The sequence below is a fragment of the uncultured Algibacter sp. genome (assembly GCF_963976535.1).
GTDB lineage: Bacteria > Bacteroidota > Bacteroidia > Flavobacteriales > Flavobacteriaceae > Algibacter_B.
Genome location: NZ_CAXBLF010000013.1, coordinates 1 through 57,671 on the forward strand (window position 1 = coordinate 1; position 57,671 = coordinate 57,671).

Annotated in this window: 52 protein-coding genes and 2 tRNA genes (1 of these 54 running past the window's edge); 34 read left to right on the plus strand and 20 right to left on the minus strand. The window is 31.6% G+C overall.

The genetic code is table 11. The annotated features are described in order from the left end of the window. The first annotated feature begins 478 nt into the window (after window positions 1-478). From thrS to rplT, 4 genes are all read left to right on the plus strand, one after another. A complete protein-coding gene (thrS, locus tag AAC024_RS05630; protein WP_339894232.1) occupies window positions 479-2,413 on the plus strand; it encodes a threonine--tRNA ligase in 1,935 nt (644 codons plus the stop codon). Window positions 2,414-2,447: 34 nt separating this feature from the next. Then, entirely contained in the window at window positions 2,448-2,993 is a 546-nt protein-coding gene (infC, locus tag AAC024_RS05635) for a translation initiation factor IF-3 (RefSeq protein ID WP_271560320.1), read from the plus strand. 142 nt (window positions 2,994-3,135) lie between these two features. Then, a complete protein-coding gene (gene rpmI, locus AAC024_RS05640) occupies window positions 3,136-3,333 on the plus strand; it encodes a 50S ribosomal protein L35 (protein WP_215925145.1) in 198 nt (65 codons plus the stop codon). A 144-nt stretch (window positions 3,334-3,477) separates the two neighbouring features. After that, window positions 3,478-3,822 carry a 50S ribosomal protein L20 gene (rplT, locus tag AAC024_RS05645; protein WP_339894233.1) on the plus strand — a complete coding sequence of 115 codons (345 nt, stop codon included), beginning with the start codon at window positions 3,478-3,480 and terminating at the stop codon, window positions 3,820-3,822. A 71-nt stretch (window positions 3,823-3,893) separates the two neighbouring features. Here the strand turns inward: rplT and AAC024_RS05650 are convergent, their stop codons facing one another. From AAC024_RS05650 to tgt, 7 genes are all read right to left on the minus strand, one after another. Continuing rightward, entirely contained in the window at window positions 3,894-4,316 is a 423-nt protein-coding gene (locus tag AAC024_RS05650; protein ID WP_339894234.1) for a secondary thiamine-phosphate synthase enzyme YjbQ, read from the minus strand. 21 nt (window positions 4,317-4,337) lie between these two features. Then, complete coding sequence (locus AAC024_RS05655; RefSeq protein WP_339894235.1) at window positions 4,338-5,594, minus strand: asparagine synthetase B; 1,257 nt, start codon at window positions 5,592-5,594, stop codon at window positions 4,338-4,340. A gap of 70 nt (window positions 5,595-5,664) precedes the next feature. Next, window positions 5,665-7,206 carry a replicative DNA helicase gene (dnaB, locus tag AAC024_RS05660; protein ID WP_339894236.1) on the minus strand — a complete coding sequence of 514 codons (1,542 nt, stop codon included), beginning with the start codon at window positions 7,204-7,206 and terminating at the stop codon, window positions 5,665-5,667. Between the two features lie 258 nt (window positions 7,207-7,464). Then, window positions 7,465-8,418 (minus strand): acetyl-CoA carboxylase carboxyltransferase subunit alpha, encoded by a 954-nt coding sequence (locus tag AAC024_RS05665; protein ID WP_339894237.1) that lies wholly within the window; start codon window positions 8,416-8,418, stop codon window positions 7,465-7,467. Window positions 8,419-8,488: 70 nt separating this feature from the next. Then, the gene (locus AAC024_RS05670) at window positions 8,489-9,385 is read right to left on the minus strand and encodes a DMT family transporter (protein ID WP_339894238.1); all 897 of its coding nucleotides are present in this window, start codon (window positions 9,383-9,385) and stop codon (window positions 8,489-8,491) included. Next, window positions 9,372-10,448 carry an LptF/LptG family permease gene (locus tag AAC024_RS05675; RefSeq protein ID WP_339894239.1) on the minus strand — a complete coding sequence of 359 codons (1,077 nt, stop codon included), beginning with the start codon at window positions 10,446-10,448 and terminating at the stop codon, window positions 9,372-9,374. Before AAC024_RS05675 ends, AAC024_RS05670 begins: the two co-directional genes overlap by 14 nt. Before the next feature lie 143 nt (window positions 10,449-10,591). Further along, complete coding sequence (gene tgt, locus AAC024_RS05680; protein WP_339894240.1) at window positions 10,592-11,722, minus strand: tRNA guanosine(34) transglycosylase Tgt; 1,131 nt, start codon at window positions 11,720-11,722, stop codon at window positions 10,592-10,594. 290 nt (window positions 11,723-12,012) lie between these two features. Here tgt and AAC024_RS05685 point away from each other — a divergent pair, with 290 nt between their 5' ends. Further along, complete coding sequence (locus tag AAC024_RS05685; protein WP_339894288.1) at window positions 12,013-12,582, plus strand: porin family protein; 570 nt, start codon at window positions 12,013-12,015, stop codon at window positions 12,580-12,582. 49 nt (window positions 12,583-12,631) lie between these two features. Here AAC024_RS05685 and AAC024_RS05690 read toward each other — a convergent pair whose 3' ends face one another. Further along, window positions 12,632-13,630 (minus strand): hypothetical protein, encoded by a 999-nt coding sequence (locus AAC024_RS05690; protein WP_339894241.1) that lies wholly within the window; start codon window positions 13,628-13,630, stop codon window positions 12,632-12,634. Between the two features lie 83 nt (window positions 13,631-13,713). On the opposite strand from AAC024_RS05690, the gene AAC024_RS05695 reads away from it, so the two are divergent. Both AAC024_RS05695 and AAC024_RS05700 read left to right on the plus strand, forming a co-directional pair. Continuing rightward, window positions 13,714-14,097 (plus strand): S4 domain-containing protein, encoded by a 384-nt coding sequence (locus AAC024_RS05695; protein WP_339894242.1) that lies wholly within the window; start codon window positions 13,714-13,716, stop codon window positions 14,095-14,097. A 106-nt stretch (window positions 14,098-14,203) separates the two neighbouring features. Beyond that, entirely contained in the window at window positions 14,204-14,707 is a 504-nt protein-coding gene (locus tag AAC024_RS05700) for a phosphoribosyltransferase domain-containing protein (RefSeq protein ID WP_339894243.1), read from the plus strand. Here AAC024_RS05700 and AAC024_RS05705 read toward each other — a convergent pair. Beyond that, a complete protein-coding gene (locus AAC024_RS05705) occupies window positions 14,699-15,220 on the minus strand; it encodes a shikimate kinase (RefSeq protein WP_339894244.1) in 522 nt (173 codons plus the stop codon). The genes AAC024_RS05700 and AAC024_RS05705 overlap by 9 nt on opposite strands. A 142-nt stretch (window positions 15,221-15,362) precedes the next feature. Here AAC024_RS05705 and AAC024_RS05710 point away from each other — a divergent pair. Both AAC024_RS05710 and AAC024_RS05715 read left to right on the plus strand, forming a co-directional pair. Continuing rightward, window positions 15,363-15,435, plus strand: a tRNA-Lys gene (locus AAC024_RS05710). Window positions 15,436-15,492: 57 nt separating this feature from the next. Beyond that, window positions 15,493-15,578 (plus strand) — tRNA-Leu (locus AAC024_RS05715). Between the two features lie 5 nt (window positions 15,579-15,583). On the opposite strand, the gene AAC024_RS05720 is transcribed toward AAC024_RS05715, so the two are convergent. Further along, window positions 15,584-17,839, minus strand: a complete 2,256-nt coding sequence (locus AAC024_RS05720) for a tetratricopeptide repeat protein (protein ID WP_339894245.1) — start codon at window positions 17,837-17,839, stop codon at window positions 15,584-15,586. Between the two features lie 251 nt (window positions 17,840-18,090). On the opposite strand from AAC024_RS05720, the gene AAC024_RS05725 reads away from it, so the two are divergent. Genes AAC024_RS05725 through AAC024_RS05745 form a run of 5 tightly spaced genes read left to right on the plus strand, consistent with a single transcriptional unit; the run spans window position 18,091 to window position 22,520 of the window. Next, a complete protein-coding gene (locus AAC024_RS05725) occupies window positions 18,091-18,990 on the plus strand; it encodes a MerR family transcriptional regulator (protein WP_339894246.1) in 900 nt (299 codons plus the stop codon). 44 nt (window positions 18,991-19,034) lie between these two features. Then, a complete protein-coding gene (gene crtI, locus AAC024_RS05730) occupies window positions 19,035-20,507 on the plus strand; it encodes a phytoene desaturase family protein (RefSeq protein WP_339894247.1) in 1,473 nt (490 codons plus the stop codon). Beyond that, the gene (locus AAC024_RS05735) at window positions 20,504-21,343 is read left to right on the plus strand and encodes a phytoene/squalene synthase family protein (protein ID WP_339894248.1); all 840 of its coding nucleotides are present in this window, start codon (window positions 20,504-20,506) and stop codon (window positions 21,341-21,343) included. Before crtI ends, AAC024_RS05735 begins: the two co-directional genes overlap by 4 nt. Window positions 21,344-21,353: 10 nt before the next feature. Then, on the plus strand, window positions 21,354-21,803 hold the full coding sequence (locus AAC024_RS05740; protein WP_339894249.1) for a sterol desaturase family protein: 450 nt from the start codon (window positions 21,354-21,356) through the stop codon (window positions 21,801-21,803). 3 nt (window positions 21,804-21,806) lie between these two features. Further along, complete coding sequence (locus tag AAC024_RS05745) at window positions 21,807-22,520, plus strand: lycopene cyclase domain-containing protein (RefSeq protein WP_339894250.1); 714 nt, start codon at window positions 21,807-21,809, stop codon at window positions 22,518-22,520. A 226-nt stretch (window positions 22,521-22,746) separates the two neighbouring features. On the opposite strand, the gene AAC024_RS05750 is transcribed toward AAC024_RS05745, so the two are convergent. From AAC024_RS05750 to AAC024_RS05780, 7 genes are all read right to left on the minus strand, one after another. Further along, a complete protein-coding gene (locus tag AAC024_RS05750) occupies window positions 22,747-23,307 on the minus strand; it encodes a TlpA disulfide reductase family protein (RefSeq protein WP_339894251.1) in 561 nt (186 codons plus the stop codon). Window positions 23,308-23,378: 71 nt separating this feature from the next. Next, on the minus strand, window positions 23,379-24,242 hold the full coding sequence (locus AAC024_RS05755; RefSeq protein ID WP_339894252.1) for an anti-sigma factor: 864 nt from the start codon (window positions 24,240-24,242) through the stop codon (window positions 23,379-23,381). 76 nt (window positions 24,243-24,318) lie between these two features. Next, entirely contained in the window at window positions 24,319-24,990 is a 672-nt protein-coding gene (locus AAC024_RS05760; protein WP_339894253.1) for a Crp/Fnr family transcriptional regulator, read from the minus strand. Between the two features lie 115 nt (window positions 24,991-25,105). Beyond that, window positions 25,106-25,534 carry a DUF5606 domain-containing protein gene (locus tag AAC024_RS05765; RefSeq protein WP_339894254.1) on the minus strand — a complete coding sequence of 143 codons (429 nt, stop codon included), beginning with the start codon at window positions 25,532-25,534 and terminating at the stop codon, window positions 25,106-25,108. 54 nt (window positions 25,535-25,588) lie between these two features. Then, complete coding sequence (def, locus tag AAC024_RS05770) at window positions 25,589-26,179, minus strand: peptide deformylase (protein ID WP_339894255.1); 591 nt, start codon at window positions 26,177-26,179, stop codon at window positions 25,589-25,591. A gap of 86 nt (window positions 26,180-26,265) precedes the next feature. Further along, window positions 26,266-26,676 carry a Holliday junction resolvase RuvX gene (gene ruvX / locus AAC024_RS05775; protein WP_339894257.1) on the minus strand — a complete coding sequence of 137 codons (411 nt, stop codon included), beginning with the start codon at window positions 26,674-26,676 and terminating at the stop codon, window positions 26,266-26,268. A 251-nt stretch (window positions 26,677-26,927) separates the two neighbouring features. Beyond that, window positions 26,928-27,239 carry a hypothetical protein gene (locus tag AAC024_RS05780; RefSeq protein ID WP_339894258.1) on the minus strand — a complete coding sequence of 104 codons (312 nt, stop codon included), beginning with the start codon at window positions 27,237-27,239 and terminating at the stop codon, window positions 26,928-26,930. Between the two features lie 326 nt (window positions 27,240-27,565). On the opposite strand from AAC024_RS05780, the gene AAC024_RS05785 reads away from it, so the two are divergent. The 4 genes from AAC024_RS05785 (at window position 27,566) to AAC024_RS05800 (ending at window position 31,376) form a co-directional block, all read left to right on the plus strand. Continuing rightward, window positions 27,566-28,381, plus strand: coding sequence for a 2,3,4,5-tetrahydropyridine-2,6-dicarboxylate N-succinyltransferase (locus AAC024_RS05785; protein WP_339894259.1), 816 nt, complete (start codon window positions 27,566-27,568; stop codon window positions 28,379-28,381). Window positions 28,382-28,490: 109 nt separating this feature from the next. Next, window positions 28,491-29,561, plus strand: a complete 1,071-nt coding sequence (locus AAC024_RS05790) for a glycosyltransferase family 9 protein (protein WP_339894260.1) — start codon at window positions 28,491-28,493, stop codon at window positions 29,559-29,561. Continuing rightward, on the plus strand, window positions 29,543-30,628 hold the full coding sequence (locus AAC024_RS05795) for a CDP-glycerol glycerophosphotransferase family protein (RefSeq protein WP_339894262.1): 1,086 nt from the start codon (window positions 29,543-29,545) through the stop codon (window positions 30,626-30,628). The genes AAC024_RS05790 and AAC024_RS05795 overlap by 19 nt, the downstream gene beginning before the upstream one ends. Further along, window positions 30,621-31,376, plus strand: a complete 756-nt coding sequence (locus AAC024_RS05800) for a glycosyltransferase family 2 protein (RefSeq protein WP_339894263.1) — start codon at window positions 30,621-30,623, stop codon at window positions 31,374-31,376. Before AAC024_RS05795 ends, AAC024_RS05800 begins: the two co-directional genes overlap by 8 nt. A gap of 5 nt (window positions 31,377-31,381) precedes the next feature. Here AAC024_RS05800 and AAC024_RS05805 read toward each other — a convergent pair whose 3' ends face one another. Then, on the minus strand, window positions 31,382-32,146 hold the full coding sequence (locus AAC024_RS05805; protein WP_339894264.1) for a lipopolysaccharide kinase InaA family protein: 765 nt from the start codon (window positions 32,144-32,146) through the stop codon (window positions 31,382-31,384). Window positions 32,147-32,286: 140 nt separating this feature from the next. Between AAC024_RS05805 and AAC024_RS05810 the strand changes: the two genes are divergently transcribed. From AAC024_RS05810 to AAC024_RS05850, 9 genes are all read left to right on the plus strand, one after another. Beyond that, entirely contained in the window at window positions 32,287-33,126 is an 840-nt protein-coding gene (locus tag AAC024_RS05810; protein WP_339894265.1) for a glycosyltransferase, read from the plus strand. Between the two features lie 25 nt (window positions 33,127-33,151). Beyond that, window positions 33,152-33,796: a class I SAM-dependent methyltransferase gene (locus AAC024_RS05815; RefSeq protein WP_339894266.1), complete on the plus strand. Its 645-nt coding sequence runs from the start codon at window positions 33,152-33,154 to the stop codon at window positions 33,794-33,796. A gap of 8 nt (window positions 33,797-33,804) precedes the next feature. Next, window positions 33,805-34,767, plus strand: coding sequence for a hypothetical protein (locus AAC024_RS05820; protein ID WP_339894267.1), 963 nt, complete (start codon window positions 33,805-33,807; stop codon window positions 34,765-34,767). 30 nt (window positions 34,768-34,797) lie between these two features. After that, window positions 34,798-35,328, plus strand: a complete 531-nt coding sequence (locus tag AAC024_RS05825; RefSeq protein WP_339894289.1) for a Sua5/YciO/YrdC/YwlC family protein — start codon at window positions 34,798-34,800, stop codon at window positions 35,326-35,328. 26 nt (window positions 35,329-35,354) lie between these two features. Further along, window positions 35,355-35,729 (plus strand): GxxExxY protein, encoded by a 375-nt coding sequence (locus tag AAC024_RS05830; RefSeq protein ID WP_339894268.1) that lies wholly within the window; start codon window positions 35,355-35,357, stop codon window positions 35,727-35,729. Between the two features lie 59 nt (window positions 35,730-35,788). After that, window positions 35,789-37,213 carry an HD domain-containing protein gene (locus tag AAC024_RS05835; protein WP_339894269.1) on the plus strand — a complete coding sequence of 475 codons (1,425 nt, stop codon included), beginning with the start codon at window positions 35,789-35,791 and terminating at the stop codon, window positions 37,211-37,213. Beyond that, window positions 37,210-37,662, plus strand: coding sequence for a GNAT family N-acetyltransferase (locus AAC024_RS05840; protein ID WP_339894270.1), 453 nt, complete (start codon window positions 37,210-37,212; stop codon window positions 37,660-37,662). Before AAC024_RS05835 ends, AAC024_RS05840 begins: the two co-directional genes overlap by 4 nt. Window positions 37,663-37,735: 73 nt before the next feature. Beyond that, window positions 37,736-38,752, plus strand: a complete 1,017-nt coding sequence (locus AAC024_RS05845; protein WP_339894271.1) for a COX15/CtaA family protein — start codon at window positions 37,736-37,738, stop codon at window positions 38,750-38,752. Window positions 38,753-38,881: 129 nt separating this feature from the next. Continuing rightward, entirely contained in the window at window positions 38,882-39,394 is a 513-nt protein-coding gene (locus AAC024_RS05850; RefSeq protein WP_339894272.1) for a hypothetical protein, read from the plus strand. Here AAC024_RS05850 and AAC024_RS05855 read toward each other — a convergent pair. After that, window positions 39,375-40,466, minus strand: coding sequence for a hypothetical protein (locus tag AAC024_RS05855; protein WP_339894273.1), 1,092 nt, complete (start codon window positions 40,464-40,466; stop codon window positions 39,375-39,377). The two genes, AAC024_RS05850 and AAC024_RS05855, sit on opposite strands and share 20 nt — an antisense overlap. Before the next feature lie 124 nt (window positions 40,467-40,590). On the opposite strand from AAC024_RS05855, the gene AAC024_RS05860 reads away from it, so the two are divergent. The 6 genes from AAC024_RS05860 (at window position 40,591) to AAC024_RS05885 (ending at window position 55,948) form a co-directional block, all read left to right on the plus strand. After that, window positions 40,591-41,490: an ATP-binding cassette domain-containing protein gene (locus AAC024_RS05860; protein ID WP_339894274.1), complete on the plus strand. Its 900-nt coding sequence runs from the start codon at window positions 40,591-40,593 to the stop codon at window positions 41,488-41,490. A 5-nt stretch (window positions 41,491-41,495) separates the two neighbouring features. Continuing rightward, window positions 41,496-42,320 carry an ABC transporter permease subunit gene (locus AAC024_RS05865; RefSeq protein ID WP_339894275.1) on the plus strand — a complete coding sequence of 275 codons (825 nt, stop codon included), beginning with the start codon at window positions 41,496-41,498 and terminating at the stop codon, window positions 42,318-42,320. Window positions 42,321-42,348: 28 nt separating this feature from the next. Then, on the plus strand, window positions 42,349-45,069 hold the full coding sequence (locus tag AAC024_RS05870) for a T9SS type B sorting domain-containing protein (protein WP_339894276.1): 2,721 nt from the start codon (window positions 42,349-42,351) through the stop codon (window positions 45,067-45,069). Window positions 45,070-45,073: 4 nt separating this feature from the next. Beyond that, on the plus strand, window positions 45,074-47,527 hold the full coding sequence (locus tag AAC024_RS05875; protein WP_339894277.1) for a T9SS type B sorting domain-containing protein: 2,454 nt from the start codon (window positions 45,074-45,076) through the stop codon (window positions 47,525-47,527). Between the two features lie 148 nt (window positions 47,528-47,675). Then, complete coding sequence (locus AAC024_RS05880) at window positions 47,676-52,559, plus strand: choice-of-anchor L domain-containing protein (protein ID WP_339894278.1); 4,884 nt, start codon at window positions 47,676-47,678, stop codon at window positions 52,557-52,559. Window positions 52,560-52,702: 143 nt separating this feature from the next. Continuing rightward, entirely contained in the window at window positions 52,703-55,948 is a 3,246-nt protein-coding gene (locus AAC024_RS05885; protein ID WP_339894279.1) for a hypothetical protein, read from the plus strand. Between the two features lie 64 nt (window positions 55,949-56,012). Here the strand turns inward: AAC024_RS05885 and AAC024_RS05890 are convergent, their stop codons facing one another. Further along, window positions 56,013-56,150 (minus strand): hypothetical protein, encoded by a 138-nt coding sequence (locus tag AAC024_RS05890; protein ID WP_339894280.1) that lies wholly within the window; start codon window positions 56,148-56,150, stop codon window positions 56,013-56,015. A 751-nt stretch (window positions 56,151-56,901) separates the two neighbouring features. Between AAC024_RS05890 and AAC024_RS05895 the strand changes: the two genes are divergently transcribed. After that, on the plus strand, window positions 56,902-57,671 hold the 5' portion of the coding sequence (locus AAC024_RS05895; RefSeq protein ID WP_339894281.1) for a T9SS type B sorting domain-containing protein. The gene runs 166 nt beyond the window's last position; only the first 770 of its 936 coding nucleotides appear in the window; the start codon lies at window positions 56,902-56,904; its stop codon lies beyond the right edge, outside the window.

Genomic DNA, 57,671 nt, shown 5'->3' on the forward strand with positions numbered 1-57,671 from the left:
TTTAATCTTTTTTTTAACACCGTACAACTCCCTTAGTTACTGTTATTTATAACATGTATTTTTATTAACATTAAAGCAAAATTGAGGTGACTTGTGCTAAAATGCCGAACTTTATAATGCTTTTTTATTGGGGAAACGCTAAATTCTTATTTGTAAGTCCCTTTTATTACATAATGGTGGTGTCTATATATAAGACGTAAAACATGAAACTCTATCTTATAATATGACCGCTACTAATAAACCCGCGTTAGGGATTGAAGTGGCATCCTTTTTAAAATTGGGATCGCACTAAACTCACTTACAGGTAAACAATAAACAGATAGCCACGTCCTTCGTCCTACCATTGACGTTTTAAAAAGATATAGCGGAAAGCCTGACCCCTTTTCGGGGTAACGCCAAAAAATAAATTATACCTACATATATATTGTGTGGGTTTGTTTATACTATTATCTTTGCAGACTTAATTCAATTTATTTTAATGATACATATTACTTTACCTGATGGTGGTGTGAAAACGTTTGATGTGGGCGTTACACCAATGGATGTTGCAAAAAGCATTAGTGAAGGGTTTGCTAGGAATGTAATTTCGGCGAGTTTTAATGATATAACTGTGGAAACTGTGACGCCATTGACCACTGATGGTAGTTTGGTTTTATATACATGGCGTGATGCTGCTGGTAAGACTGCTTTTTGGCATAGTAGTGCGCACGTTTTGGCTCAGGCGATTGAGGAATTGTACTCTGATGCGAAGCTTACTATTGGCCCTGCGATTGAGAATGGGTTTTACTATGATGTTGATTTTGGTGAGCACAGTGTGTCTGAAAAAGACTTTAAGGCTATTGAGACTAAAATGATAGAGATTGCGCGTGGCAAACATGATTTTAGTTTGAGAGCGGTTTCTAAAGCTGATGCATTGTCCTTATATAAAGGTAATGCCTTTAAAACCGAACTGATTGAAAATTTAGAGGATGGCACGATTACTTTTTGTGACCATTCGACCTTTACAGATTTGTGCCGTGGTGGACATATTCCGAATACAGGGATTATAAAAGCCGTTAAAGTTTTAAGTGTTGCTGGTGCCTATTGGCGTGGTGATGAAAACAAACCACAGTTAACTCGTGTATATGGTATTTCTTTTCCAAAACAAAAAGAGCTTACTGAGTATTTAGAAATGCTTGAAGAGGCTAAAAAGCGTGACCATAGAAAACTAGGAAAAGAATTGGAACTTTTTACATTTTCACATAGAGTTGGACAGGGTTTGCCATTATGGTTACCTAAAGGAGCTGCTTTACGTGAGCGTTTAGAAAACTTTTTAAAGGCTGCTCAGAAAAAAGCTGGTTATGAAATGGTTATTACACCACATATTGGACAAAAAGAACTTTATGTAACTTCTGGACATTATGAGAAATATGGAGAAGATAGTTTTCAACCTATACTTACACCAAAAGATGGTGAGGAGTTTTTGTTGAAGCCCATGAATTGTCCGCATCACTGTGAGATTTATAATAGTGCTCAATGGAGTTATAAAGATTTACCAAAACGTTATGCTGAATTTGGAACGGTTTATAGATATGAACAAAGTGGTGAATTACATGGTTTAACTCGTGTACGTGGATTTACTCAAGATGACGCCCACTTATTTTGCATGCCAGAACAACTGGATAAAGAGTTTAAAGATGTTATTGATTTGGTGCTTTATGTTTTTGGTTCTTTAGGATTTGAAAACTTTACGGCTCAGGTTTCTGTAAGGGATCCTGAAAATCCAGACAAATATATAGGTGATGTTGCTAATTGGGAAAAAGCAGAGCAAGCGATTATTAATGCAGCTACTGATAAAGGATTAGATTTTGTTATAGAAAAAGGAGAAGCTGCTTTCTATGGTCCTAAGTTAGATTTCATGGTGAAAGATGCTTTAGGCAGGCGTTGGCAACTAGGAACAATTCAGGTAGATTACAACTTACCAGAACGTTTTGATTTAACATATAAAGGTAGTGATAATGAGTCACATAGGCCGGTGATGATACATCGAGCACCTTTTGGAAGTATGGAGCGTTTTGTGGCATTATTGTTGGAACATACTGGTGGTAATTTTCCGCTTTGGTTAATGCCAACTCAAGCTATTATATTATCAATTAGTGAGAAATATGAAAAATACTCTGAAAAAGTTTTAAATTTGCTAGAAAATGACGAAATTCGCGCCCTCGTAGACCATAGAAATGAGACTATAGGGAAGAAGATTCGGGAAGCCGAAATGCAGAAACACCCTTATATGATTATCATAGGTGAGCAAGAAGAACAAGAAGGTAAAATTACAGTAAGACAACACGGAGGTGCAGATTTAGGCATGATTTCTGTAGAAGCGTTCTCTGAACTAATAAAACAAGATATTAAAAAAACGTTGAAATCGTTTTAAAAAAGTAATAAGTTTAATTTAAAACCATAACGCCATAGCAATTAGAAGAAGACATCAACCTAGAAGGGTTTCACAAGAGGATAAACACAAAATCAACTCTAAGATTACCGCACAACAAGTACGTCTTGTTGGAGATAATATAGAAATTGGTATTTATACTAAAGGTGATGCTATGAGAATAGCTAACGAGCAAGAGTTAGATCTAGTGGAGATTTCACCGAATGCTGATCCTCCTGTTTGTAAGGTTATGGATTATAAAAAGTTTCTTTACGAGCAAAAGAAACGTGATAAGGCTTTAAAGTCTAAGGCTACTAAAGTTACTATTAAAGAAATTCGTTTTGGTCCAAATACAGACGATCATGATTACGATTTTAAAAAGAAACATGCTGAGAAGTTTTTAAAGGAAGGTGCAAAGCTAAAAGCTTTTGTATTTTTTAAAGGACGTTCTATCATATTTAAAGAAAAAGGTCAGATTTTGTTATTAAGATTAGCGCAAGACCTGGAAGAATACGGAAAAGTGGAGCAAATGCCCCGTTTAGAAGGTAAGCGTATGACTATGTTTATTTCTCCGAGAAAGTAAATAAAATATATTACTAAAAAGACCCTTCGACTGCGCTCAGGGTGACATTTTAGAAATAATGATAAGATGCTGAAACAATCCCGATAGTTATCGGGACAGCACTAAAGTAATTAAGCGAAATAATTAAAACTAGGAAAAGAAAATGCCTAAAATGAAAACAAAATCTAGTGCCAAAAAGCGTTTTAAGCTTACAGGTACTGGTAAAATTAAAAGAAAGCACGCTTTTAAGAGTCACATCTTAACAAAGAAGTCTAAAAAGCGTAAGCTTAAATTAACTCATGATGGTTTAGTACATAAAGCAGATGAGGACAATATTAAAACCATGTTACGTTTAAAGTAACACTAGTTTTAATCGGTTAAAACAATTTATAAACCCTGGAGTTAGGCCTCATTGATTTACGATTAACGATTGTTGATTTTAGATTTTTGAATCAAAGTGTCACTAAACAAAAAAGACCGCCTACTACAAAAAACAATTAAAATTATGCCAAGATCAGTAAATTCTGTAGCTAAAAGAGCCAGAAGAAAAAAGGTGCTTAAACAAGCAAAAGGTTACTTTGGAAGACGTAAAAACGTTTGGACAGTAGCAAAAAATGCGGTTGACAAAGCGATGCAATATTCGTATAGAGACCGTAGAGCAAAAAAGAGAACATTCCGTGCATTATGGATTACGCGTATTAACGCTGGAGCCAGAGAACATGGTTTATCTTATTCTCAATTTATGGGGAAACTAAAAGCTAATGATATTGAATTAAACCGCAAGGTTTTAGCAGATTTAGCGATGAATAACCCTGAGGCTTTTAAAGCTGTAATTGATAAAGTAAAATAAGGCACTTAGCCTATTGTAAAATCATAGTATTCGCTTAATAAAAGTCCAACTTCAAAAGAGTTGGACTTTTTTTATTCACCAAATAAAGTAATTACTACTTTTCTGGAACCACCCTGATTTCTATGTTCACATAAATAAATACCTTGCCAAATCCCTAGATTTAATTTTCCATTTGTAATTGGTATTTGTATTGAAGCACCTAACAGCGACGCTTTGATATGTGCAGGCATGTCATCAGCCCCTTCATAAGTATGTTCGTAATAGGGTGCATTTTCAGGAATCATTTTGTTGAAGTGGCTCTCGAAATCAGTTCTTACTATATAATCGGCATTTTCATTAATAGTTAAACTTGCTGATGTATGCTTTATAAAAACTTGTAGCTGACCAATATTTATTTTGCTGATTTCTGGAATAGCTTCTATAATAGAAGCTGTTATTAAATGAAACCCTCTGGAATAAGACTTTAATTTTATTTCTTTTTGAAACATCTTCATTCTTAATGCAAAAAATATCTGTTATGTTTTTTGTTTCTTTTTTCTTGCCGCAGGAAACAAAACATTGTTCAAAATTAAACGATATCCTGGTGATGTTGGATGTAAATCTAATTCTGTTTTTGCATCTCCGACCCTATGCTGATAATCCTCCGGATCGTGACCGCCATAAAACGTAAAAAAGCCTTTTCCTTTTATTCCATGAATATATTTAGCTTCTCCATTTATTTTAGTTTCTCCCATAACCAAAACATTTGATTTTATTTCATCTCTTGTAAATGATGTAGTCTGTCCCATAAATCCTTTAACCAAAGCCGTATGATTTTGACAAAGCATTGATGGTATTGGATCCCATTTTGCTGAAAATTCCATTAGCGAAAAATAATCAGTGGTTTTAGAAATCATACGTTTTCTAGTCATATCAATTGAAGAAAACTCATAAACCTTTGGATTCCTTTCTAAAATGTAATTGGAAAACGCAAAGGTTTTGCCGTAATCAATTTTGTTTTGATACCCAGCATCACTGCCATCTCCATCAAACATGGGTTCGCAAATATCAACGCCTTCAGCAGACAAAGCAATATCAAAACTATCAGTAGCACTACACATAGCAAACATAAATCCACCTCCAATAACATAATCTCTAATTTTTAGAGCAACAGCTAATTTTTGTTCTGAAACTTTATTATAGCCTAACTCTAGAGCTCGTTTTTCTGCGTCTTTTTTCTCTTGAATATACCATGAAGCCGCTCTATATTGTGCATAAAATTTCCCAAACTGACCAGTAAAATCCTCGTGATGCAAGTGCAACCAATCAAATAGTAGCAAACCATCATTTAAAACTTCTTCATCATAAACGGTTTCATAAGGTATTTCGGCATATTGCAAAACCATAGTTACCGCATCATCCCAAGGTTGTTTTCCATTAGGTGTATAAACCGCAATTTTTGGAGCTTTTTCCAAGACTACAGCTTCCATATTTTGACTTGGACTTGCTATGTATTCTAAAACACTTTCAGCTTTAGCATTAGAAATTACTTCAAATGAAACCCCTCTAATTTGGCATTCCCTCTGGATAGCTTCTGTATCTGGCAATAAGAAGGAACCGCCTTTATAATTAAGCAACCACTTAACTTTTAACCCTTTATTGAGTGTCCAGTAGGTTATTCCGTAAGCCTTTAAATGGTTTTTTTGACCATCTACATCCATTGGGATTAGGATGTAAGACGCAAACATTTGTGTAGAACAGAATAATATTAAGATGAATAGGGCTTTCTTCATAGCTTGAAAGATACTCAAAAAATATGCCTGATTAAAAATTTTATAAAAATATTAGATATTTAAAGACTGATTAAAATGGCACTTCATCATCCTCATCATCATTAAATGAACTACCAAAAGCTTGGTCTGGACTTGCTTTAAAATTATCTGATTTAAAGGTGTCATCGTTAGCCGCAGCATTCATTTTTGAATGAAATTCAAATGGTGAATCAAAATCATCTAAATTATCAAACTTACCTAAATGCCCAATAAACTTTAAACGTATATTGTCTAAACCCCCATTACGGTGTTTTGCAACGATAAATTCTGCTTGACCTTCCGTTGGTGAACGCTCTTCATCATCCCATTCATCAATTTTATAATACTCTGGTCTAAAAATAAAGCTAACAATATCGGCATCTTGCTCAATCGCTCCAGATTCACGTAAATCTGATAACAAAGGTCGTTTACTTCCACCACGAGTTTCAACAGCACGTGATAACTGAGATAATGCTATTACTGGAATACTTAGTTCTTTTGCTAATGCTTTTAAGTTTCTAGAAATCATAGATATTTCTTGTTCACGATTTCCGCCATGACTGCTACCTCCAGTCATTAATTGTAAGTAATCAACCATGATTAGTTTAATACCATGTTGCGATGATAAACGACGTGCTTTTGCTCTTAAATCGAATATAGAAAGTGATGGTGTATCATCAATAAACAACGGTGCTTTTTCTAAGCCTTTAACTTTAACATTAAGTTGCTCCCACTCATGTTTTTCAAGTTTACCAGTTCTTAATTTTTCAGAAGATAATCCTGTTTCACTTGAAATTAAACGTGTTATCAATTGTACTGAAGCCATCTCTAAAGAGAAAAAAGCGACTGGAATATTTTGATCTACAGCAATATTTCTCGCCATAGATAATGTTAGCGCCGTTTTACCCATACCCGGACGTGCTGCTATAATAATTAAATCTGATTGCTGCCAACCTGAAGTTAATTTATCTAACTTATGGAAACCTGTTGGAATTCCACTAAGTCCTTCTTTATTAGAAATTTCTTCAATCTTCTTTTTAGCTTGAATTACTAAATCTTGCGCAGTTTCACTCGATTTTTTGATGTTTCCTTGTGTAACTTCGTATAGTTTTGACTCGGCTTTATCTAATAAATCGAAAACATCTTTAGTTTCATCGTAAGAATCTTCAATAATTTCACTAGAAATTTTAATTAAACTACGCTGAATAAATTTCTGTAAAATAATACGAGCATGAAACTCAATATGTGCCGAAGATGATACTTTCTGAGTTAATGAAATCAAGTAAAAATCGCCACCTGCCAGCTCTAGCTTCGAATTTTTCTTTAATTGTGTAGAAACGGTTAATAAGTCGACTGGTTCACTATTTTCGAATAATTGAAAAATAGCTTCAAAAATATGTTGATGTGCTTCTTTATAAAATGCATCAGAACTTAAAATATCGATAACTTCATCCACACCTTTTTTATCAATCATCATTGCTCCCAAAACAACTTCCTCTAAATCAAGTGCTTGCGGTGGTATTTTACCTCTTTCAAGATTGATAATTGTACTTTTATCAACTTTATAGCCTTGGATTTGATTAGGTTGTTTCACGTGTTTATGTATATTGTTTTTTAATGGTCACATGTAGCTTCCATTTAATGATTATCTTGAATATTGGCAGTATGAGTATGGAAGTTTCATAACTACAAAAGTAATTAAAAAGAAGGTGGTTTATATATTTTATAATATTTCTCTGTTCACTACTCATTAACAATTCAACTGTTAATAAGTTAAAAATATTGTCAATAAGCATAAAAAAAAACCTGAAGCTATAAACTTCAGATTTTAGTAAGTTTGATTTTAAAAGCTTTAGCCTTTATAGACTCCCATTTGAGCATACTTATCCATGCGCTGAGCCACTAAATCTTTTGGTGATAAGTTTTTAAGTTCTTCGTAATTTTTAACAATAGCATCACTCACAGATTTGAATGTTTTGTCTCTATCTCTATGCGCTCCACCAAGCGGTTCCTTTATAATTCCGTCAACCAATTTTAGTTTTTTCATATCTGTAGCAGTTAACTTTAAAGCTTCAGCTGCTTGCTCCTTATATTCCCAACTACGCCATAAAATTGACGAGCAAGACTCAGGAGAAATAACAGAATACCAAGTATTCTCTAACATTAAAACCCTATCGCCTACACCAATACCTAGGGCACCACCGGAGGCTCCTTCTCCAATTATGATAGTAATGATAGGTACTTTTAAACGTGTCATTTCTAGAATATTTCGGGCTATGGCTTCACCTTGTCCACGCTCTTCTGCTTCTAAACCTGGGTAAGCTCCTGGAGTATCTAAAAGTGTTACTACTGGAATACCGAATTTTTCGGCAGACTTCATTAAACGTAACGCTTTTCTATAACCTTCTGGGTTTGCCATCCCAAAGTTTCTATACTGTCTTGTTTTGGTATTAAAACCCTTTTGCTGACCAATAAACATAAAACTTTGGTCACCAATTTTTCCTAAACCACCAATCATTGCTTTATCATCTTTAAAGCTTCTATCTCCGTGTAATTCTAAAAAGGAATCACCACAAATAGCTCTAATATGATCTAATGTATAAGGTCTTTCAGGATGACGCGATAATTGTACACGTTGCCATGGGGTTAAGTTTTTATATATATCTTTTTGCGCTGCAGCTAATTTTTTTTCAATTTGCTTACAGGTTTCAGTAACATCAACTTCACTCTCTTCTCCAATCACTTTACACTTTTGTAATTGATCTTCAAGTTCTTTTATAGGGAGTTCAAATTCTAAATATTCCATAAGAATTTTGTTTTGGCTATTAAATTTTTAGTTAGTGCACAAATATAAAAACTTTAATTTTGTTTAAGCCTTATGAATGCTTTCTTTTTAACTTTCTACTATTTTTTACTATTGCATTTAAAAGTACGACGCTTATAATTATAATGGCCCCATAATAGAATGATGGACTCATTTTTTCTTTCTCAGGAAACAATATTAGAGCCATAATAATGCCGTAAATAGGCTCCAGGTTATAGGATAAAACTACCGTGTAGGGACTAATAATTTTCATGACATAAACGGATGCAATAAACGCATAAGCAGTGCAAACTGAAGCTAGTATAAAAAGATACCAGAAATCTGATTGGCTTAAACTGAAAAAATCCTTAGAAAAACCTTCGCCAAAACATAAAATATAAATAGATATAAAGAATACGCCGCTTAAAAATTCATAAAATGAAATAACTATAGCCGTATGTCTTTTCAAAAAACTTCCATTAAGAACAGCAAATAGCGATGCTAAAAAAGCTGAAGAAATACCTAAAATAATTCCTGTAAGATATTTTATTTCACTTTGTGTTATTATAAAAACACCAGCAATTACTATAATACCGAAAAGTATTTCGTACCAAATAATTGAGCGTTTATAAATTATTGGTTCTATAAATGATGCAAAAAAAGCACCGGTTGAGAACATAGCTAATGTTATAGAAATATTGGCTTCATCTATAGCTCCAAAAAACGTTATCCAATGTAATGCTATAATAACACCTGCTATGGAGAGTCGTAAAATTGATATTAAATTTATTTTTAACCTAACCTTGGTTATTTTGATATAAATGAGCATTAAAATGGCTGCTATAACCATTCTATACCAAACTAAAGGAATTGCTTTTATAGTAATAAGTTCGCCTAAAATAGCAGTAAAACCAGCTATAAAAACTAAAAGATGTAGATGTAAATAATTTTTAAACTTAACGTTTAGCATTATATAAAAGGTAAGCTGCTAAAATACCAAAAATGATATTAGGAAACCATACGGCTATCAATGGCGGGAAGTCTGACTGTTCAGCCATAACACCAAATATCTTATCGAAGAATACAAAAACCATGGCTATACATATCCCAACTGCTAAGTTTACTCCCATACCACCTCTTCTTTTAATAGAAGATACTGCTACAGCAATAATAGTTAAAATAAATACTGAAACTGGCAAACTCCATTTTCTATATAAAACCAATTTAAAACGTCCCACGTTTGAAGAGCCCCTAGCTTCTTCTTTGGCTATAAACTCTTTTAACTCGCCGTACATTTTAGTTTCAGCCGCATAAATTACGGGAATCAAATCATCAACATCAAAAGCGAAAAGTGTATCTTTTCTTCTTATAATATCTAGTTCATCTTCGTGCTCTCCAATATCTCTTTTTACATAATTTGTTAACCTATAAATAGTATCCTTGGGTATATATCTAATAGTGCTGGCTGTAATTTTATATTGGAGTTTATTTTCTTCAAAATGCTCTAAAGTGAAGTTGTTACCAGAGTTATTTTTAACATCAAAGTTACTTACATAAATAATTTCGTTGTCATTTATTTGCCTAAAAACATTGGTGTTTTCTACGGCACTTTTACCTCTTTTAAAATATTTATAGGTAAAGTCATTAAATCCCTCACTCGCTTTTGGAGCTAAAAACAAACCTAGAATTATTGCTAATATCCCAACAATTGTTGCTCCAATCATGTATGGTCTTAAAAAACGAGTAAAAGAAACTCCAGAACTTAAGAAGGCTATAACTTCAGTATTATTTGCTAGTTTAGAAGTAAACCATATAACCGATAAAAATAAAAATAGAGGAAACAAGAGATGTGCAAAATAAATAGTAAAGTCTAGAAAGTAAACTAAAACTTCATCTATAGGTACTTCGTTTTCAAGGATTTTTCCAATTTTTTCAGCAAGATGTACCGTTATCCCTATAGGAATGAAGAGCAGCAACATCATGAAAAATGTAAACAAATAACGTTTTAGTATGTACCAGTCTAGTATTTTCATCCTCTCCCGACCTCTCGAAGGAGAGGGGTTTTTGTGCTTTTTAAATTTTATTTAAGAAGAAAGAAAAGAGATAAAAGAATAAAGATGCGCTCAATATTTACACTAATGTTCTTTGTTCTATTTTCTATACTCTAAATTCTTTTTTATAAACGATTATCCATTTGTTTAACCATTTGATCTTTCCAAGTTTTAAAATCTCCCGCTAATATATGTTTTCTTGCCTCGCGAACCAACCATAAATAAAATCCAAGATTATGAATGGTTGCTATTTGCTTTCCTAGTAATTCGTTCACAGTAAATAAATGCCTTAAATACGCTTTACTATACTCTGTATCAACAAAAGTGATTCCCATTTCATCTACTGGCGAAAAATCATCAGCCCATTTTAAATTTTTAATATTTATACTTCCATGAGCAGTAAATAACATACCATTTCTAGCATTGCGTGTAGGCATCACACAATCAAACATATCTACACCTAACGCAATATTTTCTAAAATATTGATTGGTGTACCAACGCCCATTAAATATCTTGGTTTATCTTCTGGCAAAATGGAACAAACAACATCTGTCATCGCATACATTTCTTCTGCAGGTTCACCAACAGAAAGCCCTCCAATTGCATTACCAACTGCCCCAGCATTGGCTATATATTCAGCAGATTGCATACGTAAATCTTTGTAAGTACTTCCCTGAACAATGGGAAAAAATGCTTGATTATAATCGTACTTTAATGGTGTTTTTTCAAGATGATTAATACATCTATCTAACCAACGATGCGTCATGTACATAGAGCGTTTTGCATAGTTGTAATCACATGGATATGGAGTACATTCATCAAAAGCCATAATAATATCTGCTCCTATTGTACGTTGAATATCCATAACATTTTCAGGTGTAAATGTATGGTAACTTCCATCAATATGCGATTTAAACTTTACACCCTCTTCTTTAATTTTTCTATTTGCTGATAAAGAATACACTTGATAGCCTCCTGAATCGGTTAAAATATTTCTATCCCAATTCATGAATTTATGAAGGCCGCCCGCTTTTTCGATAATATTGGTTTGCGGACGCAAGTATAAATGATAGGTATTACCTAAAATAACATCAGGACTTATATCATCTTTCAACTCACGCTGATGTACACCTTTTACCGTACCTACCGTACCAACTGGCATAAAAATTGGAGTTTCAATAACACCATGATCTGTAGTTATTTTACCTGCTCTAGCTTTACTTTGAGCATCTTTTGCGTGCAATTCAAATTTCATCCATACTTTTTAAGGAGGCAAACCTACATATTTTTTTATTTTTAAAATAAGTTTCTCAGATTAATATGTAGGTTCACTGATTTCTTATACAAAATATAAAGACATTGAAGTAAAGATAAATAACTGAAAAATGATAATGATTGTATTGAAAAGAAAATAAATAACGTTTGGCAACGTTTTTGATACTGTTAATGAAATCTAAAAAAACGAACATTATGAAAAGTTTACAAAACTTTCACGAACACTTTAAAAATTTTAGTGACGTGAGTAAAAATTTATTTTTTATTTTAATGATTGCCATTGCTATTCCAACAGCTACAATGGCTCAAACAGCGCAAGGTATTGGTATAAAAGCGGGATTAAATTACAATGCCAATGGCGATTATTTTGATGCTATACAAATGAACGCAAAAAACCCGGATAGAAATGTTGGTTATCACATAGGTTTATTTGGTAAAATTGGAAATCAGGTTTATTTTAGACCAGAAGTAGTTTATACTAGCACGAAAAGTGATTATGACGATGATAGTTTTAAAATGCAAAAACTAGATGCACCGCTTTTGGTTGGTATAAAAGTTTTAGGACCTCTTAGTGTATTTGGTGGGCCATCATTACAATACATCTTAGACTCAGAATTTGATGGTATAGCTATAAATGATGTTGAAAATGATTTCTCTGTAGGTTTAAATTTTGGTATTGGACTTAATTTCAAAAAACTAGGGATTGACTTAAGATACGAACGTGGTTTTAGTGATAATGAAGCTGCTTTTCTAGGGCGAAATAGCATTAGCACTAATCGATTAGATACAATAGAAACAAGACCTGATCAGTTAATTTTGAGTTTATCCTTATTATTATAAAATCAAATTATAGAAACAAAAAACCTCGCAGTTGCGAGGTTTTTTGTTTCTATAATTTAGATATTTTATCATCAGGGTCTAAATAATTAGGAATACCATCACCATCTGTATCATCATTAGTAGGGTCTCCATCTCCATTTTTGTCATTTGTAAAATCACCATCACCATCACTATCAACACTTAAATCTGTGTCTTCTAAATCTTCATTTATTGTTAGCACGCCATCTCCATCATCATCTGCATCAAAATAATTTGGAGTTCCATCATTATCAGTATCATCTCCATCCATTGTATCTACATCAGAATTCAATAAAAATTCTCCATCGCCGTTTAAGTCTTCTAAATAAGAAGGAATTCCATCTCCATCATGATCATTTTCACCTGTTCGAAGCAATTCGAATTTAAAAACTAAAGGTGAATATGAAGGTATTCCAGTTGGTGCTCCAGAAAAATAAGCTAAACCCGAAGGCAAAAACATAATACCTAAACCACTATTGAAGTAATCTACCAGTCCATCATCATTTATAACAAAGCTTTCAGCTACATTAAAATTTGGTATAACTCTTCTCCATCCCGTGATTACTCCAGCTAAATCTAAAGGATTATCATCTGGAAAAAATTTGAAATCAAAAACAGAATTATCGAGTAAAGTTCCTTCATAAAGTATTTGAACTGTATCAGCAAAAGTTGGTGACTCTATTCCTCCTCCTAAATTTAACTCTAAAACATAATAATCGTAAACGGTATCTTCATATGTAACTGATTCTTTAACAACATTATCCATTAGCAACTGATATTCATCATCTACTTTGATTTCAGATATAATTATATCTTGAATACCAGCATCTAAACCAATTTCAGCTAACTCACCAGCATTATAATAATAAGTGCCTAGATAATCTATTAAAGAATCATTATCTGCTAATTGCTGTTCTTCTCTATCTCTTATTTCTATTGTTACAGTGCCTGCAACGCTATCATCCTTTTTACATGATGAAAATACCAACACAAAACTTAATATAAAAAAACCTATTTTTCTTAAACTCATTATTCCTTATTTTTGAGGCTGCAAGATACAATTTTAATATATTCTTGCACAACAATATTAACGACCTTTAACACAATAATGGTATGCGAGTAGACAAGTATTTATGGTGTATTAGATATTACAAAACAAGAACACTTGCGACAACAGCTTGCAAGAAAGGACACGTACGAGTTAATGATGATGTAGTTAAACCAAGTAGAGAGGTGTTTCCTCAAGATATCATTATACTCAGAAAAGACCAAATAAATTACAGATTGAAAGTTAATGACATACCTGAAAGTAGAATTGGTGCTAAATTGGTTGATATTTATAGAACAGATACTACGCCAAAAGAACAGTTTGAAGCTAAAGCCCTTTTAAAATATTCAAAAGACTATTATAGAAAAAAAGGTGTTGGTAGGCCTACTAAAAAAGATAGGCGAGATATTGATGATTTTACAGATGAAACATCTCTATCGGAAATTTAATCGTATTAAAAATCATTTTTATGGATGTTAAATCTGACCTTTGAAAAAAAATAAGATAAACAGATAAAAATGAGTAATTTTATATTTTAATTTTACAAATACAATTATGACTGTTAAGACTAATGTAATCCTCAATCATAGCGAAATTAACCATAAAATAAGACGTATCGCTTTTCAAATATATGAGAATAATGTTGATGAAAAAGAAGTGATTCTAGCTGGTATCGATAAAAATGGCTATGTATTTGCTAAAAAATTAAAAACGGTTCTTCAAAAAATATCCGATATAAATCCTGTGCTTTGCAAGGTGATTATTGATAAAAAAAATCCTTCTTCTGAAATTAAAACTTCTATTCCTGAAGCTGATTATAAAAACAAATCCATTGTATTAGTTGATGATGTATTAAATTCTGGAACCACCTTGATTTATGGAGTTAAGCATTTTTTAAATGTACCCTTAAAACAATTTAAAACGGCTGTTTTAGTTAACAGAAATCATAAAAAGTATCCTGTAAAAGCAGATTTTAAAGGGATTTCATTATCTACTTCATTGCATGAACATGTTCAAGTTGTTTTAGAAGGAAAGGCTTATGAAATTGTTTTAGAATAATTCTAAAATAATATCTTCTACAACATCATCTTTAGTTTTATTATCAATCGATACTTTAATTTCTGCTTGATTATAAAACTGAATACGTTCAAATAAATGCTTGCCTATAAACGCTGTCATTTCTTCTGTAGTTTCAATATGTGCAATTAAAGGTCGTGTTGCTTTTTTACTCATTAATTTATTTACCAGCGTAGTTAAAGAAGCCTTTAAATATATACTCTTAACGTTTTTGGCACTTAGAATAACGTCTATATTTCCACTGTAACAAGGTGTACCACCACCAACAGATAGAATGGTATTATTTTTAGATTTTAATAATCTATTCAAATACTGCGATTCTTGCTTTCTAAAATAGATTTCGCCCTTTTCTTTAAACACATCTGTAACAGACATATTTTCTCTTTCTTCAATAAAATCATCTAAATCGAGAAAATTATAATTCAATTTTTCTGCTAATTTCTTCCCAATCGACGTCTTCCCAGAAGCCATATATCCTATTAATACAATGATCATTTTCTCGCTATAAATTGATTATTAAAAACATACGTATTTGAAGCACAAAAAAACGAAAATTTCTTCAAAAAAAGTATTGTTTTATTAATTAAACATTTTATATTTGCACCCGCTAACAGGAATATGTTAGTTTTGAAATTATGACCTGGTAGCTCAGTTGGTAGAGCATCTCCCTTTTAAGGAGAGGGTCCTGGGTTCGAGCCCCAGCCCGGTCACAAGAAAAAGTTAAGCTTTATTGCTTAACTTTTTCTATTTTTACACACTTCATTAATGCGCACGTGGCGGAATTGGTAGACGCGCTGGCTTGAGGGGCCAGTATCCGTTTTAGGATGTGGAAGTTCGAATCTTCTCGTGCGCACTTTTTTATTGAGTTCTACCGTTTAATTGATTTAGAAAGTTTGAGTAGTTAGAATTATTAGGATATAATTCTACTAAATTTTCAACCACTTCTTTTGCTTTTTCAATTTTATTATCTTTTGAGTATAAATAAGCCAACATATACAATAAATCTTCATTTTTTGGATCTTTTTTAAGCCCTTTCAAAGTAAATAATTCTGCGTTTTTCAAATCATTAACTTTATCATATAGCAGACTTATATTGTAATATGGTCTTATATTTTCGGGCATGTACTTTATCGCTTTTTGCAACTGCATAATCGCTTCTTCATATCTGTTTAGTTCTGCCAACAATAAACCATAAGAATAATAAGTTTGTCCGAATTCTGGTTCTTGATTGATTATGGTTTTAAAAGCATTTTCTGCTTTCTTGAAATCTCCATCTTGATAATACAAATTAGCCAAATTTGTTCTAACTATATTATTAATATAATCGATTTCTAAAGCACTTTCATATCCTTTTATACTCGTTTTCAAATCGCCCTTTTTTAAGGCATAATCTGCTTTTTTAATTCTGCCACCAACAAAATCAGCAGTAACGTTTAAATTGGTGTCAAACTCCTTTTTTACTTTTTTGTATGCTGCTTTATATGTCTCAGGTATTTGAATTTCATCTAAAGACGCCAGAACAAAGAATGCCTTTACTCGTACCGAGCGTTTTTCATCTTGAAGTAATGGTAACGCATAATTTATATAATCTTGAGAATTAATTTCGCCTAATACATCTAATGATACTGCTCTAACCAATGGTGAATCGTCATTTAAAAAACTAATCATCTTATCAATACTGGAGGTATCTAAATAATTACTCATCGTTTTTATCGCTGATGCTCTAGCAATTTCTGGATAAATTGTATCTGTTGCTAATTCTAATAAGCCCTCTAAAGCATTTGGTTTTCTTGTTAAACCTGGCGCTAACAGTTCTGAAAAATGTTTGTAATCTGGTTGACCGTAGTAATTCTTGAATTGCTCCCAGGCCCATTCGTTGTCTTTATCATTATGGCATTGTGTACATGCATTTGGAGTATCATATTTTAAACTTAAATCTGGTCTTGGCACTCTAAAACTATGATCTCGCCTAAAATCATTACCCATATAATACTTACCTGTCATGTGGCAATTAATACATTTAGTACCTTCGGAATTATCTTTATGAAAATGATGTGTGGGCGTATTGTAAGATTCTGGTAAATGACACTGTGTACAAAGTTGATTGCCTTTAAACTTTAACTCCAACGAATGTGCGTTATGGCAGTTTATACAACTCACGCCATTATGATACATTTTACTTTGTACAAACGAACCGTAAACATAAACTTCATCTAAAATTTGACCATCCGGATGGTATAAGTTTTCAGCTATTAATTGTGGAAAGTAATGATCAAGCATAGTACCTTCAAAATTAAAATGAGCAGTAATTTGTTCTCTTCGCATGTGGCATCTAGCACATTCATCTACAAGCTTTTTTGAATCTGTATGGCTCATCATTTTTAAGTCACTAATTGACTTGTATGCATTGCCAAGTTTATTAACTTGTTCAACATGACTTTTTCCTGGTCCATGACAAGCTTCACAACTCACATTTATAAGCGCGTATTGAGTATCATAACTATGATTTTCTAAATCGTAATTTTTTCTAACATTTGTTGAATGGCAGTCTGAGCACATCGTATTCCAATTTAAACCACCTCTAGACCAATGTAGCCACTCAGAATGAACTACCTTAAAGTCTGGATACAAATCAAACCAATTACCTTTCTCAGTGTCCCAAGCGGTTCTTAAACATTGATAATGTCCATTAGGAAATTGAACTATATATTGTTGCAGAGGTTTAATACCAAAAACATATTCAATTTTATAATCTTCATAAGTACCTTCTGGCCCTTCAGTATTCACAAAAAAATCTTCTCCCCTTTTAAAAAAAAAGGATGTAATGCCTTGACTTTTAAATTTCACATTATTAAAATCTCCTAAAACGGTAGAATCTGAAACAGTTTGCATCGCTTTATCATGATGAGATCCTTGCCACAATTTGAACTCAGGAGTATGACATTCCTTGCATTTTTGATCTCCTAAAAAATGATTATCTGGGATTAACTTGGTTGATGTAAAAACAGTTTTTACGTCTTCAGAATTAGCTACGTATTTTGATTCCTTCTGTTTACAAGAGAAAAAAATTACTATTAAAACAAAAACAACAGATAATTTTTTAAGAAATTTCAATGTGAAAAATGTTACGATTAGGTAGGCTTTAAAAGTAAGTAATTTATTTGCCCTAAAAGCTAAGTTAATACATATTTCAACTGAAAATTACGGAAGTATAATAACCTTTTAAAACTGTACATCCAACAAATATTTAGCAATTACTTAAATAAAGGAAACTCTAAATTACTATCAAATAATTGCTTAATTAATAAATTGTATTGCCCGTTAAATAAAAAAATGTATTTTTGTTTAACATAAACTCATTTTAAGTGAACAACATTAAAATTAACTTTAGTATTAAAGATTTAGAAAATCTTACAGGTATAAAAGCTCATACCATACGCATTTGGGAAAAACGCTATAATTTACTAAGCCCTAATAGATCTGACACTAACATTCGAAATTACAATATAACGAGTTTTCAAAAACTTTTAAATATTTCTTATCTAAATAACAATGGGCTTAAAATTTCTAAAATAGCTGAGCTTGATGAAGAACAAATCCCTATAAAAGTTAGAGAAATTGCGTCAAGAGCTCAAGTTGAAGATCATGCCATCAATGCATTAAAAATGGCAATGATTAATTTTGATCAAGTTTTATTTTACACTACCTATAATAACTTACTCGAAAACAAGACTTTTAGCGAAATTTTTTATTCTGTTTTTCTTCCTCTACTTAATGAGATTGGGCTTTTATGGCAAACAGATACAATTACTCCTGCACATGAACATTTTTTATCTGTGCACATAAAACAAAAAATACTTTTAAACACTGAACGTTTGCAGCTTTTGGAGCCAAAACCAGTATCAAAAACATTTGTTCTTTTCTTACCTGAAAACGAAATTCATGATATCGGACTTCTTTTTATAAACTATCAATTAAGAAGCAAAGGCTATCACACTATATTCTTAGGAGAAAGTGTTCCAATGGAAAGTTTATCAGATTTACTTGCGTTTTTTAACGAAGTTACCTTTATCTCTTATTTTACAGTTTACCCTGAAACTAAAGACATAACTAACTATATAAAAAACTTTAACAACTTACTTCTGAACAAGGACGATACTAACCTTTTGCTATTAGGTAAAAAATTTACGGATTTCAAATTAGAAAACAAACCAGAAAAAGTTTCTATCTATAATTCTATAGAAAATTTAGTTAAAGATTTCTAAATATTTTATTTTTGTTTAACTTTTTTGTATATTTGTTAAACATTATGAAATCAACTGTTAATATTATTGGTTCTGGGTTTTCTTCCCTCGCTGCGTCATGCTATCTAGCTAAAGCTGGATACAAGGTTACAATTTTTGAAAAAAACAACACCATTGGCGGACGTGCTAGACAACTTCTTAAAGATGGTTTTACATTTGATATAGGCCCAACATGGTATTGGATGCCAGATGTATTTGAACGTTTTTTTTCTGATTTTAATAAAAAGCCCTCAAATTATTACACCTTAGAAAAATTAAATCCAGCTTACAGTGTTTACTTTGGTAAAGACGATTATATAACTATTGAAGATACTCTTGAAAAAATCACCCAAGCTTTTGAAAAAGAAGAACCTGGAAGCTCAAAAAAGTTAAAAAAGTTCATCAAAATTGCAAAAAGCAATTATGACATTGCCATTAAAGATTTGGTTTATAATCCTGGTGTATCACCTTTAGAATTAATTACGCCAGCAACTATAAAAAAAATAAATCAATTTTTTAGCACCATAAAAAAAGATGTTAGAAAAGAATTTAAAAATGATAGATTAGTAAAAATTCTTGAATTTCCTGTACTATTTTTAGGAGCTAAACCCAGTGATACGCCTTCATTTTATAGTTTTATGAATTATGCTGATTTTGGTTTAGGTACATTTCACCCTAAAAAAGGCATGTACCAAGTCATTCTTGCAATGGAAAGTTTAGCTAAAGAACTTGGAGTTACTATTAAGGTGAATTCACCAATTGAAAAGATTATAGTCCAAAACGAAGAAGCAAAAGGCATCGTTTCGAACGGAAAAAATTATTATTCTGATATTGTAGTAAGTGGAGCTGATTATCATCACACGGAAACACTTTTAGATAAATCGCTAAGACAATACTCCGAGAACTATTGGGAAAAGAAAACTTTTGCGCCCTCTTCCCTCCTTTTTTATGTAGGTTTTAATAAGAAATTAAAAAACGTAAATCATCATACATTATTTTTTGATGTAGATTTTGATGTGCATGCAGAAGCTATTTATGACAACCCTAAATGGCCAGAAAACCCCCTTTTCTATGCTAGTTTCCCAAGTTTTACAGATAATAGTGTTGCCCCTGAAGGAAAGGAAGCTGGTATATTTTTAATACCCTTAGCTCCTGGTTTAGAAGACACACCCGAATTAAGATTACAGTATTTTAATAAGATTATTGATCGTTTTGAAAATTTAACATCACAAAATGTTCGAAATAATATCATATTTAAAGAAAGTTTTTGCTTAAACGACTTTATAAAAGATTACAATTCATATAAAGGGAATGCCTATGGGATGGCTAATACCTTAATACAAACCGCATTTTTAAGACCGAAAATAAAAAGTGGAAAAGTGAAAAATTTATTTTTCACGGGTCAGTTAACAGTTCCTGGACCTGGAGTACCACCCTCATTGATTTCAGGGAAATTAGTAGCTGATTTAGTAACAAAACACCATAGTATTTTAGTATGAAACAATTATTTGATACCGTCTCTTACAATTGCAGTAAGGTTGTAACTAAAACATACAGCACATCGTTTTCATTGGCTACCAAGATGTTATATAAATCAATTAGAAGTGATATATATAACATATATGGGTTTGTACGTTTTGCTGATGAAATTGTAGATTCTTTTCATGATTATGATAAAGAAGCCCTTTTCAACAGATTTTCTGATGATTTAGAATTATCATTAAAAAATAAAATCAGCTTAAACCCTATTTTAAACTCCTTTCAACATACATTTCACAAATACCAAATTGATAAATCTCTTGTTGACGCTTTTATGGAAAGTATGCGATTAGATTTGCATAAATCAACCTATCTAACCGACGACGAATACAAAGCATACATCTATGGATCTGCTGATGTTGTTGGCCTTATGTGCTTAAAAGTTTTTGTTAAAGGAGATGATAAAAAATACAACGAACTTAAAGATACTGCTATGGCATTAGGTTCTGCGTTTCAAAAAGTAAATTTCCTAAGGGATTTAAAAGCCGATTTTGAAGGTTTGGATAGAACCTATTTCCCAAATACCGATTTGAAAAATTTAGATGAACCATCAAAACAAGATATTATTGATGACATTGATGCAGATTTTGAGAAAGGCTTAAGCGGTATCAAAAAACTCCCAATTGAAGCTAAGTTTGGGGTTTTTATGGCTTACAGATATTACAGTCAACTATTGAAAAAACTAAAAAAAACACCAGCATTAAAAATAAAAGATTCCAGAATACGCGTTTCTAATCCTAAAAAAATTGAACTTTTAATGCGCAGTTATGTAAAATATCAATTAAATTTAATGTAAATTCTAAGTGATGGACGCCCTATACTGGATACTCATATTTTTAAGCACGTATTGTTTCATGGAATTTATGGCGTGGTTTACCCATAAATACATTATGCATGGTGCGTTGTGGAGTTTGCACAAAGACCACCATCACAAAGATCATGATAGCTGGTTTGAACGTAACGATGCCTTTTTTATATTCTACGCCGTAGTTAGTATGGGTTTCTTTTTACTTTGGAAATACACCCATTTTTGGCAAGGTTTACCTATTGGTTTAGGAATTTTCGCTTACGGGTTATCATACTTCCTAGTTCATGATATATTTATACATCAGCGTTTTAAATTGTTTAGAAATGCTAACAATTGGTATGCAAGAGGGGTAAGACGTGCTCATAAAATACACCACAAACACTTAGAAAAAGGTGATGGTGAATGCTTCGGCATGTTATTTGTTCCTTTTAAATATTTCAAAAAATAACAGATGAATTATTTATATCTGTTGCTAAACTTAGGATCTTTATCTGTTCCTTTTATCTTTAGTTTTCATCCTAAATTAAAATTTTACAAGCTTTGGAAGCCTTTATTTATTGGTATATTAACTAGTATGCTGATTTTTATTCCTTGGGACATTCTTTTTACAAAAGAAGGTATTTGGGGTTTTAATAATGACTATTTTTTAGGAATTAAATTCTTCTTGCTTCCCATTGAAGAATGGCTGTTTTTTATATGTATTCCTTACGCCTGTGCTTTTACACATTATGCATTACTTTATTATTTTCCAAGCTTAAAATTATCAAAAAGAATTACTAAAACCATTAGTTACTTTCTTATTTTATTATTCATTATACTTTCATTATACCATTATAATAAATGGTACACATTTATAAATTTCACATTAGCTTCTATATTGATTATGATTGTTATCAATAAAAACCTCAATCTTTTAAGTCATTTTTATTTAACTTTTTTAGTAATGCTAATTCCTTTTTTTATTGTGAATGGTATATTAACTGGAAGTTTTGTTGAAAACGAAGTAGTTTGGTATAATAATTTAGAAAATTTGAATATCAGAGTGTTTACAATTCCTATTGAAGATATCATTTATGCCTTTACATTAATTCTATTGAATTTGTTTGTTATGACTTTGTTTGAAACTAAGAATAAACTACCTCGGGACAAGCCCACGAAGTATTAAAATTCCAAAAAGACAAAAACTAAATTCCAAAAAAAAAAAAAACGAGGAAAGCCTCGGGGTATTAAACCCAAAAAAATCAATAAATTATCTTTTTAGTACATGACAAAAATATAAAAGTGTCACATTGAGCGCAGTCGAAATGCTTTTGAATACGATATTTCCAATGTCTTCGACTGCGCTCAGATTGACATCTGATATATTATCAATTTTTGTCATGTACTCAGAATTATCTTAATAAATCATCAATAGTATTTCTAACGGCTTTACTATTCCAATTAGCAGCACCCGTTTTATCAATTACTATCCGACCATTTTTGTCTATTAAAAATGTTCTAGGAATACTTGTAACATTAAACACCTCAGGGTATTCAGTAATTGGATTATATACGTCAAAAGTATATCCCTTTTTGCGAATAAACTCATTGATTACTGAAAATTCTTCATTTGACACAAAAACAAATTCAATTTTATCTTTATAATCATCATATAATAATTGCATACTTGGCATTTCAGCAATACAAGGCGGACACCAAGTTGCCCAAAAATTGACTAAAACCACTTTCTCTTTTGTGCTTTCAAAATTAAAATCGGTGCCATCCTTAGTTTTCAAACTCCAAATATAATCCTCAACTACAACCTGCTTTGATTTATCAATTGTTGAAGGACCAAAAAGTGCGAAGCTCTTATGCAGTAAAACCTGTATTGGCTGTCGTGTTTGTGGAATAAGTAATACCCCAATTAATATAAAAAAAATGATGTTCTTTATTTTGCTTCTAGAAAATTTCATGTTATGGTATTAAAAGGCATAGTTTCTAAGTTGAAACTATGCCTTAAATCTAACAAAAAAAACTTTAAGTTTTACCTAGTAACTTCACCCCAGGGTAAAGAGGCTAAGTTCTGACCAAAGTTATATGTTGCAGGAGCAGTATCTTGTCCTGCAGTTCCCACTAAAGGTTTCATTGCAAAAGGAGCTGGTGAATTATCTGGCACAGGTTCAACAGAAATAACAACTGTTCTCCCTCTTACATCCAAAGGAAATGTTTCTCCTGTAGGTGCGTTTAAAAAGAAATCTTCACCAGGTACTGGAGGTCCTGCTTGTGATGTTTCACTAAAATCATCAAAAACATCAGCAGTATTAAATGCATTAAACGTTCCTGTTGTAATTGGCCCACTGTCTCCAACTACCCAACCTTCATAAGCCCAACCTGCTGGTAATTCAGGAAGCACAAAATTTGGTGTTGGTGGTGCTCCTGGAGTACCAAACCAAACGCCGTTTTCATCATTTCCATTGTTGGTTCCTGTTTCGTCTGTTGGCGTTCTTAAAAAGAAAGCTCCAGCTGCCGTACTAAAATCTCCAACAACATCTGTATTTACATTTGCCGAATTACCTGAAAAGTCACCAACTAAAAGTTTTGTGTCTGCTGGTGCCGGATCAGGATCGTTTGCTGGTTCAATAGAAAGCACAAATCTTGTTGCACTACTTAATTGATCTGCATTAACTGAAAAAGTTTGTGGAAATGTAACTGAAGAAAATGTTCCTGTTGAAATAGGTGCTCCGTTTACAATCATCCATCCTTCATAAACATAATCGCTACCTAATGCTTCTAATCCATTAAGATCTAAGGTTAAGTTAGCATTTGTTGTCGCGTTATCATCATCATTACTACAAGATGTAGCAAAAATTCCTATGGCTAATATGGCCAAAAACATTTTTTTAATCATGGTATTATTTTTAAGTATTTTAATTATACTTCAAAATTATACCATGTAGATTATATAAAATGTTAGCTATCTAACATTAAGCACTTTTTTCATGAATTCTAATCTCTTTTCTCGTAAACTCAATGATATTTTCTTCTTTTAACTCGTTTAAAAGAATATTTAATGTTGGTCTAGATGTGCCTATTAAACAAGCTATGTCTTTTTGGGTATATGGATGTTTTATAACTTTATCTCCTGTTTTTTCACAATCATAGCCATAATCCATACATAACTCGTCTAAAAATTCAAGGAGCCGTGTTTTGGCATCTTTAAAAAGTAATAATTGCAAACGTCTTTCAAGTTTTTTTAATTTAAAACCAATAACTTTATATATTTTTAAACTGAAGTTTTGATTGTTTCGCATTAAGTCATGCATCGTATTAACTCCCACGGGACAAATACTAGTGCTATTATCAATGGATTGTGCAAATTCCTCTCGTTTTGAGTCACCTAAAATAGCTGTTTCTCCAAATATTTCACCACGTGTTAAAATAGCTTTTACAATTTCGTCGCCTTCTTCGCTGTAATAACCAATTTTTACTTTTCCTTTTTCTATAAGATAAACTTTGTTAGCAGAATCTTCTTCAAAATAAATGTAATCTTTCTTTTTGTAAGCATCAAAATCATGCTCAGCTTTATAGGCTTTGAATTTATGGGGACAAAGTACCTTGAAAAGATTGACATCGTCAAAACACCAAAGTGATTTCATTATGTTTATTCGTTTTGTTAGATATTATAAAGTCGAAAAAAATAGTCTATACTTACGAAAAGCGCATAAAAAAACCTCCACAGATTGGAGGTTTAACTTTATATATTTAGAATATCTATTCTTCTTCGTCAGTTGATTTTTCATCTTCATCATCTGATAATATGTCTAACATGTTATGTTGTTGCAATAAATTATACCATTGAATCACTTTTTTAATATCACTGGCATAAACTCTATCTTCATCATAATCTGGTAAAACATTAAAGAAATATTCTTCTAATTTATCTTTACTGTCTTTTGCTTTAACTGCAGTTGGCTCACCGTTTTCTTTCTTTTTTATATTCTTAAAAACTTGGCGTAAAGGCACTTCTTCAGTTAATGTATAAATGGCAATTTCACTTAAAACACTTACATTATTTTGTACGCTAACAGAAATTCGCTTATTATCTACTAATGACTCCGCAACAAAACCTCCTCGTGTTTGAGTTATTAACTTGTATAACCCGGATTTTCCTGAAATTGAAATAACTTTATCTAAACTCATAAATTAATTTTTGAAAAGCGCAAATATCAAGTGTTTATTAATGTATTGCAAATATTATCGTTTCTTTTTTTGGTCAGGAAAACGCATTCTGTAATCTACATCTATTTTCCCTTTCGATATGTTGGTAAGCCTACCTTTTATTAAACGCTTTTTTAAATTTGAAAGTTTATCTGTGAATAAAATGCCTTCTATATGATCGTATTCATGCTGAATCACTCTGGCTATCAAACCATCAAAAGACTCTTTATGTGGTTTAAAATTTTCATCAAGATACTCAATTGTAATGTTTGGTTTTCTAAATACATCTTCCCTTATGTCAGGAATACTCAAGCATCCTTCATTAAAAGCCCACTCATCACCTTCTTCTTCAACAATTTTAGCATTAATAAAAACGCGCTTAAAACCGTTTAAAGTGTCTTGCTCTTCTTTGGTTAAAACGTCATCATCAGCAAAAGGTGTCGTATCAACTAAAAATAAGCGAATAGACAGGCCAATTTGAGGTGCAGCAAGACCAACGCCATAGGCATTATACATGGTCTCGAACATGTTTTCTAAAAGTATATCGAAATTAGGATAATCTCTAGTGATTTCTTTAGATTTCTTCTTTAAAACTGGGTCTCCGTAGGCTACAATTGGTAAAATCATTCTGCGTAATATTAATATTTGCAAAAATACAATACTTATACTTTATGCGTTGTATTTAACAAAAAATTATTCTTTTGGAAATATAATTATTTTGAATACAAATAGCTTTGCAAAATAAGTGTTGCACTAATTTCATCTATCAGTGCTTTATTTTTTCGCTGATTCTTTTTTAAACCACTATCAATCATGGTTTGGAATGCCATTTTAGATGTAAAGCGTTCATCAATACGTTTTATAGGGATATTTGGAAACGCTTTTTCTAACTTAGATATAAAAGGTAAAATATGTACTTCACTTTCAGAAGCTGAATTATCCATTTGTTTTGGCTCACCGACTAAGAATAGTTCGACAGTTTCTTTGGTGGTATAATCTTTTAAAAATTGAAGCAAATGTTTGGTAACAACTGTAGTTAATCCAGAAGCTATAATTTGCAACTCATCAGTTACAGCAATACCTGTTCTTTTCGTACCAAAATCAATCGCCAAAATTCTTGCCATATTTTCTTTTTTGTAAAAATAACAAAGAATCTTTTAAGATTCTGTGTTTAGTTTCCCGATTTATTCATAGGTTACTATTTTATAATAATGAATTCATGAATCATACGATTACTCGGGAATGAAAATTTCAAAGGAAATCTTGAGAATAATAATTCTCAAAAATTACTTCTCAATTAAAACGAGAAAGGCCATCCTTTCGGACAGCCTTTCTCAATAGTTAACCTTAATTATTAATACTTGAACATTATCTTTTAAACGCTAGTAGCTTTGTTTATTCCTTTAAATACTAAATTGATGTTACTAACTTTTCTTTTATGGTTTAAGTAAATTCTAATATCACTAGAACTACGAGCTATCGTTTTATTTATTTTGGTAGCATCAATTAACAATGAATCGTTTTCTTTAATAGTATTAACCGCTGTAGTTACAGTAGCTATTTCATCATCAATAGAAAAAGAAATAGTTTTATTAGTTTCAATCTCTACAACTGCAGATGTGCTTTGAGCATTCCCGATAGAGAAGGTAAGTAATAAAGTTAATAATATGTAAAAATTTGTTTTCATTCGTTTATCATTGTTTGATGGTTCAAATATATAAACAGATGATAGGTGTACCACAAAATATTAGTTGTAGAACCCTGTATTTTCGTTAACTAGAGAAGCTACAAATTTTTATCGATGAATAGTTTAAAAGCGTATTTTATCGCTCAAATGCACTTTAATGTGTTTTTTATCGAGGCTAGATTCGTTTAGAAGATAAAATGCACAATTCTATCCTTTAAAAACCACTAATAAATTGAATATTTCTTATGGAATACTACTTATTATTATGGCTATTTCAATGCCTTTTTAAATGATAGCCATTATATTTGTCAAAAATTATAATAGCAATGACTGAACTACAACAAATCATAGAGAAAGCTTGGGATAATAGAGCTCTTTTAAAAGAAGAACGGACAACCACAGCAATAAGAAATGTAATAGATTTATTAGATCAAGGTGAATTAAGAGTTGCAGAACCAATTTCTGGTGGTTGGCAGGTTAACGAATGGATAAAAAAAGCTGTTGTTTTATATTTCCCAATTCAAAAAATGGAAACTTTAGAATCTGGAATTTTTGAATATCATGATAAAATTCCATTAAAGAAAAACTTTGCTGAACGCGGCATTAGAGTGGTTCCCAATGCGGTTGCACGTCATGGCGCATATATTTCTCCTGGAACCATATTAATGCCCAGTTATGTAAATATTGGAGCTTATGTAGATAAAGGTACTATGGTTGATACTTGGGCAACTGTTGGTAGCTGTGCTCAAATTGGTAAAAATGTCCATTTATCGGGTGGTGTTGGTATTGGTGGTGTTTTGGAGCCTTTACAAGCTGCACCTGTAATTATTGAAGATAATGCCTTTATTGGCAGCCGTTGTATAGTTGTTGAAGGTGTGCGAGTTGAAACTGAAGCTGTTTTAGGAGCTGGAGTGATTTTAACAATGAGTACAAAAATAATTGATGTCACTGGTGATGAGCCAATTGAATATAAAGGTGTTGTTCCAGCGCGTTCTGTAGTTATTCCAGGTAGTTATGCAAAAGAATTTCCTTCTGGCAGCTATAATGTACCTTGTGCATTAATTATTGGAAAACGTAAAGAGAGTACAAATAAAAAAACATCGTTAAATGATGCGCTTCGTGAGCATAGTGTTGCGGTATAAAAGAAGTTGGCAGTGTTCAGTAAGCATTTAGCAGTCTTCAGTCGGCAGTACTTACTCGGATATCAAAAAGTTTGTTAAAAACTGTAAACGGCATACTGGAGACTATAAAATGAAAATTCTAATTATACAACAAAAAATGATTGGTGATGTGCTAACAAGCAGTATTTTGTTTGAGGCATTAAAAAAAAAGTACCCTAAATCTGAATTGCATTATCTAATAAATTCGCATACATATCCAGTTGTTGAAAACAACCCTTTTATAGATAAGTTTATTTTTTTTACACCCGAAATGGAGAAAAATAAGCTCAAATTCTACGGTTTTCTAAAATCTATAAGGCGTGAGAAATATGATGCTATTGTTGATGTTTATGGAAAGTTAAGTAGTGCTTTAATAACGCTTTTTGCCAAAGCCAAAATAAAATCTGCATATTACAAAAAGCATACTTCTTTTATATTTTCTAATACTTTTAAACGTTTAACACAACCTGTGAACAATGCAAGTTTAGCCGTGGAAAACAGATTGAAATTATTAGAACCATTAAAAGTTGAATTTACAAATATTTCTACTAAAATATATTTAAAGAATGATGAGATTGAAACATCTAGACATTTTTTAGAAACTCATAAAATTGATTTAACAAATCCGCTTTTCATGATTAGTGTTTTAGGTAGCACCCAACAGAAAACCTATCCTTTAAATTATATTGCAGAACTAATTGATGTAATAGCAGAATATAAAAACTCACAAATACTATTCAATTATATACCAAAACAGGAAGTTGATGCAAGAAAGGTTTATAATTATTGTAAAGCAAGCACTCAAAAAAAAATATTTTTTAATGTATATGGCAAAAGCTTAAGAGAGTTTTTAGCAATTACTAAACACTGTAGTGCATTAATAGGTAATGAAGGAGGTGCAAACAATATGGCTAAAGCTTTAAACATTCCAACCTTTACCATATTTTCACCGTATTTAAATAAGAAAAATTGGTTTGGTGAAGTTGAAACCAAAACTCATGTTGCGATACATTTATCAGATTTTATAAAATTTAATGAAGTAGACCGAGCAAATGCTAAACAAAATCCTGAAGCTTATTATTTAAAACTTGAACCAAATTTTATAAAACCTCAACTTAACTCTTTTTTAAGTACTTTAGATAAATGCAATACAAGTTTTTAATTTATATATCGTATAGTTATGCTGTTCCTATTGGAAATCCTCTAGAAGAAGATATTAAAAACAGAGGATTTGAAGTGCAATGGTTTAGTGATCTAGAAGATGGAAACAAAGCGTTACATAATAAATCGAATGTCTTAAAAAACATAAAAGATGTAATACATTACAAACCTGATATTGTTTTAGCTGCTACCGATGATGTACCAGATTTTATTACAGGTATAAAGGTTCAGATATTTCATGGATTTCTATCTTTCAAACGACTTGAAAAGAAAAATGTAGAAGCACATTTTAGAATTAGAGGTTTTTTTGATTTGTATTGTACACAAGGGCCATCTAGCACAAAGGGTTTTAAATTACAACAAAACAAATACCCCCATTTTGAAATTATAGAAACTGGTTGGAGTAAGGTAGATCCTTTATTTCCAATTGAAAAAAAGGAAATAACGAATACAATAATGATCGCCTCAACATTTACTGAACGTTTAAGTTTAGCTTATAACGATGCTATTTTTAATGACATTAAAAGATTATCAAATTCTGGAAATTATAATTTTTTGCTGGTTTTACATCCTAAGCTCCCTGAACAGCTAAAGGCGAAATGGGAAACTTTAAACAATAAAAATTTCACGTATTACAATACTACTGATTTAATTCCACTGTTTAAAAAAGCTGATATCATGTTTGCAGACACAACTTCAGCCATTCAAGAGTTTTTAGTCCAAAAAAAACCAGTTGTTACATTCAATCACACCATAAAACATAATTATTTAATTCATGTAGACAAAGTATCAAATATTGAAGCTGCGTTAAATCTTGCTTTATCATACCCTAAAGATCTGCTAAAAAATATTGATGTTTTTATTGATGAACTTCATCCTTACTTTGATGGAAAATCTAGTAAACGCGTTATAGAAACTACAATTGATTTTCTTCACAAGGATAAGCGTTATTTAAAATCTAAGCCATTAAATTTGTTACGTAAGTACAAAATGCGAAAGCGCCTAAAGCATTTCACATTAAAAAGTTTCAATAAACCCTATACCATTTTAAAAGATTTAAATGCATAAAATAACAGCTATAATTCCAACAGGAAACGAAATCCATAACATAGAAGCTGTTATTGCTTCGGTTGATTTTGCAGATGAAATTTTAGTGGTAGATAGCTTCAGTACCGATGGTACTTATGAAAAAGCACAAGAGTTAGCTACAAAAGTGATTAGACGAAAATACCAATATTCGGCTTCGCAAAAAAATTGGGCAATTCCGCAGGCTACTCATGAATGGATTTTATTAGTTGATGCAGATGAACGTGTTATTACTGAGTTAAAAGAAGAAATCATACATATCTTAAGTCAGCCAAAACAAGAACATGATGCTTATTGGATAGGAAGAATAAATCACTTCATGGGAGAACGTGTACATTATAGTGGTTGGCGAAATGATAGTGTTATTCGTTTATTTAAACGTGACTTATGCAAATATGAAGACAAACATGTACATGCAGAAATTATTGTTCAGGGCACTGTAGGTCATTTAAAAAATAAACTTTACCATAACACATACATTACTTTTGATAAGTATTTAGAAAAAATGAATCGCTATGCATGGTGGCAAGCTAAAGATTATGATAAAAAAACGGGACTGATAACACCTTATCATTTAGTCATCAAACCATTTTGGGGTTTCATTAAACATTATATTATACAAAGTGGCTTTAGAGATGGTATGGTAGGTTTCACCATAGGTTGTGTACAAAGCTATGTCATTTTTATGCGTTACGTAAAGCTTTGGTTATTGCGTAGAAATAGAGAGTAATATTTTTATCTCCAGAAAAAATATTTTTTCTTAAAATTTTCTCTATTCGTATATTTTGATGAAAATTCAATGGAAAAATCATGCATTCTTTCCCTTATTTCCTTTTCGTTCTTATTAGGATATAATTTTGCATACTCATTACTTATTACCTCAAGTATTTTATCTCTTGGAGATAGTTTTGCGAAATTTTTCATTCGGTCATCAAAAATCATTGGCATAAATTTCATTCTATTTAAATCTACTAAATAGAAATCGTAAGTATCCTCATCAATTTTTTTAATCAATGTATTTCCTGGAGAATGGTCTAAAAAATTTATTTGATTTTCATGAAGCTGAAAGGTAAAACGGGTGAACTGTCTAATAATATTTTCAAAATCAGGATAATCGTTATTTCTTGTTAATTCTCTGATCGTAAAATCGTATTTAAACTGCTCACTAACATAAAAACTTTTTTTAAAGAAAAGGAAGTTCGTATATTCAAAAAAAGCAATAGGTAATGGTGTGTTAATACCTGAATTTAAAAGCCTGTTAGCATATTCAAAAGAACGCCTTGCTTTAGATTTTCTAAAATATTTATATACTATTTGATTAACAATGTTAGGAGTTTTAAAAGCTTTTATATTTAATTCTACGTTATTTATAGGAATTATTTTAATTACATTTCTTGTACCTACTCCGTTCTTGTAAGTGTTGAAATTATGAATTATTTCGCTTAACTCACTATCTTCTATAAGCTTTTGGGTTTTATTAAAAAACTTAAATTCTTTCATTTTACTGATTTGAAGAAAGGTCCAATCACCTTGAAAATTATATATTTTTAACGTTTTAAATACTCATAGAATAGCAATAATTAAACTTATATACTAAGAAATTTGTATCATTGCAAATATAGGTTAAAAAACAAATTTATATGTTTAATCATTTTTTAATAACTCGATTTAATCTTAAAAGATCTGATTGGAAAACTAATAAAAATAATGAGGAAGTATTAACAGATGAATGGCATAAGAACCGTTTTAACCTTTTTACTAATTTTTGCTTCCCTTCCGTAGCTTCCCAAACCAATAAAAACTTTGAATGGCTTGTTTTTTTTGATAGTTCAACAACCAAAGTATATAGAGATTTAATAAAAACCTTAGAGGTTAAACTGCCTAATTTTAAGCCTTTTTTTATTGACGGCATGGATCAGTTTTTACCATCTTTAAAATCATATATATCTAAATTCAATGAAGATTTTATTATTACCAGCGGTTTGGATAATGATGATTGTATAAGTAAGAATTACATAAAAGAAGTTCAAGCTAACTTTAACAAACAAGATTTTTTAGCTTTAGATTTTGTTGATGGTTATACATTACAAATATCACCTAATGGCAAACTTGGGAAAAAACTACATCAATACAACCCATTTATTTCTCTCATAGAAAAAAACACAAACGCTCAAACAGTATGTAACGTTTCACATAGATTATGGAAAAAAGAAAAACGCATATTACAAATTAAAAATAAACGAGTTTGGTCATCGGTTATACATCAGGAAAATAAAGTCAATGAATTTACAGGATTTGGAAATGTGAATGAAACTGATTTTTTTGAAAACTTCATTATTTCGGATGAAAAAAGAAGTTTTTTACAAAAAAATATTATTCCACAAAAAAAATGGATTATATCAAGTACAATTAATAACTGCTCATCGCATTGGAATATCATTTTTAAAAATTTCAAGAAACAATTAGGGCTTTATAATTAGCATACAATTAGATAATATATACTATATGGATTACGAAAACAAACCCACTGGTTATTATGACAATAATAGAGAAGAGATGTTATCATTTTTACCTAAAAATTATAAAACCGTTTTAGATGTGGGTTGTGCAGATGGTTCTTTTGCGAAAAGTATAAAGGACAGAAGTGGAGCCGAAGTTTGGGGTGTAGAGTATATGCCTGATGAAGCTGAAAAAGCCAGTTCTAAAATTGACAAAGTCTTATCTGGTGCCATTGAGGTTTGTATGGAAAAAATACCTAATAACTATTTTGATGTTATTTATTTTAATGATGTGTTAGAGCACCTTGTCGATCCTTACGTAGTTTTAGATAAAATGAAATATAAGCTTTCAGACAATGGTATTGTAATTAGTTCTATTCCAAATATGAGATACCATAGAGCTTTAAAAGAGTTAGTAATTAAAAAAGATTGGAAATATGCAGAGCATGGTACATTAGACAAAACTCATCTTCGTTTTTTTACAAAAAAAAGTATATATAGAATGTTTGAGGAAGCTGGTTACCATGTTACAACTCATAAAGGTTTAAATCCAAGCAAGTCTTTAAAACCATGGCTATATAACATACCTTTTTTATTTACTGCTTTAGATATCAGATATCTTCAATTTGTAACTATTGCTCAAGCAAAATAGAATTATTAATGAAAATAACTGTTATTAGTTTAGATAATTGGGGTTACAACAAATATATAATTGACGAGCTGAATACCTATGACTTTATAGAAACAAATCATATTAATTTCGATACGTTTATTTATCAATATCCATCAATATTCCATAGAATTTTTAATTTCTTTTTAAAAAGCATTTTTAATTTTAATCTAAAGCGTAATCATCTCAACAAAATAATTTTAAATCAAATAAAAAAATTAGGCCATCAGGATAAAATATTGGTAATCAAATCAGATTTTCTATCTATAAAAACAATCAAAAAATTAAAAGAAAACACTTCTGAGTTAATAGCCTTTTACAACGATAATATAGAAAGATGTCCAAGAATAAAACAAGTCTATTCTTATTTCGATACAAATTATTCATTTGAAAGAACCGATGTGGAAAAATATGGTTTCAATTTTATTTCAAACTATATATATCACGATCATCTTTCAAATAAACCAGATTTGAAAACAAAAACTATCTACGAAGTATTTAATATTTCCTCAATTGGAAAACGTAATAATACAATAGAAAACATAGCAATAGTTTTAGATAAAATAAATATAAAATATAAGATTATTATTGTTGGGAAAAAAGATTATCAGCCAAAAGGACAAATTCTATATCAAGGAAATAAAATAGATATTAAAGGTGTTAATCAACTTATTTCTGAATCGCGCACGTTGCTTGATGTACATAGGAAAGGTCAATCTGGATTAACTTTTAGAGTTTTGGATAGTTTAGCTTATCAAAAAAAACTAATTACAACAAATCCAGATATTAAAAACTATGATTTCTATAACCCTAAGAATATTTTAATCATTGATTCTGAAAATGTAAAGATACCCAGTTCCTTTTTTAAAAATGACTATGAGACTATTCCGCAGGATATTTATTATAATTATACATCAAAAAATTGGGTAAAAACAGTCTTTCAACTGAACTAATAAAATGAATTCTGAAAATAAATAGTTGAAATTTTAAATGAAGGAGGAATAATTCTATACCCAACAGATACCATTTGGGTAATTGGTTGTGATACTAATAGTGTTGAAGCTATTCAAAAAAATTACAAACTCAATAAAAGAGTTGAAACCAAAGCCATGATATGTTTAGTTGCTGTTTTAAAAATGCTAAAACACTTTGTAAAACATGTACCAAGTGCAACCCAATATATTATTGAGATAAGTGATAAGCCTTTAACAATAATCTACGACGATGCTCAAAACCTAGTATCAAATTTAATTACGAATGATGGTACTATTTCTATAAGAATTCCAGATGATGATTTTTGTTATTGGCTTACAAGAAAATTAAATGGCGTCGTAGTTTCAACATCTGCAAATATTAGCCCTAAGCCCACTCCAAAATCATATAAAGAAATTGCTCCAGCCATTTTAAAAGGTGTAGACTATGTTGTAAATTTGCATCACGAAAAAATCTGCAACAAACCGTCATTAATAATTAAATTGAGTAATAATGGTTTGGTTAAAGTGATTCGAGAATAAATTGAGCCACGAATACACGAATATTTATGTCTAACATTATCTATAAAGATGAAAGTTATGCAATAGTTGGTGTTTTGTTTGACGTCTATAATAATTTAGGATCTGGTTTTTCTGAAATAGTATATAAAGATGCTTTAGAATATGAATTAAAAAAATTAAAAATTCCTTTTCAAAGAGAAAAAGAATATAAAGTGACTTATAAAGACATTACGTTGAAGCATAAGTTTTACGCTGATTTTGTGGTTTTTGATAAAATTATTTTAGAAATAAAATCCGTTGAAAACTTACACGATAAACATATTGCGCAGTGTATAAATTATTTAAAAGTATCAAATAACAAATTAGCCATTTTAGCTAATTTTCATAAAGATTTATTAGACCACAAAAGAATCGTTTTATAAATAACAATAGTAAAAAAAGACCGACTGAAAAACATTCGTGTATTCGTGGCATTAAAAAAATGAATTACAAAGACGCATTACATCATCCTATATTTAAAATCATTTCAAAATCTGCTGAAGAACTTCAAATAGAGTCTTTTGTAATTGGTGGTTTTGTACGTGATTTTCTTTTGAAGCGTGGTGATGCTAAAGACATTGATGTAGTTGCCATTGGAGATGGCATTAAACTAGCACAGCAGGTTGCCAAAAACCTTCCTAATAAACCCAAAGTTCAGATTTTTAAAACTTACGGCACTGCCATGTTAAGGCATGATGATATCGAAATTGAATTCGTAGGTGCTCGAAAAGAATCTTACACTGAAGATAGCAGAAATCCTGCTGTTGAAAATGGATCTTTAGTAGATGACCAAAACCGCAGAGATTTTACAATTAACGCACTAGCATTAAACTTAAAGGCCCAACGTTTTGGTGATTTAATCGACCCTTTTAATGGTATTAAAGATTTAGAGAACAAAATCATAAAAACCCCTCTAAATCCAGATATTACTTATAGCGATGACCCATTACGCATGTTACGTGCTATACGTTTTGCTACACAACTTGGTTTTACTATTGAAGATAAATCACTTGAATCTATAACAAAAAATAGTGATAGAATAAAAATCATTACTAACGAGCGCATTGTTACCGAACTTCATAAAATACTTGAAAGTAAAAGACCATCCATAGGATTTTTACTATTAGAAACAACAGGATTATTAAAACATATTTTACCAGAATTAACAGCTTTAAAAGGTATTGATGAAGTTGAAGGGCAACGCCATAAAGATAATTTTTATCATACTTTAGAAGTGGTTGACAACATAGCGTTAAACACCAATGATCTCTGGTTACGTTGGGCAGCTTTATTGCATGATATTGGAAAAGCGCCAACAAAAAAGTTTAGCAAAAAAGTAGGGTGGACATTTCATGGGCATGAATTTGAAGGCTCAAAAATGGTCTACAAATTATTTAAAAGATTAAAAATGCCATTGAATGATAAAATGAAGTTTGTTCAAAAAATGGTATTAATGAGTTCTAGACCTATTGTTTTAGCTGAAGATATGGCTACAGATTCAGCGGTACGTCGTTTGGTTTTTGATGCTGGCGATTATGTTGACGATTTAATGGTATTGTGCGAAGCAGATATTACAACCAAGAATCCTAAAAAATTCAATAAGTATCATAACAATTTTAAAATTGTAAGAGAAAAAATTGTTGAAGTTGAAGAACGTGATCATGTTAGAAATTTTCAACCACCAGTTTCAGGTGAGGAAATAATGAACACCTTCAATATAAAACCATCACGTGACATTGGTATCATTAAAGAGGCGATAAAAGAAGCTATTCTTGAAGGTGACATTCCAAATGAGTATGATGCTGCTTACCAATTAATGCTGGAAACGGGTAAAAAATTAGGACTCAAATCTAACATTGATTTATGATTAAGCTTGTTAGAACAAATTCAGAAAATAAAGATTTTGTCCGTTTAGTGGAATCTTTAAACAACTATTTAAAAATTGTTGATGGCGATGAACATGATTTTTACAATCAATACAATAATATTGATGTCTTAAAACACGTGGTAGTGGCATATAAAAATGAAATTCCATTAGCTTGTGGTGCATTTAAAGCTTTAGATGAAACCACTATTGAAATTAAACGTATGTTTACCCAAATTGATGCTCGAAGTAATGGTATGGCTTCCAAAGTTTTGAAAGAATTAGAAAAATGGTCAATAGAGCTATCTTATAAAACTTGTGTTTTAGAAACTGGAAAGAGACAAACAGAAGCCGTTTCGTTTTATAAAAAAATGAATTATTCCATAATTCCAAATTACGGACAATACAAAAACATAACGAATAGTTTATGTTTTAAAAAAGTATTTAAATAAACTATAGTCACCTCGAGCGCAGTCGAGAGGTTATTAATATTAACAGGTCTCGACTGCGCTCGACCAGACAGATATGAAAAAGGATAATAAGAAAGTAATTTACTGGCTTTTAGCAGGATGTATATTAATTTTCATCATGGTTGTTGTTGGCGGTATTACCAGACTTACACATTCTGGTTTATCTATTTCAAACTACAAATTGATTTCAGGCACTATTCCGCCAATGAATGATGTTGAATGGCAAACCGCTTTTGATTTGTATAAACAATATCCAGAATATCAAAAACTAAACCATCAATTTACACTTCAAGATTTTAAAGATATTTATTTCTGGGAATGGCTCCATCGTGTTATTGGAAGGTTTATAGGTTTGGTGTTTTTATTACCATTTTTATACTTTTTAATAACAAAGCAGCTCACTAAACCTACCATAAAAAAAGCTATAATTTTGTTAGGTTTAGGTGCGTTTCAAGGATTTTTAGGCTGGTATATGGTTAAAAGCGGTTTAGTGGATAATCCAGACGTAAGTCATTATAGATTAGCAGCACATTTAACAACCGCATTTATAACGTTTGCTTACACCTTTTGGGTGGCTTTGGATTTAATGTTCCTATCGAAAAAAGAAATAAATACATCATTTAGAAATTTAATCCGATGGGGATTAGTGCTTTTAGTAATACAAATCATTTATGGGGCCTTTGTAGCTGGTTTAGATGCAGGGTTTATCCACAATCATTGGCCAATGATGAGCGAGGGAAAATTTATTCATGAAACTGTTTACATAGAACAAAACCCAGTTTATAAAAACTTTATTCAAGGTAAAAGTGGTGTACAGTTTGTGCATAGAATTTTAGCTTTTGTGGTTCTTGGTTTTATTATTTCAATCTTTATAAAGTCCAAAAAAATGAGTCTAACAAGTTACCAATTTAAAGGTGTAAATATCCTTTTAATAATGGTTGGCATTCAATTCTTGCTTGGTGTTTTTGCCATACTATTACAAGTTCCTGTTTGGCTAGGTGTGGCACATCAAATCGGTGCTTTTTTCTTGTTAAGCGCCATAACATTTACACTTCATAGATTTAGTAAGTAAAACTATTTTTTGTTAAGATTCCCGCCTTCACGAGAATGCCAATTTCAACGGATATTACTAGATTAAGCCTAGTGAAATTCTTTTTGAATAATTTAAAAAAAGCTACCTTTGTAGCATAATTTGCTATTCATGATTTACAGATTTAGAATTATTTTAGATAATGATACCGATGAAGATATCTTTCGCGATTTAGAAATTCGTGAAACCGATACGCTTGAAGATTTACACAATATCATCACACAATCTTTTGGATTTGATGGTACAGAAATGGCATCATTTTACTTAAGTAACGATACTTGGGACCAAGGTGAAGAAATTTCATTGTTTGATTTAAGTGAAGATGCTTCAGCACGCTTGATGAATGAAACTTCATTAGACAGTGTGGTGCATGAAGTGCAGACAAAACTTATTTATGTTTATGACTTTATGAGTATGTGGACCTTTTATGTGGAATTAGCTGAAATAGTTGATGAAACTGAAGGTAATGACTATCCTAACCTTATGTTTGTTCAAGGTCAAGTTCCAGATACAGCACCTGAAAAATTATTTGAAGCTGATGAGGATGAAGATTATAACGAATTTGAAGATGGTATTGATGTAGATGATTATGAGGATTTAGACTTTAACGAAAACTGGAATTAACATTACGTTTTTTTCTTAAATTTTCTGGATTTACATTTTCATAGTTCCGTGTTAAAAATTCTAACGAGTATTTTAGAATTTCACCCATATTTTTACTCTTTTTGAAATTGATATCATGAGTATATTCAAAAATGGTCGTTTTCAACATTTTCACGTGCTCTTTTGTTGAAATTTCATCTAATTCCATACAATTCACTAATCTTGCCACGCGTTTATGAAAACTTTTCAAGCGTTTAACCAATATAGAGCGTTCTTCAGTTTTATACTGGTCTATAGACATTTTTTGAATGCTATTTGCTACTAGTTTCACCATTTCATAATTTTCTTTAAAGAATTGAGGCCTGTAAATATTAAACTTACCCTCATAAGATTGTTGGTCAAAATCTATAGCTCTAATCTTATATACCACATGATCAAAATCATGAGTTGGCACAATTACATAATTATACGAACGCATATCTCCTAAAAGCCTAATCATGCAACGTTCATTAAATTTTACAAATTCTTTGGCTATTTGAGATTTCTCAGATTTATCACATTTAGGCAAAAAATTCTTGATGAATTCATCTCCAGGAATTCCTGCAATATGTTCTTCAATTAAAGTGTTTTTATATACCAGAAAGTTTAAATTATACGGCGACAACATGTGTTCTAACTCCAAGCCATAAATACGAGAGGCATCAGCAATTTTTACATAGAAATACGTGTAATTATCATTTAAAACATTTCTAACTTTAATTCTGAAAGGTTTTGAGTTTCCAAAGGTGCAATAATCAATAGCATCAACATTTAAAAAAGGTAAGATGTTCTCATTACCATCAGAATGGAAAATGGTATAAACTTTCTTTAATGCCGCATCTATTTCCTGCCTTTCAAATTCATTATAATACACACGAATCCACAGCGTATCAATTTCGTCTTTATCATAAACTACTATGGATCCTTGAAAGCGTAACAAATCATCATAAAAAATAGGAATTTTCACATTCCTGTTATATCTCGAAAGATAATCGTGTAACTTAGCCGATATTGGAAATGATGGTTTTTTTTTTGATATTTTTAAATCTTGCATAAGGCTCAAACTTATTCAAATTTAATGTTTTTATACTTATTCTTGTAACAAAAATTGAAGACTCTCGTCATATTTAAACAACTAACCAACGCTGGCTTCTTATGCTAGCAAAAAAAAATATAGTTTGGAATCTATACTTACAATTAACAACCTAACAAAAAAATTCGGGTATTTAACCGCCGTTAAAGATTTATCTTTTACTATAAACAAAGGTAATGTTTATGGCATTTTAGGTCCTAATGGAAGCGGAAAATCAACTACTTTAGGTATAGTGCTTAACGTAGTTAATAAAACCGAAGGTGATTTTCATTGGTTTGATGGCAACACCTCAACACACGATGCTTTAAAGAAAGTAGGCGCTATTATAGAGCGACCAAATTTTTATCCATACATGACAGCAGCACAAAATTTAAAACTGGTTTGCAAAATTAAAGGTGTGGATTATAGTAAAATAGTTGAAAAATTAGAAATAGTTGGACTTTTAGAACGCAAGGATAGTAAATTCAGAACCTATTCTTTAGGTATGAAACAACGTTTAGCTATCGCTTCTGCCCTATTAAACGAACCAGAAATATTAATTCTTGATGAACCTACAAACGGATTAGACCCTCAAGGTATTCATCAAATTAGAGAAATAATAAAAGAAATTGCAGCCAAGGGAACCACCATTTTATTAGCATCTCATTTACTTGATGAAGTGGAGAAAGTATGCTCTCATGTGGTTGTGCTTCGCAAAGGCGTAAAATTATATTCTGGTAGGGTTGATGAAATGATTTCTAGTCATGGTTTTTTTGAGCTAAAATCTAATAAAGACACGGAGTTAGTTAAATTATTGAAAAATCATAAGTCATTTGGAAAAGTAAAAGTCCAAGATAATTTGGTTACAGCGTTTTTAATTGAACCTATGAGATCTGAGGATTTTAATAAATATATTTTTGAACAAGGTATAATATTAACGCACTTAGTACAACGTAAAGAAAGTTTAGAAGAGCAATTTTTACAATTAACTGATAACAAAAACTAACCAGAATGTTACGACTTTTAAATTTAGAATTACAAAAATTATTGCTTAACAGAACTAGTAAAATACTCATTTTTGTATCGTTTATTTTACCATTTTTTGTGATATTGCTTTCATCAATAAAAATTAATGTTTTTGGTTTTTTTACATTAGAATTAGGTGAATTAGGCATTTTTAACTTCCCAATTATTTGGCATTTAACTACTTTTTTCGCATCGCAATTTAAGTTCTTTTTTGCTATTGTTGTAGTAAGTATGATTGGAAATGAATACAGTAATAAAACTATTAAACAAAACCTTATTGATGGTTTAAGCAAGAAAGAATTTATACTTTCAAAGTTTTACACCATTGTATTCTTTTCTTTAGTTTCAACGATACTTATTGGTTTAATTTCATTCTGTATTGGCTTATACTATTCCAGCTATACGGAAGCTTCTATTATATTTAGAGAAACAGAATTTTTATTAGCTTATTTTGTTAAATTAATTGGTTTCTTTAGTTTATGTTTATTTTTTGGAATGTTAGTAAAACGTTCTGCATTTGCATTAGCCTTTCTATTTATACTATATATCTTAGAATGGATATTATTTGGCTTAATGGCTTGGAAATTAGACACGAGTTTAGCTGAAAAGATTCAAAATTTCTTTCCACTTAAATCTATGTATAAATTAATTGATCAACCATTCCAGAGAATTGCCATGACAAAGTTTCCAGATAAAGGAGAACTGGCTTATGATTATGGAGCACATGGATATGAATTTATTATCGTTTTATGTTGGACAGCCTTATTCATCTTTTTATCGTTAAGATTATTAAAAAGACGAGATTTATAATATCTTTGGTAGCTTTTGCTACTGAAAAATGAAAAAAACTGTATTATTCGTAATTTTTAGTCTAATTGGACTATTGATTTATACCCAAAATGAAGCCTCTAATTGGTACTTTGGCGAGAATGCTGGTTTGTCATTTGACCTTAGTGGCAATCGAATTATAAATAAAACTGACGGCCAACTTAATACTAGAGAAGGCTGTTCATCAATTTCTGATGTAGACGGAAATTTATTGTTTTATACAGATGGCGTAACGGTTTGGAATCGAGACCATTTACAAATGGTTAATGGATTCGCATTGCAGGGAGATTCGTCAAGCACCCAATCGGCAATAATTGTTCCTAAGCCGGCTTCAACATCTATTTACTATATTTTTACTGTTGATAATGGCATTGATGGTGTAAACTATGGACTAAACTTTTCAGAAGTTGATATGACCCTAAATGGCGGTCTAGGAGCTGTAACCATAAAAAACACAAATTTACTTCCGTTATGTTCTGAAAAAATCACTGCTGTTTTAAAAGACTGTTTAACAGAAGCTCTATGGGTAGTAACATTTGCCCCAGAAAATGTCACACAACAAGCTTTTACCACTTATCACGCCTTTGAAATAAGTGACATGGGTGTAAACACTACTTCAGTAAAATCCACCTTCACTAATCAAATTACCGAGCCTAGAGGCTACTTAAAACTTTCTCCAGATGGCACAAAAGTAGCTTGTGCCAATGTAAAGAGTGGTTTATTCTTATATGATTTTGATGCTGCCTCAGGGACCTTATCCAACGAAACGAGTCTTTCTATAAATTCCGATAACGGAGGTGCTTTTTCCTATGGAATTGAGTTCTCACCAAATAGTAAACTTTTATATGTTCATGCTTCAAATGATTTTTTCGATTTTGAAAATCCAAATAATGCTAACAATCCATCAAACCATACCTCAACTCTAACACAATTTAATTTAACAGAAGTTAATATACAAAGTTCTCAAGTAAATTTAGATTCCAGACAACTCTACCGAGGTGCTTTACAATTGGGGCCTGATGGAAAAATTTATAGAGCATTAAGTGCAACTTATCTTGCAGGATTACCTTTTCTTGGTGTTATTGAAAATCCAAATGTGGTAGGTACAGGTTCCAATTACCAACACAACGCTATTAATTTAGCACCTTCTAGTTCTTCACAAGGCCTACCTCCTTTTATAGCATCCTTTTTTAATACAGAAATTGATATTATAAAAAATGGTAAAAGTTCAATTAATTTGGCTATTTGTGGCGGTGACTCATACACTTTAGTCTCTGCCGACATCCCTGGCGCAACCTATGCATGGTCATTAGATGGTGTTTCTCTATCTGAAACAGACTATGACTTAGAAGTTTTTCAATCAGGACATTACGAGGTTTTTATTGATCCAAATAACGGAGACTGCGCATTCGAAGGACAGGCTTTTGTGAATTTCGTTCCTAACCCAGAAGCTTATAATCATACCTTATTACAATGCGACGAGGATAGTGTTACAGATGGATTTACTATTTTTAATCTTAATCAAGCTAATAATGATTTAACTGGTGGTATTTTAAAACGATCAACTAAATTTTATCTAGATTTTGCTAGAACTATTGAAGTTGATGGGAATTCGTTTAGCAATACATTAAACCCTCAAACCATTTATGTAGAAGTTATAAATGATGTTACGGCGTGTTCAAGTTTTTCAGAATTAATTCTTGAAGTGAGTACTACTGGGGCTAAAGATGCCATTCTAACTAATTGTGATGATGACGGTGTAGAAGATGGGTTTTATAGCTTTAATTTAAGTAATGCAGACAATGATATAGTTGATGGTTTGCCTTCTGGATTGAATATCGCATATTATGAAACTTATAATGACGCGCTTCTAGAAACAAATTCTTTAGCAATGTCATACACTAATACTGTACCTTATTCTCAAATAATTTATGCCCGTGTTGAAAATGTTAACAATTGCTATGGAATTAGTGAAATTTCACTTACTGTTTATGAATTACCTAATATTGAAACAGAAGGTTTTGAGTATTATTGTTTAAATTTTTTTCCAAGTACAATAACAATCGATGCTGCTATATTAAATGATGATCCAAACAATTATTCATACAATTGGTCTAATGGCGATAACACTTATGAAACTCAAATAAATGCACCCGGAGTTTACAAGGTTACTGTAACAAATAGTAATAAATGTTCTAAAGAAAGAACCGTTACTGTAGAACCTTCAAATATTGCTACTTTTCAAATGCCTGCATTTGATGTAAAAGATGCACTGCAAAATAACACTGTAACGGTCTTAGTTTCAGGTGAAGGAATCTATGAATATAGTTTAATTGATGAAAACGATACTACAATAAAACCTTATCAAGATAGTAATGTATTTGACAATGTATATCCAGGTATATATACCGTATCTGTTAAAGATTTTAAAAATGACTGCGGTAGTGTTGATAAAAAAGTTTCAGTTATTGGGTTTCCAAAATTTTTCACCCCTAATAATGATGGTATAAATGATACTTGGCAAGTATTAGGTGTTTCAGAAATGTTTCAGCCTAATTCCAAAATTCATATTTATGATCGATTTGGAAAACTGTTAAAAGAAATTGCACCTACTGAAAAAGGATGGAATGGAACCTTAAACGGTTATGTTTTACCTGCTGATGACTATTGGTTTTCAGTAAAATTACAGGATGGTAGAGTATACAAAAATCATTTCTCACTCAAATATTAATCTATTGAAATACGTCCTGAAAGTTTGTTTAATCTTTACGTTTTCACTGTGTTCAAGTCATATCTTAAGTCAAGAACCTACAGATTGCGTTAATGCCGTTATTGCTTGTGGAAACGCTGATGTCACTCTAGATGTAAGTGGTATTGGAATTCAAGAATTAAATGGTTCAAACACGTGTTCTAGTCAGGAAAACAATAGTATTTGGCTTAGTGTAACCACTATTTCTAGTGGTACCTTAGGATTTACTTTATCACCAAATAGCACAAATATAAATGAAGATTATGATTTCTTTGTGTTCGGACCAAATGTTTCATGTGGGAGCATTGGGCAGGCTCTTAGATGTTCTACAACAAACCCATCTAATGCTGGATTAAGCAACAATTTAACAGGCATGAATGGAACTGAAACAGATACCTCTGAAGGTCCTGGACCAAATGGTAATAGCTTTGTAAGATGGCTGAATGTAAATGCTGGCGATACTTATTTTATTGTTATTGATAGACCTGTTGGTAACAGCCCGTTTAGTTTAGAATGGACTGGTACTGCTTCATTTTCTGAACCTCCAAGTGATGAATCTGGTACATCTGGAGCCGCCTTAGATTTTGAAAAATGTGATGACCTTGCACCTTTTTCTGATGGATTTGCAGATTTTAATTTATCAGACAATACGGCTAGTATAATCGGAACTCAAACCAATGTTACAGTTACATACCATGAATCTGCAAGTGATGCTAATATTAGTATTAACCCATTAGTAAGTCCTTACATAAATATTACAAACCCTCAAATCATTTATACCAGAATTACGAATAACTCTACTGGATGTTTTGAATTAACAGATTTTGAGTTAAATGTTAGTCTGGGCCCTAATTTTGTAGCACCCACAGACTATATTTTATGCGATAATTTAAATGATGGTAATGATAAAAACGGACGTGTTGTTTTTGACTTAACCTCTAAAAACAATGAAATTCTAGATGGACAAAATCCAGCAGATTTTAATGTACTTTATTACACATCAAGTTTAAATGCTGAAAATAATACGGGAGCACTTCCTAATTCATATTACAATGCAAACCCATTTAATGAACAAATTTTTGTTAGAATTGAAGACGCCACCAACCAAAATTGCAGAAGTTTTACAACCTTAAACCTACAAGTAAATGAGGCTCCAGATGCTTTTAATTCAACTTTAATACAATGTGATGAAGATGGTTTAGCCAATGGTTTAACCACATTTAATCTTAATCAAGCCAACAATGAATTAACAGGCGACATTGCAGATAGATCCACAAAATTTTACATTGATACGGCAAGAACTACCGAAGTGGATGGAGATGCTTTTAACAACACTATAAACCCACAAACTATTTATGTTGAAGTTATCAATGATATTACTAGTTGCGTTGCAAATTCTTTATTAACACTAGATGTAAGCGTAACCGATTCAATAAATACCTTTCTAACTAATTGTGATGATGATGGTATAGAAGATGGGCTTCATCTTTTCGATTTAAATGATGCTAATAATGCTGTTGTAAATGGCTTACCTGCCGGGTTAGATATAGTGTATTATGCAACATATAATGATGCGGTGTTAGAGCAAAATCCATTAAATTCAACATTTACAAACACCAATCCTTATTCACAAACCATTTACGCTCGTGTTGAAAATGCGAATGAGTGCTACGGAATAAGTGAAGTTTTTCTTTATGTATTTGCATTACCAGATGTTCCAATTGAAGATTTGTTTTATTATTGTTTGAATGATTTTCCAAGCACCATAGGAATTGATGCTGCTGTATTAAATGATGATCCAAATAATTATTCATACAATTGGTCTAGCGGAGATAGTACTTATGAAATTCAAATAAATACACCTGGGGTTTACACAGTTACTGTAACTAATAGTAATAATTGTGCTAAAGAACGAAAAATTACAGTAGAACCTTCAAATATTGCTACTTTTGAGATACTGGCTTTTGATGTGAAAGATATATCTCAAAATAATTCCATAACAGTTTTTGTTACAGGAGAAGGTATTTATCAGTATAGTTTAATAGATGAAAACAACAACATTATACAGTCTTACCAGGATAGTAATATATTCGAAAATGTGTTTCCTGGTATCTATAATGTTTCTGTTAGGGATATTAAAAATAATTGTGGTATTGTAGATGAAAATGTTTCGGTTATTGGATTTCCTAAGTTTTTTACACCTAATAATGATGGTGTAAATGATATTTGGAATATTTACGGAGTATCTAGTATGTTTCAACCAAACACAAAAATCCAGATTTTTAATAGATTTGGTAAACTAATCAAAGAATTGAATCCTTTGGGAGAAGGTTGGAATGGATTTTTTAATGGACAAAAATTACCAAGTGATGATTATTGGTTCTCAGTTAAATTGCAAGATGGTAGAATATTTAAAAATCATTTTACACTTAAGAATTAAATGCTCAAGTCGAAAAAATTAAATAAATGCGTTTTAACCGATTTTTTTTGCGTTTCATCTGAAAAATGTTTATTTTTCGTCCATTATTAGCCCCAGCTAATGGTATTATTTTACGAAATAAAAACCAAATAGAAAACACCTGCATGTTATGAGATTTATTTACTTCATCTTATTTACACTATTTTTTTGTAGTAATTATTTGTTTTCACAGCAAATATCAGTAGATGATTCTGTTGGTTTACAATCATTAATACAAAACAATCTAGTAGATGGTTGTGTTGACATTACAAATATAAGCTCTCAAGTTAATGGTAATGCTAATGGCTTTTCAAGTTATGCCTATTTTGAAAGAGCAGGTTCTAATTTCCCGTTTGCAAATGGTATCATGCTTTCTACAGGCGGTGCTGCTTCTGGTGGTAATTCTACTGTAACTCCAACGCTTAGCGAAGGGTCTACAACATGGGGAACCGATACTGATTTAGAAGCTGCTTTAGGAATTACTAATACGGTTAACGCAACATCAATAGAATTTGACTTTGTCTCAATTTCAAATCAATTTCAATTTAACTATTTATTAGCTTCTGAAGAATACTTTGGTATTAATCCTTGTCAATTTTCGGATGGTTTCGTTTTTTTAATTCGAGTAGCAGGAACAACAAATCCATATCAAAATATAGCATTAATACCTGGTACCTCAACACCAGTAAACACAAACACTATTCATGATGAGATTTTTGGTGTTTGTCCTGCACAAAACGATCAATATTTTGACGGTTATAATATTGGAGACACAAATTATAATGGAAGAACAACCGTTTTAACAGCTTCTGGCAGTATTTTACCAAATGTTACTTATCATATCAAATTAATAATCGCTGATCAAACTGACGGTACTTTTGACTCCGCCGTTTTTATTGAAGGTGATAGTTTTAGAATTTTAGATTTAGGAGATGATATTACCACTTGTGCCAGTTCAGTAACATTGGACGCTGATTTGCAGAATCCTCTTGCTTCTTACGCTTGGTATAGAAATGGTATTTTAATTGCGGGGGCAATAAGCGCAACATATATAGCTGTTCAAGATGGTACATACCAAGTTGAAGTTGGCGTTCCAGTTAATGGAACTACTTGTGTAGAAACTGATGAAATTACCGTCGTTCTTAACACCGAAGAACCTATGGATCCTGTAACTGATTATGAATTATGTGATGATCCAAGTGGTGATGGAATAGAAATTTTTGACCTCGTAACTAAAGACTCCGAAGTTTTAGCAAATATCCCGTTTACGAATTACATGTTTAGTTATCATTTATCTGATAGTGATGCTAGACTCAATATAAACCCTATAACTACTCCTATTGCTAATACTCTAAATCCACAACCCATTTTTGTTAGGGTTCAAGATTTAGATAGTAATTGTTTTTCGTTTACTACTTTTAATTTAGTTGTTAATGCCCTACCTAATATAGTAAACCCAACACCTTTGGAAGTTTGTGATGGTGATGACAATCCAGATGGTTATGCCAATATCGATTTAACTCAAAAAGATGATGAAATTACATCTGGTCAAACCAATTTAATTGTCACTTATCATTACAACCCATTGGATGTTAGTACAGGAAATAACCCTATACCTTCACCATACATAAATACAAATACGCCTAACGAATTAATATATGTTAGAATTGTAGATACTGCAACTGGATGTGTTATAACTACTACTTTAGATGTTGTAATAACAGTTAGTCCAATAGTTAACAGAGATACACAATTTCTTGATGCTTGTGATAGAGATTTAGATGGAGCTGCTGCTTTTGATTTAACCCAAGTGATTAGCGATATTTTAAATGGGTTAACTGGAGTTTCAACAACATTTCATGCCACGTTTGATGATGCAGATATGAATATTAACGTCATAGCAGATGAAACCAATTATCAATATACTAATGCGGTTATTGAACCTGGTTCTGCAACCATTTATTTAAGAGTAGTAGACGATTCTACGGGTTGCGCTACCATAGTCCCTTTTGAAATTCATACCAACTTACTACTAACAGGAACAGATACTGGGGATTTTGCCCTTTGTGATACTAATGATAATAGTACGGATACCTTAAATTTTGATTTAAACACTGTTGAAACATTTATTGCCAACTATTTACCCAACTCAATAACAGTTGCTTTTTACGAAACTGAAGACGATAGAGATAATGGTGTAAACGTATTAGATCAGACAACACCCTACGCGGCTGTAAGTCCTCAAGTATTATATATTAGAATAGAGGATGGTGGCTGTATTGAGAACACAGAAATTACATTATTAGTTAACCCAATAATACTATTTGCAAATATTACATTACCCTATTGTGATGATGATGATGATGGCATAGCGAGCATAGATTTACAATCTTTAGATGATATTATTACTGGAGGAAATACCAATTTTACAGTTTCTTATTTTCCAACAAATGCAGATGCTCTAAGTAATAATACGGCAAATCAATTACCGCCATTTTACAGCAATACCAACCCTGTTGAAACACTTTATGCCCGTCTTGAAAGTATAGACTCTGGCTGTTCTACAGTCAATCCTTTTCAAATTGAAGTGTTAGTTGCACCTACTACTAATCAAGCGGTAGATGAAATTATTTGTGATGATGATCAAGACGGTTTTTCAATAATAAATCTTGAAACCAAAATTGATGAAGTTGTTCCAAGTAGAACGGGTTTAAATATTGATGTTTTCACATCATTTGACGATGCAGATAATAACGTAAATCCAATTCTTGTAACAGATAGAAATGCTTACAATACAAATACACAAACTATTTATATTCGTTTTGAAGATGCTTTAAGTGGCACAGGTTGTTATTCCATAAGCTCATTTGAAGTTATAGTAAATACATTACCAGTATTTCCTACTATAAGTAATTTCCAAATTTGCAAGAATGATGGCACCAATGTTGCAGATTTTTTATTAGTTGATAAAGATGCTGAAATTCTTAACGGGCAAACAGGTAAAGAAGTATTTTATTTTGAAGATGCTGCTTTCACAATTCCAATTGATAAAAATAGTATTTATCAAAATACAACAAGTCCACAAACCATTTATATTAGAGTTGAAAATAGTACTGACCCAACCTGCTTCGGAAGTGAATCTTTCATTTTACAAGTATCACCAGACCCAATTTATAATCCTGTAATAGATTATTTAATTTGTGATGATGACAGTAACGATGGTTTACATGATTTTAATCTTGATGAAAAAGCTACAGAGATAAGTACAGGTTCTCCTGATATGCTTAATATTTCATTCCACTTATCAACACAAGAAGCTGATACAAATTCAAACCCATTACCTTCAACCTATACTAATGTTTCTAACCCTCAGAGTATTTACATAAGAATTGAAAGTGATGATTCATTATGTTACATTATTGAAGAACTTGGAATAAACATTATTGCAACTCCTGATATTACTGACGCATCTGCACTAACTAGTTGTGATGAAGATTATGATGGCTTCACAAATTTTGACTTAACAACGGCAGATTTTCAAATTCTAGATAGAGTTCAAAGCAATCTTATAGTCAACTATTTTGAAAACTTGGCTGATATAAATCCTAATGATGGTTTAGATAATTCAAATGAAATTTCAAATCCATCTAGTTTCAATTCAAATGCAAAAACGATTTTCATTAAAGTCGCTAATACATTAACAGGATGTTACACCGCTATACCTTTAGAACTGAGAGTGAATTTACCACCTGCTACAAATGCTTTAGGCACCATACAGATTTGTGATAATGATACTGACACTTATGATTTATCACAAGTTGATAGTATGATTGTTGACGACCCTATGTTAGTTAACATATCATACCACAATACACAAAGTGATGCTGATGATAACCTATCATCAATAAACAACATTTTTAACTATACGGCTAACAGCCATACCATCTTTGTTAGGGTTTCAGATATAACCACTGGATGCTATTTTGCACCTTCGTTTGTTTTACAAATAAATCAAAATCCAATTGCAAATACACCTCCAGATTTAATAGCATGTGATAACGATTATGATGGGAATCAAAATTTTGATTTAAGAGATAATAACAATATCATTTTAGGCGGTTTAAACCCTTCTAATTATTCTATAACATTTTATGGTAGTTTAAATACTGCCGAAAATGAAACTGATGCTTTCCCTAATATATATTCTGCTGTTAATGGCGACACTATATATGCTAGACTTGAAAATAACAATTCGGGGTGTTTTGATGTTACACAATTTAACATTCGTGTAAACCCACTACCTGTTATTCCAATAAATGAAATTGTACCTTTATGTAATAACCAACCTGTAACAGTTACTGCGGATACAGGAGTTGCAGGAGATACTTACCTATGGTCTACTGGAGCGACTACAAGTGATATTGTAATTCCGCCAACTAGTCCTGGCACATATTCTATAACCGTAACAAGACCAAACCTAATTGGTAATGATTGTTCTTACACACACAATTTTAATGTTATCCCTTCAGATGAAGCCATAATTAATTTTACACCAACAGTTAATTTTGCTGATCCTAACAGAATTACAGTGGAAATTGACATCTCTAGAATTGGAGATTATGTTTTTATTTTAGATAGCGGTGAACCTCAAAGCTCAAATATTTTTGAAGCTGTTTCCTTTGGACCACATATTGTTACCGTAAGAGATTTAAATGGCTGTATGGACATTTCTAAAGACGTTTTTGTGTTTGATATTCCAAAATTTGTAACACCAAATAATGATAATGCTTATGACACGTGGCATATCGTTGGAGCCAATCAATTACCTGGAACTGTAGTCTATATTTATAACAGACATGGCAAATTAATTAAAACGCTTCCTCATTATTCTAACGGTTGGGATGGCACATATAATGGACAAAATATGCCCTCAGATGATTATTGGTTTTCAGCTGATATTGTTCAAAACGGGGAGTCTTTCAATATTAGAGGTCATTTTGCTTTAAAAAGATAAGCTTTCGTTTACAACACATAAATAATTCTTTGGTATTTTAACCTTCAAAATTAAACCTTGAAAGGTTTTATAAGTCCAATAATATTAAATGTCATATTTTAGTTTTCAATAAAAACATTTAAATTATTACTTATCTCAAAGAAATGCCCAAGAATCATCTTATAAAATTTTTTTTATTTGTTCTTACAATACTTCTCAGTTTTAAAGGCTTTTCTCAACTAAGTAAAAAGCATTATATCCCGCCATTAACAAGTGCTGCCTTTGGAAATGCTAATGTGGAAGATCAACATATTTATTTATCCACTCCTAGCAATTCCAGCATTCCATATACCATAACACCTGTGGGCCAACCAACCACAAGCTATATTACTGGAACAGTTTCAAATGCCACACCGCAGCAAATATCAGTTGGCACTGGTAATGGGCAATTATTTATTCCATCAACACAAACCAGTGTCATTACAAATAATAGAGGCTACATTATAGAAGCCGAGGCACCTATTTACGTTTCCGTTAGAATGAATGCTGGTGGTGGTGCACAAGCTGGTGCACTGGTTAGCAAAGGCATTTCTGCTTTAGGTACTACATTTAGAGTAGGCAGCTACACAAACGGAAATCCTCAAAGCAATTATTTAAATTTTGTCTCTGTAATGGCAACAGAAGATAATACACAAGTTAATTTTAGCAACTTACCTTCAGGATTAATTATAAAGAATTATACTGGAGCAACTCCAATAAATATAACTTTAAATGAAGGAGAAAGTTACACTATAGCAACTAATAGTGATGATACAACAGTTAATCAAGACGGTTTAATTGGCTGTTTAGTTAGTTCTGATAAACCAATTGTAGTTAATTGTGGTTCTGCAAACGGGAGTTTTGGCACTGGTGGCGGAAGAGATTACGGTATCGATCAAATAGTTGATTTAAGTAAAGTTGGTACAGAATATATTTTTGTAAGAGGTGATGGCGATAATGCTTGGGAAAACATTCTACTTGTTCCCCACACACCTGGTACAACTTTTAGCATAAATGGCGGAGCTGCCATTCCGATTACTTTTCCTTATGAAATAATTGAAGGGAATCAATATAACTCAAATGGCAATTTATACGTTGAAACATCTCAACCAGTATTTGCATATCAAGGTATTGGTGGATTAGGAAATAATGGTTCTCCCAGTGAAGCTAATCAAGGTATGTTTTTTGTACCGCCTTTAAGTTGCGAAACACGAGGAAATCTAGATAATATTGCAAACATAAATAACATTGGTAATACTAATTATCAAGGTGGTATTTCAATTGTTACGAAAGTTGGAGCAACAGTAACCATTAACAATAATCCAATCGCAGTTGCACCCAGTACAGTAACTGGCAAGCCAGATTATATAACTTATAAAGTAAAAGGTCTTAACGGAAATATTTCTGTTCAAAGCAATGATGAATTATATTGTGCTTATTTTAATTATAACGGTGCTGCTACTTCTGGTAGCTTTTATTCTGGGTTCCCTTCTCCACCAGAAATTAATTTTGATGCACAATTTGTAACTTTAGGAAACTGTATTCCAAACATAACTCTCGAAGCTGCAAATGCTCAAAATTTTGATAGTTATGAATGGTTTTATGATGATGGTTCTGGCTTTCAAATTTTAGCTTCAAATGTCCCTACAATTACTCCAACAATAGCCGCAAGGTACAAGTTAATAGGTATTATAACCTGTACAGGAGAAACTTTAGAATCTGTTGAAGTTCCTATAAGTATTTGTCCTGATGATAGAGATAACGACGGAATTATAGATAATATTGACATTGATAATGATAATGATGGCATTTTAAATTGCACTGAATCAAGAGGTGATGTTGCGTTAAATATAAGTAACCTTAGTTCGCCAGAATTAATTTTTCAAGATAACACCAGAAACAATACAATTTCGAATGGAAGCTTTGTAGCATCTAATAGTTCAGGAAATACTAATATATTTAGTGCAAATAGTTCTGGCGGTTTTACAAGTATTTTAGGAGATGCTACAAATGCTGAAAATTTATATGCTGTTTCTTTTACAGAACCTGTGAATATTAAATTTGAAGAAACTATTTCACTCCCAAATAATAATATAGATGGTGAATTTTTTATAGCCAGAATTCTCCCCGTAAACAAAAATATAACCTTAATAGACCCTGATGATCATTTATTAGTCGATTCAAATTTTGATGGTATTTTTGAAGTTGGCATAACTCAAATTTCAGGATCAGAAATTCATTTCAAAGTTAATCCCGCTCCTAATGGTAATATATCATATCAATTCTTTGCAAATCAAATAGATGGTTTTTCATTTGTACACAAAATAGAAAACGGGACTACGTCATCAACTTTTACTGGAGGATTATCTCTTACCTGCTTTAAAAATGACAACGATTTAGACGGCATTAAGGATGAATTCGATTTAGATAGTGATAATGACGGGATTCCAGATAATATTGAAAACCAAGGAACACTTATAACTTTATCTTCAATAGATGCAAACCTAGATGGATTAGACGATATTTTTGATATTTCAAATTTACCAATAGACAGCGATAATGATACTGTTTTAGATTTTTATGACTTAGACAGTGATAATGATGGTATTTCCGATTTGATAGAAACGGGCCAATTAGGGATATTATCAGACACCGATTTAAATGGTGTTGAAGATGGTCCGACTTATGGCATTAATGGATGGGCCGATGCTGCGGAAACTTCTCCTGACAGTAATGAAATTGGATACACAATAAATGATTTAGATAATGATTCTATTTTTACATATTTAGATTCTGATAGTGATGGTGATGGATGCAGTGATGTTATTGAAGCTGGTTTTTCAGATGGGAACAGTGATACTATTTTAGGTGATAATACAGCAACTACAGACACATCAGGACTAGTTAACAATGCGAGTGACGGTTACACTTTACCAAATGCTGATTATTTAGATTTTGCTCCACTTTCTATTACAACACAACCAACAGATACCGAGGTATGTGAAGCTTCTAGTACTTCAATATCTATAGGTTCAGCTGACGCAGAAAGTTATCAATGGGAAATAAGTAATGATGGTATTAATTGGAATTCAGTAATAGATGATGCTAATTACAATAATTCGCAAACGGCAAACCTAGATTTAACAAATACACCACTAACTTTTAATACTTACAAATACCGAGTTCAAATTAATAGAAACGGAAACAGTTGTGGTTTATATTCTAATGAAATTGAATTAACGGTTAACCCATTACCTATTGTAAACTCGCCTGTAGTTTTAATTCAATGTGATGATGATGACCTTTCCACATTAGGCTTTAGCCCTTTTAATTTAACTGAGGCTAATAATGAGATTTTTCAAACGCTATAAATGAAAATTTCACCTATTACTTAACTCAATCTGCGGCTCTTTTAGGGAACATAACCAGCTCTGATTATATCAATAACCAAACAACTTTTGTAAACAGAACAATTAGCTCTGATGCTGTTTGGGCACGAGTAGAATCACAATTTGGATGTGCTTCTGTATCACAAATCCAACTTAATGTTTCAACAACGGTTATACCACCCACCTATTTAGCTACTTTTAATCAATGTGATGATTTTCTAGATATTAATGGAAATGACAATGCAAATAATAACGACAGAGATGGTATTGCATCCTTTGATTTTAGTAGTGTAACGGCAACTATTATAAGTTTTATTCCTTCTGGACAAAATATTTTACCACCGAGATACTATAGAAATGAAGCCGATGCACTAGCAGAAATTAATGAAATTACCGATCCTTCTAATTATAGAAATATTGGATATTCTGGGTCTCAATTTATATATGTTAGAGTTGATAGCGCCATATCAAATGACTGTTTAGGTTTAGGTGCTCATATTCTGCTTAATGTTGAAGCCTTACCTGTTGTCAATTCAATAAGTATTGCTAGACAATGTGATGATGATAATGATGGTGAATTTCCATTTAACACCTCACAAATCGAAAATGATGTATTAGGAACTCAAAACCCTGCTGATGTTATAGTAGAATATTTTGATGAATTAGGAACTGCACTACCAAGCCCGTTACCAAATCCATTCCTAACAGCTAATCAAACGATAACTATCCGCGTTACTAATAATGTAACTTCTGCGCCCAACGGCCCTTGTTATGATGAAACCACATTAACTTTTACCGTTGATGCACAACCCATTACAAATCCAATACCAGATCAAATAGTATGCGATGGAGATGCTGGAGATATTGACGATGATGGATTCTACCCTTTTGAGACTTCAACATTTACAAACACTATTTTTGGTGCTCAAACGGGAATGGAAATTTATTACGATTATCTTGATGAAAATGGTAGTTTTCAACTTAATCAGTCAAGTTTACCAAATCCACTTAATTCAGAAAACCAAACGATTACGGTTAACGTTGTTAATCCTAATAATAGGTTTTGTGTTGCATCGACAAGTTTTAATCTAGTTGTGAATCCATTACCTGATTTTACTGTTGAAACACCTCGTATAGTTTGTTCATCTGATCCTACATTTTCAATTCAGCTAGAACCTTTAGAATTCAATTCTTCTGAAACTTTTGATTATGAATGGCTATGGACAAGTTTGGACGGAACAACTACCGATCAATTTATCTCAAATGATAGAACAATCACCATTTCAACACCAGGAACTTATACCATTACACTTTCCAAAACGGATGGCACAGGTTGTTCTAGCGCTAGAGAAATTTATGTAGATGCTTCAGAACTAGCAACTATAACTCAAAAAGATATGACTATAGTTGACCTTTCAGAAAATAATTCTGTAACTATTGATACTACAAATTTAGGTATGGGTGATTATGAATATGCATTACAAGAAGAAGGTTCTACTTTTATTGTATATCAAGACGAACCATTCTTTGACAATGTTAGAGCAGGTTTTTATACCATACATGTGAAGGATGCTATTTGTGGTGTATCAACTTTAAATATTTCAGTTATTGGCTATCCAAAATACTTCACGCCTAATGGTGATGGCGTAAACGATTTATGGAGAATTCAAGGTGTGAATGAAATTTTTCAACCTAATAGTACTGT

Bases quoted from the DNA above. Each gene is read 5' to 3' on its own strand.
- AAC024_RS05790 (WP_339894260.1), top strand. From the start codon at position 28,491: ATGAAAATTCTAATTATACAACAAAAAATGATTGGTGATGTGCTAACA.
- AAC024_RS05755 (WP_339894252.1), bottom strand. From the start codon at position 24,242: ATGATTAAAAAAATGTTTTTGGCCATATTAGCCATAGGAATTTTTGCT.
- AAC024_RS05830 (WP_339894268.1), top strand. From the start codon at position 35,355: ATGTCTAACATTATCTATAAAGATGAAAGTTATGCAATAGTTGGTGTT.
- AAC024_RS05750 (WP_339894251.1), bottom strand. From the start codon at position 23,307: ATGAAATTTTCTAGAAGCAAAATAAAGAACATCATTTTTTTTATATTA.
- AAC024_RS05820 (WP_339894267.1), top strand. From the start codon at position 33,805: ATGAAAATAACTGTTATTAGTTTAGATAATTGGGGTTACAACAAATAT.
- AAC024_RS05765 (WP_339894254.1), bottom strand. From the start codon at position 25,534: ATGAGTTTAGATAAAGTTATTTCAATTTCAGGAAAATCCGGGTTATAC.
- AAC024_RS05880 (WP_339894278.1), top strand. From the start codon at position 47,676: ATGAGATTTATTTACTTCATCTTATTTACACTATTTTTTTGTAGTAAT.
- AAC024_RS05810 (WP_339894265.1), top strand. From the start codon at position 32,287: ATGTTTAATCATTTTTTAATAACTCGATTTAATCTTAAAAGATCTGAT.
- AAC024_RS05870 (WP_339894276.1), top strand. From the start codon at position 42,349: ATGAAAAAAACTGTATTATTCGTAATTTTTAGTCTAATTGGACTATTG.
- AAC024_RS05745 (WP_339894250.1), top strand. From the start codon at position 21,807: ATGAATTATTTATATCTGTTGCTAAACTTAGGATCTTTATCTGTTCCT.
- rpmI (WP_215925145.1), top strand. From the start codon at position 3,136: ATGCCTAAAATGAAAACAAAATCTAGTGCCAAAAAGCGTTTTAAGCTT.
- AAC024_RS05815 (WP_339894266.1), top strand. From the start codon at position 33,152: ATGGATTACGAAAACAAACCCACTGGTTATTATGACAATAATAGAGAA.
- AAC024_RS05865 (WP_339894275.1), top strand. From the start codon at position 41,496: ATGTTACGACTTTTAAATTTAGAATTACAAAAATTATTGCTTAACAGA.
- AAC024_RS05690 (WP_339894241.1), bottom strand. From the start codon at position 13,630: ATGAGTTTAAGAAAAATAGGTTTTTTTATATTAAGTTTTGTGTTGGTA.
- AAC024_RS05780 (WP_339894258.1), bottom strand. From the start codon at position 27,239: ATGAAAACAAATTTTTACATATTATTAACTTTATTACTTACCTTCTCT.
- AAC024_RS05845 (WP_339894271.1), top strand. From the start codon at position 37,736: ATGAAAAAGGATAATAAGAAAGTAATTTACTGGCTTTTAGCAGGATGT.
- AAC024_RS05855 (WP_339894273.1), bottom strand. From the start codon at position 40,466: ATGCAAGATTTAAAAATATCAAAAAAAAAACCATCATTTCCAATATCG.
- ruvX (WP_339894257.1), bottom strand. From the start codon at position 26,676: ATGGCAAGAATTTTGGCGATTGATTTTGGTACGAAAAGAACAGGTATT.
- def (WP_339894255.1), bottom strand. From the start codon at position 26,179: ATGATTTTACCAATTGTAGCCTACGGAGACCCAGTTTTAAAGAAGAAA.
- AAC024_RS05795 (WP_339894262.1), top strand. From the start codon at position 29,543: ATGCAATACAAGTTTTTAATTTATATATCGTATAGTTATGCTGTTCCT.
- tgt (WP_339894240.1), bottom strand. From the start codon at position 11,722: ATGAAATTTGAATTGCACGCAAAAGATGCTCAAAGTAAAGCTAGAGCA.
- rplT (WP_339894233.1), top strand. From the start codon at position 3,478: ATGCCAAGATCAGTAAATTCTGTAGCTAAAAGAGCCAGAAGAAAAAAG.
- AAC024_RS05735 (WP_339894248.1), top strand. From the start codon at position 20,504: ATGAAACAATTATTTGATACCGTCTCTTACAATTGCAGTAAGGTTGTA.
- AAC024_RS05705 (WP_339894244.1), bottom strand. From the start codon at position 15,220: ATGATCATTGTATTAATAGGATATATGGCTTCTGGGAAGACGTCGATT.
- AAC024_RS05670 (WP_339894238.1), bottom strand. From the start codon at position 9,385: ATGCTAAACGTTAAGTTTAAAAATTATTTACATCTACATCTTTTAGTT.
- AAC024_RS05785 (WP_339894259.1), top strand. From the start codon at position 27,566: ATGACTGAACTACAACAAATCATAGAGAAAGCTTGGGATAATAGAGCT.
- AAC024_RS05675 (WP_339894239.1), bottom strand. From the start codon at position 10,448: ATGAAAATACTAGACTGGTACATACTAAAACGTTATTTGTTTACATTT.
- AAC024_RS05885 (WP_339894279.1), top strand. From the start codon at position 52,703: ATGCCCAAGAATCATCTTATAAAATTTTTTTTATTTGTTCTTACAATA.
- AAC024_RS05685 (WP_339894288.1), top strand. From the start codon at position 12,013: ATGATTGCCATTGCTATTCCAACAGCTACAATGGCTCAAACAGCGCAA.
- thrS (WP_339894232.1), top strand. From the start codon at position 479: ATGATACATATTACTTTACCTGATGGTGGTGTGAAAACGTTTGATGTG.
- AAC024_RS05840 (WP_339894270.1), top strand. From the start codon at position 37,210: ATGATTAAGCTTGTTAGAACAAATTCAGAAAATAAAGATTTTGTCCGT.
- AAC024_RS05805 (WP_339894264.1), bottom strand. From the start codon at position 32,146: ATGAAAGAATTTAAGTTTTTTAATAAAACCCAAAAGCTTATAGAAGAT.
- AAC024_RS05740 (WP_339894249.1), top strand. From the start codon at position 21,354: ATGGACGCCCTATACTGGATACTCATATTTTTAAGCACGTATTGTTTC.
- AAC024_RS05655 (WP_339894235.1), bottom strand. From the start codon at position 5,594: ATGAAGAAAGCCCTATTCATCTTAATATTATTCTGTTCTACACAAATG.
- AAC024_RS05665 (WP_339894237.1), bottom strand. From the start codon at position 8,418: ATGGAATATTTAGAATTTGAACTCCCTATAAAAGAACTTGAAGATCAA.
- crtI (WP_339894247.1), top strand. From the start codon at position 19,035: ATGAAATCAACTGTTAATATTATTGGTTCTGGGTTTTCTTCCCTCGCT.
- AAC024_RS05650 (WP_339894234.1), bottom strand. From the start codon at position 4,316: ATGAAGATGTTTCAAAAAGAAATAAAATTAAAGTCTTATTCCAGAGGG.
- AAC024_RS05800 (WP_339894263.1), top strand. From the start codon at position 30,621: ATGCATAAAATAACAGCTATAATTCCAACAGGAAACGAAATCCATAAC.
- AAC024_RS05850 (WP_339894272.1), top strand. From the start codon at position 38,882: ATGATTTACAGATTTAGAATTATTTTAGATAATGATACCGATGAAGAT.
- AAC024_RS05700 (WP_339894243.1), top strand. From the start codon at position 14,204: ATGACTGTTAAGACTAATGTAATCCTCAATCATAGCGAAATTAACCAT.
- AAC024_RS05835 (WP_339894269.1), top strand. From the start codon at position 35,789: ATGAATTACAAAGACGCATTACATCATCCTATATTTAAAATCATTTCA.
- AAC024_RS05760 (WP_339894253.1), bottom strand. From the start codon at position 24,990: ATGAAATCACTTTGGTGTTTTGACGATGTCAATCTTTTCAAGGTACTT.
- AAC024_RS05695 (WP_339894242.1), top strand. From the start codon at position 13,714: ATGCGAGTAGACAAGTATTTATGGTGTATTAGATATTACAAAACAAGA.